General features: G+C 57.0%; 67 protein-coding genes (1 of these 67 only partly in view). 54 read left to right on the plus strand and 13 right to left on the minus strand.

All coding sequences use genetic code 11. The features are described 5' to 3' along the window. From ACO1VH_RS09495 to ACO1VH_RS09655, 33 genes are all read left to right on the plus strand, one after another. Positions 1-138: EF-Tu C-terminal domain-related protein (locus tag ACO1VH_RS09495; RefSeq protein ID WP_486244507.1), on the plus strand; the 138-nt coding region annotated here is incomplete at its 5' end. A gap of 80 nt (positions 139-218) precedes the next feature. Further along, positions 219-551 (plus strand): 30S ribosomal protein S10, encoded by a 333-nt coding sequence (gene rpsJ, locus ACO1VH_RS09500; RefSeq protein WP_012081250.1) that lies wholly within the window; start codon positions 219-221, stop codon positions 549-551. Between the two features lie 198 nt (positions 552-749). Then, the gene (gene rplC / locus ACO1VH_RS09505; RefSeq protein WP_486244239.1) at positions 750-1,412 is read left to right on the plus strand and encodes a 50S ribosomal protein L3; all 663 of its coding nucleotides are present in this window, start codon (positions 750-752) and stop codon (positions 1,410-1,412) included. A 3-nt stretch (positions 1,413-1,415) separates the two neighbouring features. Beyond that, positions 1,416-2,036, plus strand: a complete 621-nt coding sequence (gene rplD, locus ACO1VH_RS09510; protein WP_486244240.1) for a 50S ribosomal protein L4 — start codon at positions 1,416-1,418, stop codon at positions 2,034-2,036. Beyond that, positions 2,033-2,350 (plus strand): 50S ribosomal protein L23, encoded by a 318-nt coding sequence (gene rplW, locus ACO1VH_RS09515; protein WP_486244241.1) that lies wholly within the window; start codon positions 2,033-2,035, stop codon positions 2,348-2,350. The genes rplD and rplW overlap by 4 nt, the downstream gene beginning before the upstream one ends. Next, on the plus strand, positions 2,350-3,177 hold the full coding sequence (gene rplB, locus ACO1VH_RS09520) for a 50S ribosomal protein L2 (protein WP_486244242.1): 828 nt from the start codon (positions 2,350-2,352) through the stop codon (positions 3,175-3,177). The genes rplW and rplB overlap by 1 nt, the downstream gene beginning before the upstream one ends. 9 nt (positions 3,178-3,186) lie before the next feature. After that, the gene (gene rpsS, locus ACO1VH_RS09525; protein ID WP_186911225.1) at positions 3,187-3,462 is read left to right on the plus strand and encodes a 30S ribosomal protein S19; all 276 of its coding nucleotides are present in this window, start codon (positions 3,187-3,189) and stop codon (positions 3,460-3,462) included. Continuing rightward, positions 3,459-3,791 carry a 50S ribosomal protein L22 gene (gene rplV / locus ACO1VH_RS09530; RefSeq protein ID WP_188422352.1) on the plus strand — a complete coding sequence of 111 codons (333 nt, stop codon included), beginning with the start codon at positions 3,459-3,461 and terminating at the stop codon, positions 3,789-3,791. Before rpsS ends, rplV begins: the two co-directional genes overlap by 4 nt. 9 nt (positions 3,792-3,800) lie before the next feature. After that, complete coding sequence (rpsC, locus tag ACO1VH_RS09535; protein ID WP_486244243.1) at positions 3,801-4,583, plus strand: 30S ribosomal protein S3; 783 nt, start codon at positions 3,801-3,803, stop codon at positions 4,581-4,583. Positions 4,584-4,585: 2 nt separating this feature from the next. Continuing rightward, on the plus strand, positions 4,586-5,005 hold the full coding sequence (gene rplP / locus ACO1VH_RS09540) for a 50S ribosomal protein L16 (protein WP_175624651.1): 420 nt from the start codon (positions 4,586-4,588) through the stop codon (positions 5,003-5,005). 12 nt (positions 5,006-5,017) lie between these two features. Beyond that, on the plus strand, positions 5,018-5,209 hold the full coding sequence (gene rpmC, locus ACO1VH_RS09545) for a 50S ribosomal protein L29 (protein WP_188421359.1): 192 nt from the start codon (positions 5,018-5,020) through the stop codon (positions 5,207-5,209). After that, positions 5,209-5,481, plus strand: a complete 273-nt coding sequence (rpsQ, locus tag ACO1VH_RS09550; protein WP_188421357.1) for a 30S ribosomal protein S17 — start codon at positions 5,209-5,211, stop codon at positions 5,479-5,481. The genes rpmC and rpsQ overlap by 1 nt, the downstream gene beginning before the upstream one ends. 218 nt (positions 5,482-5,699) lie before the next feature. Then, positions 5,700-6,068 carry a 50S ribosomal protein L14 gene (rplN, locus tag ACO1VH_RS09555; RefSeq protein ID WP_188381164.1) on the plus strand — a complete coding sequence of 123 codons (369 nt, stop codon included), beginning with the start codon at positions 5,700-5,702 and terminating at the stop codon, positions 6,066-6,068. A 9-nt stretch (positions 6,069-6,077) separates the two neighbouring features. Next, on the plus strand, positions 6,078-6,392 hold the full coding sequence (rplX, locus tag ACO1VH_RS09560) for a 50S ribosomal protein L24 (RefSeq protein WP_486244244.1): 315 nt from the start codon (positions 6,078-6,080) through the stop codon (positions 6,390-6,392). A 6-nt stretch (positions 6,393-6,398) separates the two neighbouring features. Further along, entirely contained in the window at positions 6,399-6,938 is a 540-nt protein-coding gene (gene rplE, locus ACO1VH_RS09565) for a 50S ribosomal protein L5 (RefSeq protein WP_486244245.1), read from the plus strand. 7 nt (positions 6,939-6,945) lie between these two features. Then, a complete protein-coding gene (rpsN, locus tag ACO1VH_RS09570) occupies positions 6,946-7,251 on the plus strand; it encodes a 30S ribosomal protein S14 (protein ID WP_188421353.1) in 306 nt (101 codons plus the stop codon). Positions 7,252-7,265: 14 nt separating this feature from the next. Further along, the gene (gene rpsH, locus ACO1VH_RS09575) at positions 7,266-7,661 is read left to right on the plus strand and encodes a 30S ribosomal protein S8 (RefSeq protein WP_188421351.1); all 396 of its coding nucleotides are present in this window, start codon (positions 7,266-7,268) and stop codon (positions 7,659-7,661) included. Positions 7,662-7,671: 10 nt separating this feature from the next. Continuing rightward, the gene (rplF, locus tag ACO1VH_RS09580) at positions 7,672-8,205 is read left to right on the plus strand and encodes a 50S ribosomal protein L6 (protein ID WP_486244246.1); all 534 of its coding nucleotides are present in this window, start codon (positions 7,672-7,674) and stop codon (positions 8,203-8,205) included. A 9-nt stretch (positions 8,206-8,214) separates the two neighbouring features. Then, a complete protein-coding gene (gene rplR, locus ACO1VH_RS09585) occupies positions 8,215-8,577 on the plus strand; it encodes a 50S ribosomal protein L18 (protein ID WP_486244508.1) in 363 nt (120 codons plus the stop codon). Between the two features lie 12 nt (positions 8,578-8,589). Beyond that, positions 8,590-9,108 (plus strand): 30S ribosomal protein S5, encoded by a 519-nt coding sequence (gene rpsE / locus ACO1VH_RS09590; protein WP_486244247.1) that lies wholly within the window; start codon positions 8,590-8,592, stop codon positions 9,106-9,108. Positions 9,109-9,118: 10 nt separating this feature from the next. Further along, a complete protein-coding gene (rpmD, locus tag ACO1VH_RS09595) occupies positions 9,119-9,298 on the plus strand; it encodes a 50S ribosomal protein L30 (protein WP_486244248.1) in 180 nt (59 codons plus the stop codon). Between the two features lie 25 nt (positions 9,299-9,323). Then, positions 9,324-9,755, plus strand: a complete 432-nt coding sequence (rplO, locus tag ACO1VH_RS09600; protein WP_486244249.1) for a 50S ribosomal protein L15 — start codon at positions 9,324-9,326, stop codon at positions 9,753-9,755. Between the two features lie 24 nt (positions 9,756-9,779). After that, positions 9,780-11,111 carry a preprotein translocase subunit SecY gene (secY, locus tag ACO1VH_RS09605; RefSeq protein WP_486244250.1) on the plus strand — a complete coding sequence of 444 codons (1,332 nt, stop codon included), beginning with the start codon at positions 9,780-9,782 and terminating at the stop codon, positions 11,109-11,111. A gap of 23 nt (positions 11,112-11,134) precedes the next feature. Beyond that, positions 11,135-11,353, plus strand: coding sequence for a translation initiation factor IF-1 (infA, locus tag ACO1VH_RS09610; RefSeq protein ID WP_005663428.1), 219 nt, complete (start codon positions 11,135-11,137; stop codon positions 11,351-11,353). A gap of 40 nt (positions 11,354-11,393) precedes the next feature. Beyond that, positions 11,394-11,507, plus strand: coding sequence for a 50S ribosomal protein L36 (rpmJ, locus tag ACO1VH_RS09615; RefSeq protein ID WP_151449224.1), 114 nt, complete (start codon positions 11,394-11,396; stop codon positions 11,505-11,507). Positions 11,508-11,535: 28 nt separating this feature from the next. Next, complete coding sequence (gene rpsM, locus ACO1VH_RS09620) at positions 11,536-11,901, plus strand: 30S ribosomal protein S13 (RefSeq protein WP_188421338.1); 366 nt, start codon at positions 11,536-11,538, stop codon at positions 11,899-11,901. 37 nt (positions 11,902-11,938) lie between these two features. After that, positions 11,939-12,340, plus strand: coding sequence for a 30S ribosomal protein S11 (gene rpsK / locus ACO1VH_RS09625; RefSeq protein ID WP_486244251.1), 402 nt, complete (start codon positions 11,939-11,941; stop codon positions 12,338-12,340). Positions 12,341-12,491: 151 nt separating this feature from the next. Next, the gene (gene rpsD, locus ACO1VH_RS09630; protein WP_486244252.1) at positions 12,492-13,115 is read left to right on the plus strand and encodes a 30S ribosomal protein S4; all 624 of its coding nucleotides are present in this window, start codon (positions 12,492-12,494) and stop codon (positions 13,113-13,115) included. Positions 13,116-13,274: 159 nt separating this feature from the next. Then, a complete protein-coding gene (locus ACO1VH_RS09635; protein WP_486244253.1) occupies positions 13,275-14,252 on the plus strand; it encodes a DNA-directed RNA polymerase subunit alpha in 978 nt (325 codons plus the stop codon). A 124-nt stretch (positions 14,253-14,376) separates the two neighbouring features. Beyond that, positions 14,377-14,772, plus strand: a complete 396-nt coding sequence (rplQ, locus tag ACO1VH_RS09640; RefSeq protein WP_486244254.1) for a 50S ribosomal protein L17 — start codon at positions 14,377-14,379, stop codon at positions 14,770-14,772. A gap of 125 nt (positions 14,773-14,897) precedes the next feature. Continuing rightward, a complete protein-coding gene (gene cutA / locus ACO1VH_RS09645) occupies positions 14,898-15,248 on the plus strand; it encodes a divalent-cation tolerance protein CutA (protein ID WP_486244255.1) in 351 nt (116 codons plus the stop codon). 67 nt (positions 15,249-15,315) lie between these two features. Then, on the plus strand, positions 15,316-17,049 hold the full coding sequence (locus tag ACO1VH_RS09650) for a protein-disulfide reductase DsbD (RefSeq protein WP_486244256.1): 1,734 nt from the start codon (positions 15,316-15,318) through the stop codon (positions 17,047-17,049). 185 nt (positions 17,050-17,234) lie between these two features. After that, positions 17,235-17,873 carry a peroxiredoxin gene (locus tag ACO1VH_RS09655; protein WP_486244257.1) on the plus strand — a complete coding sequence of 213 codons (639 nt, stop codon included), beginning with the start codon at positions 17,235-17,237 and terminating at the stop codon, positions 17,871-17,873. A gap of 108 nt (positions 17,874-17,981) precedes the next feature. Here the strand turns inward: ACO1VH_RS09655 and hemB are convergent, their stop codons facing one another. Both hemB and yihA read right to left on the minus strand, forming a co-directional pair. After that, complete coding sequence (gene hemB, locus ACO1VH_RS09660; protein ID WP_486244258.1) at positions 17,982-18,995, minus strand: porphobilinogen synthase; 1,014 nt, start codon at positions 18,993-18,995, stop codon at positions 17,982-17,984. Positions 18,996-19,212: 217 nt separating this feature from the next. After that, entirely contained in the window at positions 19,213-19,914 is a 702-nt protein-coding gene (gene yihA / locus ACO1VH_RS09665; protein WP_486244259.1) for a ribosome biogenesis GTP-binding protein YihA/YsxC, read from the minus strand. A 177-nt stretch (positions 19,915-20,091) separates the two neighbouring features. On the opposite strand from yihA, the gene ACO1VH_RS09670 reads away from it, so the two are divergent. The 5 genes from ACO1VH_RS09670 (at position 20,092) to ACO1VH_RS09690 (ending at position 26,013) form a co-directional block, all read left to right on the plus strand. Further along, entirely contained in the window at positions 20,092-20,751 is a 660-nt protein-coding gene (locus ACO1VH_RS09670) for a c-type cytochrome (RefSeq protein ID WP_486244260.1), read from the plus strand. Between the two features lie 142 nt (positions 20,752-20,893). Beyond that, positions 20,894-23,026, plus strand: coding sequence for a cytochrome c biogenesis protein ResB (locus ACO1VH_RS09675; RefSeq protein ID WP_486244261.1), 2,133 nt, complete (start codon positions 20,894-20,896; stop codon positions 23,024-23,026). A 78-nt stretch (positions 23,027-23,104) separates the two neighbouring features. Beyond that, positions 23,105-24,256 carry a c-type cytochrome biogenesis protein CcsB gene (gene ccsB / locus ACO1VH_RS09680; protein ID WP_486244262.1) on the plus strand — a complete coding sequence of 384 codons (1,152 nt, stop codon included), beginning with the start codon at positions 23,105-23,107 and terminating at the stop codon, positions 24,254-24,256. Positions 24,257-24,367: 111 nt separating this feature from the next. Continuing rightward, positions 24,368-25,345, plus strand: coding sequence for a protein-methionine-sulfoxide reductase catalytic subunit MsrP (gene msrP / locus ACO1VH_RS09685; protein WP_486244263.1), 978 nt, complete (start codon positions 24,368-24,370; stop codon positions 25,343-25,345). A gap of 26 nt (positions 25,346-25,371) precedes the next feature. Continuing rightward, positions 25,372-26,013 (plus strand): protein-methionine-sulfoxide reductase heme-binding subunit MsrQ, encoded by a 642-nt coding sequence (locus tag ACO1VH_RS09690; RefSeq protein ID WP_486244264.1) that lies wholly within the window; start codon positions 25,372-25,374, stop codon positions 26,011-26,013. A 73-nt stretch (positions 26,014-26,086) separates the two neighbouring features. On the opposite strand, the gene lysA is transcribed toward ACO1VH_RS09690, so the two are convergent. Both lysA and lptM read right to left on the minus strand, forming a co-directional pair. After that, on the minus strand, positions 26,087-27,385 hold the full coding sequence (lysA, locus tag ACO1VH_RS09695; RefSeq protein ID WP_486244265.1) for a diaminopimelate decarboxylase: 1,299 nt from the start codon (positions 27,383-27,385) through the stop codon (positions 26,087-26,089). 9 nt (positions 27,386-27,394) lie between these two features. Continuing rightward, positions 27,395-27,619, minus strand: a complete 225-nt coding sequence (gene lptM / locus ACO1VH_RS09700; protein WP_486244266.1) for an LPS translocon maturation chaperone LptM — start codon at positions 27,617-27,619, stop codon at positions 27,395-27,397. Positions 27,620-27,658: 39 nt separating this feature from the next. On the opposite strand from lptM, the gene cyaY reads away from it, so the two are divergent. Further along, the gene (gene cyaY / locus ACO1VH_RS09705) at positions 27,659-27,988 is read left to right on the plus strand and encodes an iron donor protein CyaY (RefSeq protein ID WP_486244267.1); all 330 of its coding nucleotides are present in this window, start codon (positions 27,659-27,661) and stop codon (positions 27,986-27,988) included. A 61-nt stretch (positions 27,989-28,049) separates the two neighbouring features. On the opposite strand, the gene ACO1VH_RS09710 is transcribed toward cyaY, so the two are convergent. Beyond that, a complete protein-coding gene (locus ACO1VH_RS09710) occupies positions 28,050-30,398 on the minus strand; it encodes a penicillin-binding protein 1A (RefSeq protein ID WP_486244268.1) in 2,349 nt (782 codons plus the stop codon). Between the two features lie 340 nt (positions 30,399-30,738). Here ACO1VH_RS09710 and ACO1VH_RS09715 point away from each other — a divergent pair, with 340 nt between their 5' ends. The 7 genes from ACO1VH_RS09715 to ACO1VH_RS09745 are packed head-to-tail and all read left to right on the plus strand — an operon-like array spanning position 30,739 to position 38,653. Then, positions 30,739-31,818: a pilus assembly protein PilM gene (locus ACO1VH_RS09715; RefSeq protein WP_486244269.1), complete on the plus strand. Its 1,080-nt coding sequence runs from the start codon at positions 30,739-30,741 to the stop codon at positions 31,816-31,818. After that, entirely contained in the window at positions 31,815-32,438 is a 624-nt protein-coding gene (locus tag ACO1VH_RS09720; RefSeq protein WP_486244270.1) for a PilN domain-containing protein, read from the plus strand. Before ACO1VH_RS09715 ends, ACO1VH_RS09720 begins: the two co-directional genes overlap by 4 nt. Before the next feature lie 11 nt (positions 32,439-32,449). Beyond that, positions 32,450-33,118: a type IV pilus inner membrane component PilO gene (locus ACO1VH_RS09725; protein WP_486244271.1), complete on the plus strand. Its 669-nt coding sequence runs from the start codon at positions 32,450-32,452 to the stop codon at positions 33,116-33,118. 11 nt (positions 33,119-33,129) lie between these two features. Next, entirely contained in the window at positions 33,130-33,651 is a 522-nt protein-coding gene (locus ACO1VH_RS09730; RefSeq protein ID WP_486244272.1) for a pilus assembly protein PilP, read from the plus strand. Between the two features lie 50 nt (positions 33,652-33,701). Then, a complete protein-coding gene (pilQ, locus tag ACO1VH_RS09735) occupies positions 33,702-35,777 on the plus strand; it encodes a type IV pilus secretin PilQ (protein ID WP_486244273.1) in 2,076 nt (691 codons plus the stop codon). Between the two features lie 56 nt (positions 35,778-35,833). After that, positions 35,834-37,495, plus strand: coding sequence for a bifunctional shikimate kinase/3-dehydroquinate synthase AroKB (gene aroKB / locus ACO1VH_RS09740; protein WP_486244274.1), 1,662 nt, complete (start codon positions 35,834-35,836; stop codon positions 37,493-37,495). A 9-nt stretch (positions 37,496-37,504) separates the two neighbouring features. Continuing rightward, the gene (locus ACO1VH_RS09745; protein WP_486244275.1) at positions 37,505-38,653 is read left to right on the plus strand and encodes a deoxyguanosinetriphosphate triphosphohydrolase; all 1,149 of its coding nucleotides are present in this window, start codon (positions 37,505-37,507) and stop codon (positions 38,651-38,653) included. A gap of 15 nt (positions 38,654-38,668) precedes the next feature. Here the strand turns inward: ACO1VH_RS09745 and ACO1VH_RS09750 are convergent, their stop codons facing one another. Further along, positions 38,669-39,760 (minus strand): enoyl-CoA hydratase/isomerase family protein, encoded by a 1,092-nt coding sequence (locus ACO1VH_RS09750; protein ID WP_486244276.1) that lies wholly within the window; start codon positions 39,758-39,760, stop codon positions 38,669-38,671. 73 nt (positions 39,761-39,833) lie between these two features. Here ACO1VH_RS09750 and ACO1VH_RS09755 point away from each other — a divergent pair, with 73 nt between their 5' ends. The 7 genes from ACO1VH_RS09755 to ACO1VH_RS09785 are packed head-to-tail and all read left to right on the plus strand — an operon-like array spanning position 39,834 to position 47,192. Continuing rightward, a complete protein-coding gene (locus ACO1VH_RS09755) occupies positions 39,834-40,343 on the plus strand; it encodes a type IV pilin protein (protein WP_486244277.1) in 510 nt (169 codons plus the stop codon). Beyond that, the gene (locus ACO1VH_RS09760) at positions 40,343-40,945 is read left to right on the plus strand and encodes a GspH/FimT family pseudopilin (protein WP_486244509.1); all 603 of its coding nucleotides are present in this window, start codon (positions 40,343-40,345) and stop codon (positions 40,943-40,945) included. Before ACO1VH_RS09755 ends, ACO1VH_RS09760 begins: the two co-directional genes overlap by 1 nt. Then, positions 40,942-41,370 (plus strand): type IV pilus modification PilV family protein, encoded by a 429-nt coding sequence (locus ACO1VH_RS09765; RefSeq protein ID WP_486244278.1) that lies wholly within the window; start codon positions 40,942-40,944, stop codon positions 41,368-41,370. The genes ACO1VH_RS09760 and ACO1VH_RS09765 overlap by 4 nt, the downstream gene beginning before the upstream one ends. A gap of 13 nt (positions 41,371-41,383) precedes the next feature. Further along, entirely contained in the window at positions 41,384-42,493 is a 1,110-nt protein-coding gene (locus ACO1VH_RS09770) for a PilW family protein (protein ID WP_486244279.1), read from the plus strand. Beyond that, positions 42,483-43,121: a pilus assembly PilX family protein gene (locus tag ACO1VH_RS09775; protein WP_486244280.1), complete on the plus strand. Its 639-nt coding sequence runs from the start codon at positions 42,483-42,485 to the stop codon at positions 43,119-43,121. Before ACO1VH_RS09770 ends, ACO1VH_RS09775 begins: the two co-directional genes overlap by 11 nt. Positions 43,122-43,174: 53 nt before the next feature. After that, complete coding sequence (locus ACO1VH_RS09780; protein ID WP_486244281.1) at positions 43,175-46,573, plus strand: pilus assembly protein; 3,399 nt, start codon at positions 43,175-43,177, stop codon at positions 46,571-46,573. Beyond that, on the plus strand, positions 46,563-47,192 hold the full coding sequence (locus tag ACO1VH_RS09785; protein ID WP_486244282.1) for a hypothetical protein: 630 nt from the start codon (positions 46,563-46,565) through the stop codon (positions 47,190-47,192). Before ACO1VH_RS09780 ends, ACO1VH_RS09785 begins: the two co-directional genes overlap by 11 nt. A 60-nt stretch (positions 47,193-47,252) precedes the next feature. Here ACO1VH_RS09785 and hpf read toward each other — a convergent pair whose 3' ends face one another. The 7 genes from hpf to ACO1VH_RS09820 form a co-directional block, all read right to left on the minus strand. Next, positions 47,253-47,606 carry a ribosome hibernation-promoting factor, HPF/YfiA family gene (hpf, locus tag ACO1VH_RS09790; RefSeq protein WP_188421270.1) on the minus strand — a complete coding sequence of 118 codons (354 nt, stop codon included), beginning with the start codon at positions 47,604-47,606 and terminating at the stop codon, positions 47,253-47,255. 99 nt (positions 47,607-47,705) lie between these two features. Next, entirely contained in the window at positions 47,706-49,208 is a 1,503-nt protein-coding gene (locus ACO1VH_RS09795) for an RNA polymerase factor sigma-54 (RefSeq protein ID WP_486244283.1), read from the minus strand. Between the two features lie 17 nt (positions 49,209-49,225). Further along, positions 49,226-49,966 carry an LPS export ABC transporter ATP-binding protein gene (lptB, locus tag ACO1VH_RS09800; RefSeq protein ID WP_486244284.1) on the minus strand — a complete coding sequence of 247 codons (741 nt, stop codon included), beginning with the start codon at positions 49,964-49,966 and terminating at the stop codon, positions 49,226-49,228. A 1-nt stretch (position 49,967) separates the two neighbouring features. Further along, positions 49,968-50,519, minus strand: a complete 552-nt coding sequence (gene lptA, locus ACO1VH_RS09805; protein WP_486244285.1) for a lipopolysaccharide transport periplasmic protein LptA — start codon at positions 50,517-50,519, stop codon at positions 49,968-49,970. A gap of 31 nt (positions 50,520-50,550) precedes the next feature. Beyond that, complete coding sequence (lptC, locus tag ACO1VH_RS09810; protein WP_486244286.1) at positions 50,551-51,153, minus strand: LPS export ABC transporter periplasmic protein LptC; 603 nt, start codon at positions 51,151-51,153, stop codon at positions 50,551-50,553. Beyond that, on the minus strand, positions 51,150-51,698 hold the full coding sequence (locus ACO1VH_RS09815) for a KdsC family phosphatase (protein ID WP_486244287.1): 549 nt from the start codon (positions 51,696-51,698) through the stop codon (positions 51,150-51,152). Before ACO1VH_RS09815 ends, lptC begins: the two co-directional genes overlap by 4 nt. Continuing rightward, positions 51,698-52,726 carry a KpsF/GutQ family sugar-phosphate isomerase gene (locus ACO1VH_RS09820; protein ID WP_486244288.1) on the minus strand — a complete coding sequence of 343 codons (1,029 nt, stop codon included), beginning with the start codon at positions 52,724-52,726 and terminating at the stop codon, positions 51,698-51,700. The genes ACO1VH_RS09815 and ACO1VH_RS09820 overlap by 1 nt, the downstream gene beginning before the upstream one ends. Positions 52,727-52,885: 159 nt before the next feature. Here ACO1VH_RS09820 and ACO1VH_RS09825 point away from each other — a divergent pair, with 159 nt between their 5' ends. After that, positions 52,886-54,207 carry the 5' portion of a monovalent cation:proton antiporter family protein gene (locus tag ACO1VH_RS09825; protein WP_486244510.1) on the plus strand. The gene runs 703 nt beyond the window's last position, so only the first 1,322 of its 2,025 coding nucleotides appear in the window; it begins with the start codon at positions 52,886-52,888; the stop codon falls past the right edge of the window.

Consider the following 54,207-nt stretch of genomic DNA (forward strand, 5'->3'; position numbering starts at 1 on the left):
ATGGTCATGCCTGGCGACAACGTGTCGATCACGGTACAACTGATCAACCCGATCGCAATGGAAGAAGGTCTGCGCTTCGCAATCCGTGAAGGCGGTCGTACCGTCGGCGCCGGTGTCGTCGCTAAGATCATGGACTAAGTATCAAGTTGATGGCGACCAACGTCGCCGTCGTTCATGCCGCGGGCTTCGGTCCGCGGCTCGCTCTTTAAGGAAAAATCATGTCAACAGCACCGAAGTCTGCTCCGAACCAGAAGATCCGTATCCGCCTGAAGGCATTCGACTATCGCCTGATCGATCAATCCGCACTGGAAATCGTCGATACCGCCAAGCGTACGGGCGCCGTTGTTAAGGGTCCGGTTCCTCTGCCGACCCGTATCCAGCGTTTCGACGTTCTACGTTCGCCGCACGTCAACAAGACCTCGCGCGACCAGTTTGAAATCCGTACCCATGTTCGCCTGATGGACATCGTTGACCCGACCGACAAGACGGTCGACGCCCTGATGAAGCTGGATCTGCCGGCCGGCGTGGACGTGGAAATCAAGCTGCAGTAACAGGCTTGTAATACGCGGAGTTGTTTTTTCGCAGCAATCAGGACTGAAATCAACACTCTGTTGTTTGGGTATTGTGGAAGTCCTGATCGCCGGTTATAATGGCCGGCTTCGCCGAGGGTTCCTTTTTTGGAATCCTTTGGTTGTTTGTAGTCTCAAATACATCAGCCCCGCCCAATCGTAGGCGGGAATGGAGAAAAAATGAACCAAAACCAAGGCCTCTTGGGTCGCAAGGTTGGTATGATGCGCATCTTCACGGATGACGGGGATTCGATTCCTGTGACCGTGCTCGACGTGTCTAACAACCGCGTGACGCAAATCAAAACGCCTGACACCGATGGCTATTCGGCTGTCCAGGTTGCGTTCGGCGCTCGCCGTGCTTCCCGTGTCAACAAGGCTGCTGCTGGTCACTTCGCCAAGGCTGGCGTTGAAGCTGGCACGATGCTCAAAGAATTCCGTATCACCGCTGAAGCTGCCGCTGCCCTCAAGGTTGGTGACGCGCTGTCCGTCAGCCTGTTCGAAGTCGGCCAAAAAGTCGACGTTCAAGGTGTGACGATTGGTAAAGGCTATGCCGGTACCATCAAGCGCTACAACTTCGGTTCCGGTCGTGCTACCCACGGTAACTCGCGTTCCCACAACGTTCCTGGCTCCATCGGTATGGCGCAGGATCCGGGTCGCGTTTTCCCGGGTAAGCGCATGACGGGTCACATGGGTGACGTTACCCGCACCACGCAAAACCTGGAAATCGCTCGCATCGACGCTGAGCGCCAGTTGCTGCTGGTCAAGGGTGCAGTTCCGGGTGCGAAGAACGGCCAAGTGGTCGTGTCCCCGGCTGTCAAAGTCAAAGCAAAGAAAGGGGCTTAATCCATGGAACTCAAGCTCCTGAATGATCAAGGTCAAGCTGCATCGAACGTTGCTGCGCCGGATACGATTTTCGGCCGTGACTATAACGAAGCGCTGATCCACCAGATCGTTGTCGCTTACCAGGCAAATGCGCGTAGCGGCAATCGCAAGCAGAAGGATCGCGAAGAAGTTGCGCACACGACCAAGAAGCCATGGCGTCAAAAAGGTACGGGCCGTGCTCGTGCCGGTATGTCGTCCTCGCCTCTGTGGCGCGGCGGCGGTCGTATCTTCCCGAATTCGCCTGACGAAAACTTCTCGCACAAGGTCAACAAGAAGATGTATCGCGCAGGTGTCTGCTCGATCCTGTCTCAGCTGGCTCGCGAAGATCGTCTGTCCGTGATCGAGAATCTGTCGGTTGAAGCGCCGAAAACCAAACTGCTGGCTCAGAAGCTGAAGGGCATGGGTCTGGATTCGGTTCTGGTCATTACCGATAACCTCGATGAAAACCTGTTGCTGGCCGCCCGCAACCTGCCGAACGTGCTGGTTTGCGAACCGCGCCACGCCGATCCGGTTTCGCTCGTGTTCTACAAGAAAGTGCTGATCACGAAGCCGGCTCTGGCCAAGATTGAGGAGATGCTGGCATGAGCGCCGTACAGAAATTCAGCGATGAGCGCCTGATGAAGGTGCTGCTCGCGCCGGTCATTTCCGAGAAGGCAACGTTTGTTGCCGAGAAAAACGAACAAGTTGTTTTCCTGGTCGCACCGGATGCAACCAAGCCTGAAATCAAGGCTGCCGTTGAACTGCTGTTCAAGGTGCAGGTTGAGTCGGTGCAAGTTGCGAACCGCATGGGCAAGCAAAAGCGTTCCGGTCGTTTCACCGGTCGTCGCAACCACACCAAGCGTGCCTTCGTGTCGCTGCAGCCCGGTCAGGAAATCAATTTCACCGAGGAGGCTAAATAATGGCACTCGTTAAAGTCAAGCCGACCTCGCCTGGCCGTCGTGGCATGGTCAAGGTCGTCAACAACGACCTGTACAAAGGTCGTCCGTTTGCCGGCCTGGTGGAAGCGCAATCGAAATCTGCTGGTCGTAACAACAACGGTCACATCACCACGCGTCATATCGGTGGTGGCCATCGCCAGCACTATCGCGTCATCGATTTCAAGCGTAATAAAGATGGTATCCCGGCGAAAGTGGAGCGTATCGAATACGATCCGAACCGTACGGCCAACATCGCGCTGGTCTTGTACGCGGACGGTGAGCGTCGTTACATCATCGCGCCGAAGGGCGTGGTTGCTGGTGATCAGCTGATGAGCGGCTCGGAAGCGCCGATCAAGGCTGGTAACTGTCTGCCGATCCGTAACATCCCGGTTGGTACGACGATTCACTGCGTCGAAATGCTGCCTGGCAAGGGTGCGCAAATAGCACGTACGGCTGGTGCCGGCGTTGTGCTGATGGCGCGTGAAGGTACGTACGCACAGGTTCGTCTGCGTTCCGGCGAGGTTCGCCGCATTCACGTCGAATGCCGTGCGACTGTCGGCGAAGTCGGCAATGCCGAGCACAGCCTGCGCAAGATCGGTAAGGCCGGTGCAATGCGTTGGCGCGGTATCCGCCCGACCGTTCGTGGTGTTGTCATGAACCCGATCGACCACCCGCACGGTGGTGGTGAAGGCAAGACCGCCGCAGGCCGTCATCCGGTGTCGCCATGGGGCCAGCAGACCAAGGGCAAGAAGACGCGCAGCAACAAGCGCACGACTTCCATGATCGTCTCGCGCCGCGGCAAGAAATAAGGATAAGTCATGACACGTTCATTGAAAAAAGGGCCGTTCTGCGACGCCCACCTGGTGAAAAAAGTCGAAACCGCGCAAGCGAACAAAGACAAGAAGCCGATCAAGACCTGGTCCCGTCGTTCGACGATCATGCCGGATTTCATCGGCCTGACGATCGCGGTGCACAACGGCAAGCAGCACGTGCCGGTGTATGTCTCCGAGAACATGGTTGGTCACAAGCTCGGCGAATTCGCGCTGACCCGTACGTTCAAGGGCCACGCTGCTGACAAGAAGGCGAAGAAATAATGGAAACCAAAGCTATCCTCAAAGGCGTACGCCTGTCGGATCAGAAAGGTCGCCTGGTTGCTGACCAGATCCGTGGCAAGAAAGTTGACGCTGCGCTGAACATTCTGCAGTTCAGCCCGAAGAAAGGCGCTGCGATCATCAAGAAGGTGCTGGAATCCGCTATTGCGAATGCCGAGCACAACGATGGTGCAGATATCGACGAATTGTTCGTGAAAACGATTTACGTCGAAAAGGGCCCGATCCTGAAGCGCTTTACTGCTCGTGCAAAAGGCCGCGGCGATCGTATCTCGAAACAATCCTGTCACATCTACGTGACTGTCGGTAATTAAGGAGTCGCGATGGGACAGAAGATACATCCAACCGGTTTCCGCCTCGCGGTTTCGCGTAACTGGGCTTCGCGCTGGTATGCCGGCAACGGCAACTTCGCTTCGATGCTCAACGAAGACCTGCAAGTCCGCGCTTACCTGAAGAAGAAACTGAAGAACGCATCGGTCGGCCGTGTGGTCATCGAGCGTCCGGCCAAGAACGCGCGCATCACGATTTTCAGCTCGCGTCCTGGTGTGGTCATCGGCAAGAAGGGCGAAGACATCGAAGTGCTGAAGTCGGCACTGACCAAGATGATGGGCGTGCCTGTACACGTCAACATCGAAGAAATCCGCAAGCCGGAAGTCGATGCGCAACTGATCGCCGATTCGATCGCTCAGCAGCTCGAAAAGCGCATCATGTTCCGCCGCGCGATGAAGCGTGCGATGCAGAACGCAATGCGTCTGGGCGCACAAGGCATCAAGATCATGTCGTCGGGTCGTCTGAACGGTATCGAAATTGCACGTACCGAGTGGTATCGCGAAGGTCGTGTGCCTCTGCATACGCTGCGCGCCGATATCGACTACGGTTTTGGTGAAGCGGAAACGACCTACGGCATCATCGGTATCAAGGTCTGGGTTTACAAGGGCGATCGCCTCGCAAGCGGCGAAGCACCGGTCATCGATACGCCGGCTGACGACGACAAGAAGCGTCGTGCACCGCGTCGTGACGATGGAAAACCAGGCAGCCGTCCAGCAGCTAAGCGCGTGCGCGCTAAGAAGCCGGAAGACGCCCCGGCCGAGAAAGCAGGAGAATAATCATGCTGCAACCAGCACGCAGAAAATATCGTAAAGAGCAAAAAGGCCGCAACACCGGCATTTCGCACTCGCGCGGCACGGCTGTGTCGTTCGGCGAATTCGGTCTGAAGGCAGTCGGCCGTGGTCGTATCACCGCTCGCCAAATCGAGGCAGCGCGTCGTGCGATGACCCGTCACATCAAACGTGGCGGCCGCATCTGGATCCGCATCTTCCCGGACAAGCCGATTTCGAACAAGCCGGCCGAAGTCCGTATGGGTAACGGTAAGGGCAATCCGGAATACTACGTGGCTGAAATCCAGCCGGGCAAAATGTTGTACGAGATGGACGGTGTCGACGAGGCGCTGGCACGCGAGGCGTTCCGCCTGGCGGCTGCCAAGCTGCCGCTGGCGACGACTTTCGTTGTCCGTCAAGTCGGCCAATAATCGGGAGTGACCATGAAAGCATCTGAACTCCAGGGCAAGGACCAAGCGGCCTTGACCAAAGAACTGAATGATCTGTTGAAGGCACAATTCGGCCTGCGCATGCAATTGGCTACGCAGCAGCTGAGCAACACGTCGCAGCTGAAAAAAGTGCGTCGCGACATCGCTCGTGTCAAAACGGTCATGAACCAGAAGGACGCTAAATAATGAACGATCAGGTAAAGCAAGCGCTCCGCCGCACGCTGGTTGGCAAGGTTGTATCGGACAAGATGGACAAGACCGTGACCGTGCTGATCGAGCATCGTGTCAAGCACCCGCTGTACGGCAAGATCATCATGCGCTCGAAGAAGTACCACGCGCATAACGAAGGTAATCAAGCCAAGGCTGGTGACACTGTGGAAATCCAGGAAGGTCGTCCGATTTCCAAGACCAAGGCCTGGAGCGTGACTCGTGTCGTGCAAACGGCACAGATTGTCTAATTAGTTGTTGCAGGCCCGCCATTTCAGTGTGATAATGGCGGGCTTCGTTCCTGGAATTGCGGGAGCGGCAGTAGATAGTGCCAAGCAGTAGCAGTAAGTACTAGTCGAAGTTATTAGCAATCGTCCACCCCATCAGTTCGCTCCTGGTGAACTGCCGGGACCAAGACTGACCGCAAGTGCGTTGTGTGCTGGCGGATTAAGTTGGGAAAGAAAACACTATGATTCAAACTGAAAGCCGGCTCGAAGTAGCCGACAACACGGGCGCTCGTGAAGTCCTGTGCATCAAGGTGCTCGGCGGCTCCAAGCGTCGCTACGCAAGCATCGGTGATGTGATCAAGGTCACGGTCAAAGTTGCTGCGCCGCGTGGTCGCGTGAAAAAGGGCGAAATTTACAACGCAGTTGTCGTGCGCACGGCCAAGGGCGTGCGTCGCCAGGACGGTTCCCTGGTCAAGTTCGACGGCAACGCAGCAGTTCTGCTGAACGCAAAACTGGAACCAATCGGCACCCGTATCTTTGGCCCGGTCACTCGTGAACTGCGCACCGAGCGCTTCATGAAGATCGTGTCGCTGGCGCCTGAAGTGCTGTAAGGAGTCGTGATGGATAAGATTCGTAAAAACGACGAAGTCATCGTTTTGACCGGCAAGGACAAAGGCAAGCGCGGCGTTGTGCAACGTCGTGTGGATGCCGAATACCTGGTCGTTGAAGGCGTCAACGTCGCCAAGAAGGCGACCAAGCCGAACCCGATGACGGGTGCAACCGGCGGCATCGTCGATAAGCTGATGCCAATTCATGTGTCGAATGTTGCGTTGTTCAACGCGGCAACCGGCAAGGCTGATCGTGCTGGCTTCAAGGAAGTGGATGGTAAGAAAATCCGCGTCTACAAGTCGAACGGCGAAGTTGTGAAGGTTTGATAGATCATGGCCCGTCTCCAACAATTCTATAAAGAAAAAGTCGTTGCCGACTTGACTTCCAAATTCGCCTATAAATCGGTGATGGAAGTGCCGCGCATCCTGAAGATCACCCTGAACATGGGTCTGTCGGAAGCGGTTGCGGACAAGAAGGTGATCGAGCACGCTGTCGGCGATCTGACCAAGATCGCTGGTCAGAAGCCGGTTGTGACCAAGGCACGTAAAGCTATCGCGGGTTTCAAGATCCGTGAGGGCTATCCGATCGGTTGCATGGTTACGCTGCGTGGCGCTCAGATGTACGAATTCCTGGATCGCCTGATCACGGTTGCGCTGCCGCGTGTTCGTGACTTCCGTGGTGTGTCCGGTCGTGCATTCGACGGTCGTGGCAACTACAACATCGGTGTGAAAGAGCAGATCATTTTCCCCGAGATCGAGTACGACAAGATTGACGCGTTGCGTGGTATGAACATCAGCATCACGACGACTGCGAAGACCGACGACGAAGCGAAAGCGCTTCTCGCCGCATTTAAATTCCCGTTCAGAAACTGAGGTCGCCATGGCAAAACTGGCACTGATTAACCGTGAACAAAAGCGTGCAGCCCTGGTAAAGAAGTATGCAGGCAAGCGCGCCGAGTTGAAGGCAATCATCGATGACCAATCGAAATCGGAAGAAGAGCGTTACGAAGCACGCCTGAAACTGCAGGCTCTGCCGCGTAACGCGAATCCGACGCGTCAACGCAATCGCTGCAATTTGACTGGTCGTCCTCGTGGCACTTTCCGCAAGTTCGGTCTGGGCCGTATCAAGCTCCGTGAAATCGCCATGCGTGGTGAAATTCCGGGTATGACTAAAGCAAGCTGGTAATAGGAGAACAAGCAATGAGTATGAGCGATCCTATCGCCGATATGCTGACCCGTATCCGCAATGCGCAAGGCGTGCAGAAAACCTCGGTGGCGATGCCGTCGTCGAAGGTCAAGATTGCCATCGCCAATGTGCTGCGCGACGAAGGCTACATTGAAGATTACGCAGTGACGGAAGCTGGCGGCAAAGCCGAGCTGAAAATCGGCCTGAAATACTATGCCGGCCGTCCGGTCATCGAGCGCCTGGAGCGCGTGTCCCGTCCGGGTCTGCGCATCTACAAAGGCAAGGATGAGATTCCGAGCGTCATGAACGGTCTGGGTGTGGCTATCGTGTCGACCCCGAAAGGCGTCATGACCGATCGCAAGGCGCGCGCAACCGGTGTCGGTGGCGAAGTCATTTGCTACGTCGCTTAAGGAGTGCAAGATGTCTCGTGTAGGTAAAATGCCGATTGCACTGCCGAGTGGCGCAGAAGCGTCCATCTCTGCAACGCAGATTACGGTCAAGGGCCCGCTGGGCTCCCTGAGCCAGGCGCTGAATGGTCTGGTGCAAATCGAAAACAACAACGGCACGCTGAACGTGACGCCGGCCGACGACAGCCGCGAAGCCAATGCGATGTCCGGCACGATCCGTGCGCTGGTCAACAACATGGTTAATGGCGTCACCAAGGGCTTCGAGAAGAAGCTGACGCTGGTTGGCGTGGGCTTCCGTGCTGCGGCACAGGGCGACAAGCTGAACCTGTCGCTGGGCTTCTCGCACCCGGTTGTTCACCAAATGCCGCAAGGTATCAAAGTGGAAACGCCGTCGCAGACCGAGATCCTGATCAAGGGTATCGATCGCCAGCGTGTTGGCCAGGTGGCTGCTGAAGTCCGTGCATATCGCTCCCCGGAACCTTACAAGGGCAAGGGCGTTCGCTATGCGGATGAAGTGGTTGTGCTCAAAGAAACCAAGAAGAAGTAAGGGTTGATGATGGACAAGAAACAATCCCGTCTGCGCCGCGGCCGCCAAACCCGCGCCAAGATTGCCGAGCTGAAGGTCAATCGCCTGGCTGTGCATCGTACCAACCTGCACATCTACGCTACGATCATCAGCCCGGATGCCAAGGTGCTGGCTTCGGCTTCCACGCTGGAAGCGGAAGTGCGTCAAGAGTTGGCAGGCCAGTCCGGCAAGGGTGGCAATGCCGCCGCTGCTGCACTGATCGGCAAGCGTGTCGCAGAGAAAGCATTGAAAGCAGGAATTTCCGAAGTTGCGTTCGATCGCTCCGGTTTCCGTTATCACGGCCGTATCAAGGCAGTCGCTGAAGCTGCGCGCGAAGCCGGTCTGAAGTTCTAAGGAAGAATCGTCATGGCAAAAATGCAATCGAAAATGCAAAGCGAAAAGCCGGATGATGGCATGCGCGAAAAAATGATCGCGGTCAACCGTGTGACCAAAGTGGTCAAGGGTGGTCGCATCATGGGCTTCGCCGCACTGGCAGTGGTTGGCGACGGCGATGGCCGCATCGGTATGGGCAAGGGCAAGTCGAAGGAAGTCCCGGTCGCCGTGCAGAAGGCAATGGAAGAAGCGCGTCGCAAGATGATCAAAGTCACCTTGAAGAATGGCACGCTGCAGCACACGGTCACCGGCAAGCACGGTGCGTCGTCGGTGCTGATGCTGCCGGCCAAGGACGGTACGGGCGTGATCGCCGGCGGTCCGATGCGCGCAATCTTCGAAGTGATGGGTGTGACGAACGTGGTTGCCAAGTCGACCGGTTCGACCAATCCGTACAACATGGTGCGTGCAACGCTGGACGGCTTGTCCAAGATGAGCACTCCTTCGGAAGTTGCTGCCAAGCGCGGCAAGTCCGTTGAAGAAATCCTGGGTTAAGGTGAACGCAATGGCAAACACGATCAAAGTCAAACTGGTCAAAGGTCTGATCGGCACGCGCGAGTCGCATCGTGCGACGGTTCGCGGTCTCGGCCTGCGTCGCGTCAATTCGGTTTCCGAACTGGAAGATACGCCGGCAGTACGCGGCATGATCAACAAAGTAGCGTATCTCGTGAAAGTGGTGTCGTAAGCCTGGCTTGCGCACGGAGAAAATCATGGAATTGAATACCATTCAACCTGCAGACGGCGCCAAGCACGCCAAGCGTCGCGTCGGTCGCGGTATCGGCTCTGGCCTGGGCAAGACGGCTGGCCGTGGTCACAAAGGTCAGAAATCGCGTTCGGGCGGTTTCCACAAGGTTGGTTTCGAAGGCGGCCAGATGCCGCTGCAGCGTCGCCTGCCGAAGCGTGGCTTCAAGTCGCTGGCAAAGCCGTTCAAGGCGGAAGTTCGCCTGTCGGATCTGCAAGCCTTGCCGGTTGCTGAAATCGACATCTTGGCATTGAAGCAAGCTGGTCTGGTTTCCGAGCTGGCACGTGTCGTGCGCGTCATCCAATCGGGCGAAATCAGCAAGAAAGTTGCGCTGAAAGGCCTGATCGCGACCAAGGGCGCGAAAGCGGCGATCGAAGCAGCCGGCGGTTCGGTTGCGTAAAGCAATCTGATAACGGGGTAAACATTGGCTACTGCTCCTCAGCTCGCCAAAGGTTCGGCCAGCGGATTTCCGTGGGGCCGTCTCTGGTTCCTGCTCGGTGCGCTGATCGTATTCCGTATCGGTGCGCACATTCCTGTTCCGGGCATCGACCCGGATCAGCTGGCGCAGTTGTTCAAGCAAAACCAGGGCGGCATCCTAGGCATGTTCAACATGTTCTCCGGCGGTGCGTTGTCGCGCTTCACGGTGTTTGCGCTGGGCATCATGCCGTACATTTCGGCATCGATCATCATGCAGTTGATGACGGTCGTGTCGCCGCAACTGGAAGCGCTGAAGAAGGAAGGCGAGTCGGGGCGTCGCAAGATTACCCAGTACACGCGTTACGGCACCTTGCTGCTGGCGACCTTTCAGGGCTTGGGTATTGCGATTGCACTGGAGTCGCAAGTCGGTCTGGTACTTGATCCGGGTCTGGCGTTCCGCCTGACGACCGTGATCACGCTGGTGACGGGCACGATGTTCCTGATGTGGCTGGGTGAGCAGATCACCGAGCGCGGTCTGGGCAACGGTATCTCGATCATCATCTTTGCCGGTATCGCTGCAGGCTTGCCGAATGCGATCGGTGGCTTGTTCGAACTGGTACGTACCGGTTCGATGAGCACGCTGTCGGCGATTTTGATTTGCGTGGTGGTGGCAATCGTGACGTATCTGGTCGTGTTCATCGAACGCGGTCAGCGCAAGATCCTGGTGAATTATGCGAAGCGTCAGGTCGGCAACAAGATTTATGGCGGCCAAAGCAGCCATCTGCCGTTGAAGCTGAACATGGCAGGCGTGATTCCGCCGATCTTCGCATCGTCGATCATCCTGTTCCCGGCGACGATCACCAGCTGGTTTACGTCGGGTGAAACGACGAGCGGCTTTATTCGCTTTCTGAAGGATCTGGCGGCATCGATGGCGCCTGGCGAACCGATTCATGCGTTGCTGTATGCGATTGCCATCGTTTTCTTCTGCTTCTTCTATACCGCACTGGTATTCAACAGCAAGGAAACGGCGGACAACCTGAAGAAGAGTGGTGCGTTTGTTCCGGGTATCCGTCCGGGCGATCAAACGGCGCGTTACATCGACAAGATTTTGACGCGACTGACGCTGGCTGGTGCTGTGTACATTACGCTGGTTTGCTTGTTGCCGGAGTTCCTGATTGCGCGCTGGAAAGTGCCGTTCTATTTCGGTGGTACGTCGCTGCTGATTATCGTTGTCGTGACGATGGACTTCATGGCGCAGGTACAGAATTACGTGATGTCGCAACAGTATGAATCGTTGCTGCGCAAGGCGAATTTCAAGGGTGGCATTCCGTCGCGATAAGAGCGGAACACAGGCGAGAACGAATGGCAAAAGACGACGTAATTCAGATGCAGGGCGAGATTCTCGAGAATCTGCCGAATGCAACGTTTAGGGTCAAGCTGGAAAACGGGCATGTCGTGCTCGGGCATATTTCGGGAAAGATGCGGATGAACTACATTCGCATCCTTCCAGGCGACAAGGTGACGGTGGAACTGACGCCTTACGACTTGAGCAGGGCGCGGATCGTGTTCCGCACGAAGTAATTTTTAGAACGAATCAGAACTGTAGGAAAGAGGGCAAAAAATGAAAGTGCTCGCATCAGTCAAGCGGATCTGCCGCAACTGCAAGATCATCAAGCGCAAAGGCGTTATTCGTGTCATCTGCACCGAACCGCGCCACAAACAGCGCCAAGGTTAATTTAACGTTATCGATTGAGGAATAACGAATGGCACGTATCGCAGGGGTGAATATCCCCAACCATCAACATACCGTAATCGGCCTGACCGCAATTTATGGTATCGGTCGTCCTCGTTCGCAACAAATTTGCGAAGCGACGGGTGTGCCGACCACGAAAAAGGTCAAGGACCTCGACGATAACGAGCTGGAAAAGCTGCGCGACGAAATCGCCAAGTTCATCGTCGAAGGCGATCTGCGTCGTGAACTGTCGATGAACATCAAGCGTTTGATGGATCTGGGTTGCTATCGCGGCCTGCGTCATCGCCGTGGTCTGCCTCTTCGCGGTCAGCGTACGCGTACCAATGCACGTACCCGCAAGGGCCCGCGCAAGGCCGCGCAATCGCTGAAAAAATAATCCAGGCAAACGCTAGTCGGATTCAAGGAAATTTATAATGGCAAAAGCACCGAATAACGCCGCAGCACGTGTGCGTAAGAAAGTTAAGAAGAACGTTGCTGAAGGCATCGCGCATATCCACGCGTCTTTCAACAACACGATCATCACGATCACCGATCGTCAAGGCAATGCCCTGTCGTGGGCAACGTCGGGCGGCGCAGGCTTCAAGGGTTCGCGTAAATCGACCCCGTTCGCAGCGCAGGTTGCAGCAGAAGCTGCCGGCAAGGTCGCGATCGAATGCGGTATCAAGAATCTGGAAGTGCGCATCAAGGGCCCTGGGCCTGGCCGTGAATCGTCGGTTCGTGCACTGAACAATCTGGGCATCAAGATCACCCAGATCCAGGACGTAACGCCGATCCCGCACAACGGCTGCCGTCCGCCGAAGCGTCGTCGTATCTAAAATCCGGACGGTCGATTTCGACTGTTTGAATTGCAGTAAATGCCCGCCAATGCCCTTGGCGGGTTTTGTTCTTAAGCCCACCGTCTGATTGCAGGCAGATCAGACTAGCGCCCGATGAATTTGGGGCGTCATTCGATAAAAGGAAAATACCGTGGCACGTTATATCGGACCTAAAGCAAAACTCTCGCGTCGCGAGGGTACCGACCTGTTTCTGAAGAGCGCACGTCGTTCGCTCGACTCCAAATGCAAGCTGGATTCCAAGCCGGGCCAGCATGGCCGCACTTCGGGCGCGCGTACGTCGGACTACGGCAACCAACTGCGTGAAAAGCAGAAGGTCAAGCGCATGTACGGCGTTCTGGAGCGTCAGTTCCGCCGCTATTTCGCCGAAGCGGATCGCCGCAAGGGCAACACCGGTGAAACCCTGTTGAAACTGCTGGAAGGCCGTCTGGACAACGTCGTCTATCGCATGGGCTTCGGTTCGACCCGCGCGGAAAGCCGCCAGCTGGTTTCGCACAAGGCATTCACCGTGAACGGTATCGTCGTCAACATCGCTTCGTACCAAGTGAAGCCGGGCGACGTGATCGCCGTGCGTGAAAAGGCCAAGAAGCAGACTCGTATCGTCGAAGCGCTGTCGCTGGCCGAGCAAGTCGGCATGCCGTCGTGGGTGTCGGTCGATTCCAAGAAAATGGAAGGTACCTTCAAGTCGGCTCCGGACCGCAGCGAAATCGCCAACGACGTCAACGAATCGCTGATCGTCGAATTGTATTCGCGTTAATCGCAGTAACAGTAACAAGCCGCCGCTGTATCGCATCAATCTAGAACCGGAGTGCAGGCGCGCGGCGGCGCTGTTTTCTCCGGGTTCGCCAGCAGCAGTCGTTATCACTCCATCAGCCTTATCGGTGTAACGAGCCGAGGGTATTGAAAAGGACATTACATGCAAAACAGTTTGTTGAAGCCTCGTATCATTGAAGTCGAAGCGCTGGGCGCCGGTCACGCGAAAGTCGTGATGGAGCCGTTCGAGCGTGGCTACGGTCATACGCTGGGCAATGCGTTGCGCCGCGTGCTGCTGTCGTCGATGGTCGGCTATGCGCCGACCGAAGTGACGATCGCAGGCGTCGTGCACGAATACTCGTCGCTGGATGGCGTGCAGGAAGACGTCGTCGATCTGCTGTTGAACCTGAAGGGCGTCGTCTTCAAGCTGCACAACCGTGACGATGTCACGCTGATCCTGAAGAAGGAAGGCGAAGGCGCCGTGCTGGCTTCGGATATCGAACTGCCGCACGATGTCGAGCTGATCAATCCTGATCACGTGATCGCGCATTTGACCGCGGGCGGCAAGCTGGACATGCAGATCAAGGTCGAAAAAGGCCGCGGCTATGTGCCGGGCAACGTGCGTCGTTTGTCGGAAGACACGAACAAGACGATCGGCCGCATCATCCTGGACGCTTCGTTCTCGCCGGTTCGCCGTGTATCGTACGCAGTCGAATCCGCTCGCGTCGAGCAGCGTACCGACCTGGATCGTCTGGTCATCAACATCGAAACCAACGGCGTGATCACGCCGGAAGAAGCGATCCGCCAGTCGGCTCGCGTCCTGGTCGACCAGTTGAACGTGTTTGCAGCGCTGGAAGGCACCGAAGCACCGGCAGATGCACCGTCGCGTGCACCGGCTGTCGATCCGATTCTGCTGCGCCCGGTCGACGATCTGGAGCTGACGGTCCGTTCCGCAAACTGCCTGAAAGCAGAAAACATCTACTACATTGGTGATCTGATCCAGCGTAGCGAAAATGAACTGCTGAAGACGCCGAACCTCGGCCGCAAGTCCCTGAACGAAATCAAGGAAGTGCTGGCATCCCGCGGTTTGACGCTGGGCATGAAGCTGGAAAACTGGCCGCCTGCCGGTCTGGAGAAGTAATTTTCTGCGAGGCGGGGTATACTCCGCCTCGCTTTGTTTGTTGTTGATTGATTTACCGGTCCGCGTCGCTGGCAAGTGACGATAGAAGAACTGGATATAAACTCGAAACCTGAAAGGATTCATCATGCGTCACCGTCACGGCCTCCGTAAACTGAACCGTACCTCCTCGCACCGCCTCGCGATGCTCCGTAACATGACCGTTTCGCTGCTGCGTCACGAAGCGATCAAAACCACGCTGCCGAAAGCTAAGGAACTGCGTCGCGTCGTCGAACCGATCCTGACGTTGGGCAAGACCGATACGCTGGCAAACAAGCGTCTGGCATTCAACCGCCTGCGTGACCGTGAAATCGTCGGCAAGCTGTTTTCCGAACTGGGCCCACGTTATGCAAACCGCAACGGCGGTTACCTGCGTATTCTGAAGATGGGCTTCCGTGTTGGCGACAATGCACCGATGGCATTCATCGAGCTGGTCGACCGTCCGGAAAACACCGAAGCTGTCGAAGACAACAGCGCGGAATAAGCAAGCGTCAACGCCATCATTGATGGCGCAGGCAATCGATAAAAGCCAGGCACAAGCCTGGCTTTTGTTTTTTCGGCATATTCGTTTACTGTAACCGGATCGAATAAATCGGCGTATTACAGAACATGAACGACAAGGGTGCCTTTCGCGCGCTGCTGGTCATGACGACACTTCCGGACGAAGCCGCGGCCAAGAAACTGGCACGCGTACTCGTTGAACGACGTCTGGCCGCCTGTGTCCATCTATTGCCGCCGATTCGCGCCGTCTATCGATGGCAGAATGCGATCGAGGAGGCAACCGAGGTGCCGGTTCATATCAAGACGGTGCAGGAACGTTATGTAGAGCTGGAAGCCGCGATACGTGAATTGCACCCGTATGAAGTGCCGGAAATCGTGGCGGTGCCGATTGCAACTGGTCTGCAGAGTTATTTCGACTGGCTGGGTGCGCAGGTCGCCGGCGGTGCTAATGAAATCTAGGAGTGGCGGAGTGGACAGAGCAGGAAGCGGAAAACGGGTTCCATCGTATGCGCGAGGCATAGCAGCAATGCTGCAGATGTTGCTCGTCGTGATGTGCATGATGATGGCGTCGCAGGCGCAGGCCGAAGACGATTATCTTCCTCCCGACGTTGCCTTCAAACTGTCGGCAGGGATGGCCGATGCCAAGACCATCGTCGTTCATTTCAAGATTGCGGACGGTTATTACTTGTATCGCGAACGCTTCGCCTTCAAGACGACTAATGCAGCACTGGGACAAGCCGAGATTCCGCCTGGCGTGATCAAGTTCGACGAGACTTTCCAGAAGGATGTCGAAACCTATCACAAGGAGGTAACGATCCGTATCCCGGTCGAAGCGAGCGGCCCCTTTGTCCTTTCGGTGACCAGCCAGGGATGTGCCGACAAGGGCTTGTGCTATCCGCCGATGGAGTCGCAGGTCGGGCTTGACCCGGCGGTTATCGCCGCAGATGCGATTGTCGGCGGCGGCATTGCGGCATCGGCTGGAGGCATGCCTGATTCAGTAACTGGTCGGATCGAGAAAGCGTTGCAGAGCGGCAGCCTGCCGGCCATCCTGTCGCTGTTCTTTCTGCTTGGTATCGGCCTCGCCTTCACGCCGTGCGTGTTGCCGATGGTGCCGATTCTTTCCGGCATCATCGTCGGTGAAGGCGCCCGCGCAAGTCGTGGGCGCGGTTTCATGCTGGCGCTGGTTTATTCACTAGGTATGGCGATCGTCTACACGGCACTGGGTGTTGCCGCCGGCTTGATCGGCGAGGGGCTGGCAGCTGCGTTACAAAATCCCTGGGTACTGGGTGCTTTTGCGATCCTGATGGTTGTCCTGGCCTTGTCGATGTTCGATGTCTACCAACTGCAGGTGCCGGCGGCGCTGCAGACGCGGCTGACGCAGACTTCCGGCCGATTCTCCGGCGGCAAGATGCTGGGAGTGTTCGTGATGGGCGCAATCTCTGCATTGATTGTGGGGCCTTGCGTTGCGGCTCCGTTGGCGGGTGCGTTGGTCTACATCAGTCAGACGCGGGATGTGGTCATTGGCGGCAGTGCATTGTTTGCGATGGCAATGGGGATGAGCGTGCCGCTGCTGGTGGTCGGCCTGTCGGCAGGAACCCTGTTGCCGCGTGCCGGCGTGTGGATGAACGACGTCAAGCGTTTCTTCGGGGTGCTGATGCTGGCGGTTGCCTGGTGGATGGTGTCGCCTGTTATTCCGGCGATCGTCCAGATGTTGGGGTGGGCGGCGATCGGCCTTGGTTATGGCGCCTATCTGCTGTGGGGTGTAGGCAAAGGGTGGGCATTGCGTGCGGCAGGATTGGCTTTTGCCGTACTTGGCGCGGTTCAGTTGGTTGGCGTAGCGGGCGGTGGGCGCGATCCTCTGGCACCGCTGTCGCATCTTCAGTCGGCGCCGCAAGCTCATGTGACTTTCGTTCGGGTTAAGAGTGTGGGAGAACTGGACCGTGCACTGGCAGAGTCCGCGGGCAAGTATGTAATGCTGGATTTCTACGCGGACTGGTGCGTCTCGTGCATCGAGATGGAAAAGCTGACTTTCCCCGATCCACGCGTGCGCGCTCAGTTGGCGGACATGGTGCTGCTGCAGGCAGATGTCACGAAAAACGACGCCGACGACAAGGCGATGCTGAAGCGCTTTCAGCTGTTTGGTCCGCCGGGCATTATCTTCTTCGACAGGAATGGTCATGAGATCCCGGGAGGCCGCGTTATCGGTTTCCAGAATGCCGACAGGTTTGCGCAATCGCTGGCGAATATCCGTCGTTTCTGAACACGGCTTTTCCGGCGAGAAGCGAGTTTGAGCTGATATCTGGAGATCCGGAAGCCTGAAAGCTTGGGCGAAAGGTACACATAGCTTTCCGTTATTTGTATAGTGGATATCTGTCTTTGGGCGGCACGACTATTTCGCTATAGTCTTGCTGTAGTGAGATCGATTACAGTGCAAAGGAGAAAGTAATGACATTACGTTTGGGCGATACCGCACCTGATTTCGAGCAGGAGTCGTCGATCGGGAAGATCAAGTTTTATGACTGGGCGGGCGATTCGTGGGTGGTTCTGTTTTCCCACCCGGCGGACTTCACACCTGTGTGCACCACGGAACTCGGCTTGACCGCCAAGTTGAAACCGGAATTCGACAAGCGCAATGTCAAGGCGGTTGCATTGTCGGTCGATCCGGCGGAAAAGCATCTGTCGTGGATCAAGGACATCGAGGAAACGCAAAAGACCGTGGTCGGTTTCCCGATTATTGCCGATGCGGACAAGACCGTTTCGACGCTGTACGACATGATCCATCCGAACCAGTCGGCGACGGCGACGGTGCGTTCCCTGTTCGTCATCGATCCGAAGAAGACCGTCCGCCTGATCATTACCTATCCGATGAGCACGGGCCGCAACTTCGATGAAGTGCTGCGCGTCATCGATGCATTGCAGTTGACGGACGGCTATGCGGTTGCAACGCCGGGTAACTGGCGCGACGGCGACGATGTCATCATCCCGTTGACCGTGCAGGACGAGGCAGTGATCAAGCAGAAGTATCCGAAAGGTTACAAGGCCGAGCGGCCGTATCTGCGTCTGACGCCGCAGCCGAACAAGTAAGCGGACAAGGCAATATCCACAATATAAAAAGCGCCCTAAAGGGCGCTTTTTATTAGGCGGTCTTCTTCAACTCGCTTTCTTTCCCCCACCTTTTCAGCTGCTTTTCATTCAGCTGATTTTCAGTCGTCGGGCGATATCCAGTGCGAAATAAGTCAGCACGCCGTCGGCCCCCGCACGCTTGAAGGCAATCATCGCTTCCATCATCGCCTTGTCGTGATCGATCCAGCCGTTCTGCGCGGCAGCCTTGATCATCGCGTACTCGCCACTGACCTGGTAGGCGAAGGTCGGCATCCTGAATTCATCCTTCACGCGCCGCACGATGTCCAGATACGGCATGCCAGGCTTGACCATCACCATGTCCGCGCCTTCGGCGATATCCAGCGCGATTTCACGCAAGGCTTCATTGCTGTTGGCCGGGTCCATCTGGTACGTCATCTTGTTGCTCTTGCCCAGCGTGGCCGACGAACCGACCGCGTCGCGGAACGGGCCGTAGAAGGCCGATGCGTACTTGGCCGAATACGCCATGATGCGGGTGTGAATATGGTGGCTGGATTCCAGCGCGGCGCGCACGGCGCCGATGCGGCCGTCCATCATGTCCGACGGCGCGACGATGTCCACGCCTGCTTCCGCGTGCGTCAGCGCCTGCTTGACCAGGATCGCAGTGGTTTCGTCGTTGAGCACGTAACCCTGAGAATTGAGCACGCCGTCCTGGCCGTGGCTGGTGTAAGGGTCGAGGGCGACGTCGGTCAGGATGCCGAGTTCGGGGAAGCGCTTCTTCAGCTCGCGCACGGCGCGCGGTACCAACCCGTCGGGGTTGGTGGCTTCGATGCCGTCCGGCGTCTTCAGCGATGCGCCGATGACGGGGAAAAGCGCCAGTGCCGGAATGTGCAGCGCCACGCATTCTTCCGCCACGTTCAGCAGCAGATCGACCGACAGCCGCTCCACGCCAGGCATCGATGAAACTTTTTCACGCTGGTTTTCGCCGTCGGTAATGAAGACAGGATAGATGAGATCGGCCGGCGTGATGACGTTCTCCCGCATCATCGCGCGTGAGAAGGCATCCTTGCGCATGCGGCGCATGCGGACGGCGGGGAATTGTGCATTGGTCAAGGGTCTGGACATGGCGGACTTCGGCAAAAAGGGCAATCGTTAAAAAAGCGGCGAACCGGTGAAACTTTTTCGCTGCATGCTTATCCTAGATGGCAGATGCTATGCATCTCCCGCTTCTCCTCCCTGAGCGGGGCCGCATCGCTACCACAGCGATATGGCGTTATTGCCCTGGAGATACTCCCCTTTCTCCAGGGCTTTTTTTTATGCGCGATCGATTCGCGAAGATGCTTCACGAATTGGCCGGCGTGGCATCGGATGCCTCCTCCGCATCGTTTAATCCCAGTAATGACAGGATTTTATCGTCAGCTTCGTCGATTCCGCTGCGCTTGAGCGCGGAAAAGAGCTGGGCCGTGAACGGGAAGGGCTTGCCTTCCGCGTCCACATAGCTGCCGAGAAATGCGCGGGCCGAACGCAGGGCGTCGGCACTTTCGCTGCGATTCAATTTGTCTGCCTTCGTCAACAGGCAATGGATGGGCTTGCCGGTCGGCGCGAACCATTCCAGCATCTGGACATCGAGATCGGTGAACGGTCGGCGCGCATCCATGATCAGGACCAGCGCTGCCAGCTGCTTGCGCTGCCGGACGTAATTGCCCAGCAATTCCTGCCAGTGCAGCTTGGCGGAGCCGGAAACTTCGGCATAGCCATAGCCGGGCAGATCGACCAGCAGGCCGCGGATTTCATCCACGCGGGTTTCGTCCTTGCGGTGCTGGCCGACGTGCGCGCCACCGATCGAAAAGTAGTTGATATGTTGCGTGCGCCCCGGCATCTTGGACGCGAATGCGAGTTTCTTCTGGTTGGCCAGAATGTTGATGGCCGTTGATTTGCCGGCGTTGGAGCGGCCGGCAAAGGCAATTTCAGGAACTTGCGTATTTGGCAAATCGCGAAGATGATTCACGGTGGTAAAGAAACGGGCTTGCCAAAGTAGGGACATAGGGGAACCGGAAAATACATGAAGGTTGGCAAAAATGCCGAAAAGCTATTGTACAATCAACGGTCAGGCATGATGCCCCACGGAGGAACCAAAGCTTTCAATTGCAGTACGTGCAGAACGAACGGTAACAAAACGTCGCCACCTCAGGCCAGAATTTTAAATACTCAGGGTGTTTGAATGAATCGAGTTTGTTTTCCAATCATAAAAATCGCGTCCGTTGCAATGTTGGCAATCGTTTCTTCCCTCGCCAGCGCCCAAGCCACCAAACCTGCCACACCCGATCCCGCCAAGGGAGAGGCGCTGTACAACACTGGCGATGCGGCACGCAACGTTACTGCCTGTATTGCCTGTCATGGTGCGGCCGGCAATTCGACGATTTCGCAGAATCCCAAGCTGACCGGCCAGCCCGGTGCCTACATCCATAAGCAGCTGCTCGACTTCAAGGGTCCTGCGCGCAACAATCCGATCATGACCAGCATCGCCAAGGCCATGACGGAAGAAGACATCCAGAATGTCGTGGCCTATCTGGCTAAGCAGAAACCTGCTCTAGGCGCAGCGCGCAATCCGGCGACTGTCGAACTGGGCAAGAAGATCTTCCGCGGCGGCATCGCCGAGAAGCATATTCCGGCCTGCGCCGCATGCCACAGCGCGAATGGCGCCGGTATTCCTGCGCAGTTCCCGCGTCTGGCAGGCCAGCATCAGGACTATACGACGGCACAGTTGGTCAATTTCCGTTCCGGTGCGCGCAAGAACAGCGATCCGATGACGACCATTGCCAAGCGGATGTCGGACGAGGAAATTCAGGCCGTTGCGGATTACGTGGCAGGCCTTAAGTAAAAGTATCACGCTGAAAAACAGAATGGGGGCGGCCTAGGCTGCCCCTTTTGTTTTTCATGAGAGCATGGCGGCTACGTGCATGCGAATGAAGAAATGAACTGAAGAAATGAACTGAAGAATGAACGGCGGAATGACGAGCGGAATGGAAACAAATACGGTGGAAACCAATACCGCGGAAATAAATACAGGCGGCTGGGAATTACAGACCAGCCGTCGCTGGCTTGCGGAAACGGTCGAGCTGCTGTCGTCCATGCGTTTTGCCATTAGTCTGCTGACGCTGATATCGATCGCATCGATCATCGGCACCGTGCTGAAGCAGAACGAGCCGATGCCGAACTACGTCAACCAGTTCGGACCATTCTGGTTCGAACTGTTCGGCAAGCTGGATCTGTACTCTGTCTATTCGGCCTGGTGGTTCCTGCTGATTATGGGATTCCTGGTCGTCTCGACATCGTTGTGCCTGATCCGGAACGCGCCCAAGATGCTGCACGACATGCGCAGCTGGCGCGACAACGTGCGCGAACAATCGCTGCGCAATTTCCACCATCGGACGGAATGGGAAAGCGGTCTGGATCATGCGGCATTAACCGACCAGACCGCAAGCCGCATTGCCGCCAGCGGCTACAAGGTGAAAGTGTTCGAGCGGGAAAATGCCGCGCTGATCGCAGCGCGCCAGGGCGCGGGCAACAAGTGGGGCTACATCTTCGCCCACGCGTCCATCGTCATCATCTGTCTGGGCGGCCTGCTCGATTCGGATCTGCCGATCCGCGTCCAGAAGCTGCTGTTCGACAAGACGGCGTTCTCCGGCAGCGGCCTGATCTCGCAGATTCCGGCTGAGCATCGTCTCGGCCTCGGCAATCCGACCTTCCGGGGCAATACGATGATTCCGGAAGGCGGCAGCAGCAATACCGCGATTATTCCGCAGGCGGATGGTGTGCTGATTCAGGATTTGCCGTTCACGATCCAGTTGAAGCGCTTCGTCATCGACTATTACTCCACCGGCATGCCGAAACTGTTTGCCAGCGACGTCGTCATCACCGATAGCGAGAGCGGCAAGTCCTTTCCCGCGACGATCAAGGTTAACGAACCGCTGATCTATCGCGGCATCGCCATGTATCAATCCAGTTTCGAGGACGGCGGCAGTTATTTGAAACTGGCCGGTTATCCGATGCAGGGCATGCAACGCGCATCGTTCTCGATGGAGGGCGAGGTGGGCAATTCGTCGCCGTTGCAATCGGCAGGCAATGATTACACGGTCGAATGGTCGGGCTTTCGTCCGTTCAATGTCGAGAACATGGCGCAGAACGGCCAGGATGTGCGTGCCGTCAATCCACGGCAGGGTTTCGGGCAATCTTTTTCCGCCAGTCTCGATAAACATCTGGGCTCTGCAGCGAAGAATGCCGAAAACGAGGATCTGAAAAACGTCGGCCCCAGCGTGCAATACAAGCTGCGCGACAAGAACGGCCAGGCACGCGAATACCTGAACTACATGCAGCCGGTGCTGATCGACGGTTCCTGGGTATTCCTTGCCGGCATGCGCGATACGCCGGACGGTCCGTTCCGTTATTTGCGCATCCCGGCCGACGACAACGACACGGTGGAAGAATGGATGCGCTTGCGTGCAGCGCTTACGGATCCAGCCTTGCGTGCACAGGCGGCACAGCGCTATGCGAGACGCGCGGCGCCGGAGACGCGGGAAAACGCCATACGCTTGCGTGAACAGCTGCAGGCGTCGTCGCTGAAAGGATTAACCATCTTCGCCGGCGACGAACGCGAATCGGGTTATGTCGCCGTTTCGCGCTTCCTCGAAAAAATCCCGCCGCAGGAACAGGAAAAGGCTGCAGACATCTTCATGAAGATACTGAACGGCAGTCTATGGGATCTGTGGCAACTGGCGCGCGAACGCGACGGCCTGCCACCAGTCGAACCGGATGAAAAGCATGGCCGCTTCCTGCAACTGGCGACCAATGCGTATTCGGACGCCTTCTTTTACGGTGCGCCGGTCTATCTGCAATTGCAGGGTTTCGAGGAAGTGAAAGCATCGGTCCTGCAGGTGACGCGCTCGCCCGGCAAGAATGTCGTCTACTTCGGTTGCCTGTTGCTGGTGATTGGCGTGTTCTCGATGTTCTATATACGCGAGCGCCGTCTGTGGGTTTGGATCAAGCCAGCCGGCAACGGTGCGTCGCATGCGTTGATGGCAATGAGTTCGCAACGCAAGACGCTGGATTTCGAGAAAGAATTTGAAGTGCTGAAACAGCAATTGCCGCTGCCATAAACGACAATTGCTCACTATATACTGTGCGTTTTCGCCATCCATAGGCGAAGCGACGCAGAATCATCACGGAGACAAGGCATGGAAGTCGTACAAAATCGCATGTATGCGCAAGCCCCCGGTTTTTTTCGGCGTCTTTCCATGATCGACTGGTTATATGGCGCATCATTGCTGATCGGCACGCTGTTCGCGTTGCGGCAGTACGGCCATCACATGGATGGTTACGAACGTGCGGTTCTGGTGCTGGCCGCGCCCGTATTCGCCTGGCTGGGCTGGCACTGGAAATCGGTGCGCTGGCTGATGGCGTTGCTGGCGGTGCTGGCCTTGTCGGCGACCGCCATGTATGGCGGCAACCTGCAGGCAGCCGAACAGAAATTCTTCCTGAAATATCTGCTGTCCAGCCAGTCCGCAATCCTGTGGATGAGCACATTGTTCGTGCTGTCGACGTTATTCTACTGGGGCGGGCTGCTGCTGAAATCGCAGACTGGCGCATCGCTCGGCAGCAAGCTGTGCTGGGCGGCCGTCGTCATGGGCTTCACCGGCATGCTGGTGCGCTGGTACGAGTCGTATCTGATGGGTGCCGACATCGGTCATATCCCGATCTCGAACCTGTACGAAGTCTTCATCCTCTTCTGCATGGTGACCTCGCTGTTCTATCTGTATTACGAACAGACTTACGCGACACGCCAGCTCGGGCCGTTCGTGTTGCTGGTTGTCAGCGCAGCAGTGGCTTTCCTGATCTGGTACATGGTCACGCGCGATGCGGCCCAGATTCAGCCGCTGGTGCCGGCATTGCAAAGCTGGTGGATGAAGATCCATGTGCCGGCCAATTTCATCGGTTACGGCACGTTCTCGCTGGCGGCAATGGTCGCAGTGGCCTACCTGCTGAAATCGCATGGCATGCTGGTAGATCGCCTGCCGTCGCTGGAATTGCTGGACGACGTGATGTACAAGGCGATCGCCGTCGGCTTCGCCTTCTTCACCATTGCGACGATCCTTGGCGCGCTGTGGGCGGCCGAAGCATGGGGGGGCTACTGGTCGTGGGACCCGAAGGAAACCTGGGCGCTGATCGTCTGGCTCAACTATGCGGCCTGGCTTCACATGCGGCTGATGAAGGGCTTGCGTGGCCGCGTCGCTGCATGGTGGGCAGTGGTCGGCCTGCTGGTGACGACCTTCGCTTTCCTCGGTGTCAACATGTTCCTGTCCGGCTTGCATTCGTACGGCGAGCTGTAAAGCAAGTTGTAACGAAACCGGGATACATTGTTTAGCTTTCCGTAACGAAACTTCCATTGCGGCAGGCCGGTCAGACAGGCAACATATCACCATTGCCTTGCAGGAGCTGCCATGCTGATCAAGCGCCCGCCCAACGGAATCGATCTGCCGTTCCCATCCGAAATCACGCCGCGCGCGGTGTTCGAATCGCGTCGTTCCTTCATCAAGCAGATTGCGCTTGGCTCGATCGCCGGCGGTTCTCTGCTGGAGATGGCGACACGCGAAGCGTTCGCCGCGTCCGCTACGCAAAAACTGGTTGCGAAGGCGAATTCCACCTATGTCGTGCCCGACAAGCAAACGCCGTATCGGGACGCTACGACCTACAACAACTTCTATGAATTCGGTACCGACAAGAGCAGTCCCGCGCGTAATGCCGGTGCGATGAAGACACGCCCGTGGACGGTGTCCATCGAGGGTGAAGTCAAAAGGCCAATGACGATCGACATCGATACGTTGCTGAAATTGGCGTCGCTGGAAGAGCGTATCTATCGGCTGCGTTGTGTCGAGGGCTGGTCGATGGTGATTCCATGGATCGGCTATTCGTTTTCCGAACTGATGAAGAAAGTCGAACCGACGTCGAATGCCAAATATGTGCAATTCGTGACGGTGGAAGACAAACAGTCGATGAACGGCCTGCGCTATCCGGTGCTGGACTGGCCGTACACGGAAGGCTTGCGCATCGACGAGGCGAATCATCCGCTGACGCTGCTGACGCTCGGCATGTACGGCGAAGTGCTGCCCAACCAGAACGGCGCGCCGGTGCGCATCATTGTGCCGTGGAAATACGGCTTCAAATCGGCCAAGTCCATCGTCAAGATCCGTTTCGTCAAGGAGCAGCCGCCTACTGCATGGAATCTGGCGGCGCCCAACGAATACGGTTTCTATTCGAACGTCAATCCGCAGGTCGATCATCCACGCTGGTCGCAAGCCAGCGAGCGCCGCATCGGCGAAGACGGTTTCTTCACGAAGAAGCGGCCGACGCTGATGTTCAACGGTTACAGTCAGGCGGCATCGCTGTATAGCGGCATGGATCTCAGAAAATATTTCTGAGCGTTACCGGTAGCGCAAGGAGACGCATGCAATTCAATCCCTCGCAACGGCAACTGGTCGTCATCAAGGTGATGATCTTTGCCCTGGCCCTGATTCCTTTCGGCCGGCTTTTGTTTGGTGCCTTTACCGATGGCCTGGGAGCGAATCCGGTCGAGTTCATCACCTGGAATACCGGCGAATGGACGCTGTATTTTCTGACGATGACGCTGGCAGTGACGCCTTTGCGCCGATGGACGAAATGGAATTGGCTGATCAGGTTGCGTCGCATGCTTGGGCTGTTCGCTTTTTTTTACGTGCTGCTGCACTTCACGGCTTTCTTCTGGTTCGATCATTTCTTCGACGTGCAGGAAATGCTCAAGGACGTAGCGAAGCGCCCCTTCATTCTTGTCGGCTTCACGGCGTTCGTTTTGTTGATTCCTTTGGCCGTGACGAGCACCAACGGTATGGTGAAACGGCTGGGTGGCAAGCGCTGGCAATGGCTGCACCGGCTGATCTATGTGATCGTGCCGCTCGGCTTGCTGCATTTCTGGTGGATGCGGGCCGGCAAGAACAATTTCACCGAGCCGCTGATTTTTCTGGTGATCGTCGGTGCATTGCTGTTGGTGCGCGCGGTATGGGCGATGCAGAAGCGTGCGAAAGAAGCGAAGCAGCTGCGGTCGCCTGCATGATGGATGGCGTGCTGTTTCGGAAAGACAAAAAAGCGGATGACAATGTCATCCGCTTTTTCTTTTTGTCTGCTGTTTACGCTTGTGGCAGCAGCGATTCCAGCGCAAACAGGTCGGCCGCCGATTCGCGCTGGCGGATCAGATGTACCTGCGTGCCGTCCACCATGACTTCCGCCGCGCGGCCGCGCGTATTGTAGTTGGACGACATCGTCATGCCGTAAGCGCCGGCAGAGAGAATGGCGAGCAGATCGCCCTGTTCGATCGCCAGTTCGCGTGCGCGCGCCAGCCAGTCACCGGATTCGCAAACCGGGCCGACCACGTCGTAGACCGCAGCCGCAGCATCGCGTTGCCTGACCGGCTGCACGCCGTGCCAGGCTTCATACATGGCTGGACGCATCAGATCGTTCATTGCCGCATCGACGATTGCGAAGTTTTTTGTTTCACCGTGCTTGATGAACTGGACTTCGGTCAGCAGGACGCCGGCATTGCCGACGATGGAGCGGCCCGGTTCGAACAACACCTTGATCGGCTTGTCGTCGTGTTTGGCGGTACGCCATGCATCGATCTTTGCGAACAGGCGGGACAGATAGTCGCCGACGGCAACGGGTTTGTCGCCGTCGTAATCGATGCCGATGCCGCCACCGATGTCCAGGTGATGCACGTGAATGTTTTCTGCAGCTAGCGTATCGATCAGTTCGGTCAGCTTGTCGACGGCTTCCAGCAGCGGCGCGTCGTCCAGCAATTGCGAACCGATGTGACAGTCGATGCCGGTCACGGCTATGTGCGGCAGCGAAGCGGCGACGCGGTAGGTTTCCAGCGCGTCTTCATAGGCGACGCCAAACTTGTTGTCCTTCAGTCCGGTGGAAATGTAGGGATGCGTCTTCGCATCGACGTTCGGATTCACGCGCAGCGAAACCGGCGCCTTCTTGCCCAGTTCGGCCGCGACTTCGTTCAGTCGGTGCAGTTCGGGAATCGATTCGACGTTGAAGCAGAGAATGTCGTGCGACAGCGCCAGACGCATTTCGTCGCGCGATTTGCCGACGCCGGAAAAGATCACCTTGCGTGGCGAGCCGCCGGCCGCCAGTACGCGCAGCAGTTCGCCGCCGGAAACGATGTCGAAACCGGAGCCGAGCTTGCCGAGCAGATTCAGCACGGCAATGTTGGAATTCGACTTGACCGAATAGCAAACCAGCGCATCGTTACCATCTTCATTATTGCGGCCATGTTTTTTGCAGGCGTCGGCATAGGAGCGGAAATTCTCGACCAGCGCTGCTTTGGAATAGACGTAGGTGGGCGTGCCGAATTGCTGCGCAATGCGTGTCAACGGAACGTTTTCGGCATGCAGTTCGCCGTGCTGATAGGAAAAATGCGACATGGAATGCGGTTATTTTGAATCGGGGGAAGCGGTTGACGGCGCCGTTCCTGCATCCGGTGCAGGCGTGGTCGCTGCCGGGCCGACCGTGCGGGCCGATGCGGAAGCAGGCTTGCCTTGCTGCGGCATATAGAGCGGGCCGCGCTGTCCGCAACCGCCGAGCACCATCAGCGAAGTCAGGCCGAGAGCTGCGGCCAGGGTGGGAAGAAAACGGAACGTGCCGGAACGGGGCTTCACGATAGAATCACGGTTTGATGAAACGTGGTGGAGTGTAGCATGACCGAATCGGAATTCCTGGAGCAGGCGGAAACCATGCTGAACCGCATCGAGGCGGCGCTGGAGCGGGTGAACGACAGCGGCGATCTCGACGTCGAATGTTCGCGCAACGGCAATGTGCTGGAAATCGAATTTATCGACAACGGGACAAAAATCATCGTCAACAGCCAGGCGGCGATGCAGGAACTGTGGGTGGCAGCCAAATCCGGCGGTTTCCATTTCAAATCGGATGGCACGCACTGGATCGGCACGCGCGACGGTGCGGAATTGCTGGCGGCCTTGTCGAAGATGGTCAGCGAGCAGGGCGGGGCATCGGTCGTGCTGAACTGATTGCTTGTAAAAAAAAACGGGAAGCAAAGGCTTCCCGTTTTTTATCGTCGAACGACCAGCGTCAGAACAGTTCGTTCTTTACTTCGTCGCGCGTAGGTTGGCTGGTCCCGGTCGCATCGCCGATGCCCAGGCTGCGTACGCCGAGTTCCGGCGGGCTTTCCGCATAATAGTATTCGCCGTTGACGGTGATGATGCCGTCCGGAATCGTCAAATCGGCCATTGGCACGCCCTTCAACGCATTCTGCATGTAGTTGATCCAGATCGGCAAGGCAAGGCCGCCACCGGTTTCGCGATTGCCCAGATTGCGCGGTTGGTCGAAGCCCATCCATGCGACGGCAACGATGCTGGGCTGGTAGCCGGCAAACCAGGCGTCGAACGAATCGTTAGTGGTGCCGGTCTTGCCGGCAAGATCCGTGCGTTTCAACGCCTTGGCCTTGACGGCGGTGCCGCCGTTGACGACGTCCCGCAACATGCTGTTCATCAGGAAGGCATTGCGCGCATCGATGACGCGATTGGCTTCGTCGCCGGCACGTGCCGGTTTCACTTCAGACAGAATGTTGCCGTCGGCATCGGTGATCTTCGAGATCAGGTAAGGATTGACCTTGTAGCCGCCGTTGGCAAATACGCCATACGCGCCGGCCATCTGCATCGGCGTGACGGCGCCGGCGCCCAACGCCAATGTCAGGTACGGCGGATTCTTGTCGGCATCGAAGCCGAAACGGGTCGCGTATTCCTGGCCGTACTTGGCGCCGATCTTGTGCAGGATGCGGATCGAAATCATGTTCTTCGATTTCATCAGGCCGCGGCGCATCGTCATCGGGCCATCATATTTGCCATCGTAGTTCTTCGGCTCCCACGGCGGACCGCCGGTCTGGCCGCTGTCGAAACTGATCGGGGCGTCATTGATGATCGTCGCCGGCGACAGGCCTTTTTCCAGCGAGGCCGAATAGATGAACGGCTTGAACGACGAGCCCGGCTGGCGCCAGGCTTGCGTGACGTGGTTGAACTTGCTGCGGTTGAAGTCGAAGCCGCCGACCAGTGCGCGGATCGCACCGTCCGCCGTGTTGGCGGCGATGAATGCGGCCTGCACTTCAGGCATCTGCGTCACGCTCCAGTCCTTGCCTTCCTGCGTGACGCGGATGACGGCACCGCGCTTGATGCGCTTGTTCGGCGGCGCCTTGTCGCTCAGCATCGCCGCGGCAAAACGCAAGCCTGCGCCTTCGATCTTGATTTCCTCGCCGGAAATCAGCACGGCACGGATCAGCTTGGGCGTGGCTTCCAGCACCACGGCGGCAACCAGATCGTCGCTGTCCGGGTGATTGGCGAGTTCGACCTCGATCGCGTCCTCGGCTTCTTCCTTGTTGTCCGGAATGTTGATGTAGCTTTCCGGGCCGCGGTAGCCGTGGCGCTTTTCGTAATCCATCACGCCGCGGCGCACCGCCAGATAGGCGGCATCCTGATCGGCCTTGGTGATGGTCGTGAAGACGTTCAGGCCGCGCGTGTAGCTGTCGTCCTTGAACTGGTCGTAGGTGAGCTGGCGCGCCATTTCGGCCACGTATTCTGCGTGGATGCCGAATTCGCTGCTGTTGGTCTTGACCTTGATTTCTTCGGTCTTGGCTTGTTCGTATTGCGGCTGGCTGATGTAGCCGAGTTGATACATGCGCAGCAGGATGTATTGCTGGCGCGCCTTCGCGCGTTTCGGATTGACGACCGGGTTATAGGCGGACGGCGCCTTCGGCAGGCCGGCCAGCATCGCGGCTTCTGCGATGCTGATCTCTTTCAGCGACTTGCCGAAATAGATTTGCGCGGCCGACGAGAAGCCGTAGGCGCGCTGGCCCAGATAGATCTGGTTCATGTAAATCTCGAGAATCTGGTCCTTGCTCAGGTTGTTCTCGATTTTCCATGCGAGCAGGGCTTCATAGACCTTGCGTTTCAGCGTCTGTTCGCTGGACAGGAAGAAATTGCGCGCGACCTGCTGCGTGATCGTCGAAGCGCCTTGGCGCGCGCCGCCGCCCAAGTTGTGGATTGCCGCCCGCGCGATGCCGATGTAGTCCACGCCGCCATGTTCGAAGAAACGGTCGTCCTCGATTGCGAGCACGGCTTTCTTCATGATGTCCGGAATATCCTTGCTGCGGACAAGATTGCGTCTTTCTTCGCCAAATTCGCCGATCAGTACACCATCTGCAGAGAAAATGCGCAACGGAATCTTGGGTCGATAGTCGATCAGGGCATTCAGCGTCGGCAGATTCGGATAAGCCATGACCAGGGTGAAAAACACGATCAGGGCGCCGATGACGCCCAGTCCGGTGATCAATCCGATGAGTCCCAGGCCATATCGCAGCAAGGTATTGAGAGCGCTTTTCTGGGGGTTTTCACGTGCGCCGCCGGAGGCGGATTTTTTGGAAGCCATGCAAGGAGAGGAGAAAAAGTATCGCGCCATTATAGCGACGACGTTGCCGGAGGGATGAGTGTGTCCGGGAATAGCGGCAATTGCAAAATCTGCGGAGCCGCGTGGACAATTGGCAACGGATTTGCAAATTACTCGTTGGAAATTGCTTTACACTTTTCAACCCTTGTTGCTAGGATTTAACGCGACGTTTTATCAAAGTTCGCTAAATACAAGTTTTTAAAAGGTTTTTTCTTAACAAAGTCATTACATCGTCATCCGGACCGGTTTAAATCGGGCTTGGACAAGCTAAACGGCATCGCGTTCATATCTATAACAAATAAACGTTTGGGGAGAGTTGCCCTTGGCCTTAGATTTTGGCTCCTTATTCGGCAAGAAGAATTCGCCGTTGATTGGCCTGGACATCAGTAGTTCGGGCGTGAAGCTCGTCGAACTTTCCGATACCGGCAAAGAATTGCGCCTCGAATGCTTTGCATCAGAGCCGCTGCCTCGCGGCGCGGTGGTCGACGGCAACATCGAGAACATCGAGCAAGTGACGGACGCCGTTTCGCGCGTGTGGAAGAAAAGCGGCACCAAGGCCAAGCTGGTCGCGATGGGCATGCCGCCTGCCTCCGTCATCACCAAGAAGATCATCCTGCCGGCCGACCTGTCCGAAGAGGGGCTGGAACTGCAGGTCGAGACCGAAGCCAGCCAGTACATCCCGTTTGCGCTGGATGAAGTCCGTCTGGATTTCGACGTGATCGGCCCGGTCGAGAATTCGGAAGACGACATCGAAGTCATGCTGGCGGCGACGCGCAAGGAAAAGGTCGAGGATCGCGTGGCCGTTGCCGAAGCGGCCGGCCTGACACCGACCGTCATGGATATCGAATCGTATGCCGCGCGCGCTGCGGTCGAGCGCCTGGCGGCACAATTGCCGAAGGGCGGTCAGGGGCAGATTCTCGGCCTGTTCCAGATCGGCATGCAGGTCATGCACATGTCGGTTCTGGTGGACGGTCAACTGGTCTACGAACGCGAACAGCCATTCGGCGGCCACCAGCTGACGCAGGAAATCGTCCGGACCTACGGCTTGTCCTACGAGGAGGCGGAAGCCAGAAAGAAGACCGGCGACCTGCCGGACGGTTACCAGACCGAAATACTGGAACCCTTCCTCGACAGCGCCGCCGCAGAAATTGCGCGCGCCATGCAATTCTTCTTCACTTCCACACCCTATACGCGCATCGATCAGCTGTTTCTTGCCGGCGGTTGCGCGATCATTTCCGGCCTGGTCGAAAAGGTTGCCGACAACACCAAGGTATCGGCATCCGTCATCAGCCCTTTCAAGGGCATGCAGCTCGGTCCCAATGTACGCGAGAAGCAGCTGCGCACTGAGGCGCCGGCCTATCTGGTCGCGTGCGGGCTGGCGATGCGGAGGTTCGACCGATGATCAAGATCAACCTGCTTCCGCATCGGGAAGAGAAACGCAAACAGCGTAAAAAGGAATTTGCGGCACTGATGGTGCTGAGCGCCATCATCGGTGCATTGATCGTTCTGCTGGGCGGCGGCTACTTCGCCAGCAAGTTGTCCAATCAGGAGCAGCGGAACAACTTCATCAAGACCGAAAACGCCAAGCTCGACGTGCAGATCAAGGAAGTGGCCAACCTCAAGCAGGAAATCGAGGCACTGAAGGCACGTCAGCAGGCGGTGGAAGATCTGCAAAGCGATCGCAACCAGCCGGTCTACCTGATGGATGAACTGGCGGCGCAGGTGCCCGAGGGCGTCTACCTGAAATCGTTCAAGCAGAACGGGCAGAAGGTCACGCTGAACGGTTATGCGCAATCCAACGAACGCGTCTCCGAACTGCTGCGCAATCTCGGCAATCAGTCGCCGTGGCTGGAAAAGCCCGATTTGATCGAGATTCGTTCGGTCAGCCTGGGCAAGGACAAGGACGCGAAGAAGATCTTCGATTTCTCGATCAATGTCGTCATCAAACGCCCGCGCGACAAAGACAAGGAAGCTGCCGGTGAAAAACACAATGCGCCTGTGAAGGCCTCGAAGAAATCCTGAGGGAGGGCGACATGGCAGACATTAAACATATAAGCAGGTCGGTACGCGCGCAATTCCAGGGGCTCAATGGTTTGCATCCGGGGCAGTGGCCGATCGTGCCACGCATGTTGTGCGCGGTAGGCGTGGTTGCGGCAGTTATCGTCGTCGGCTGGTATTTCTACTGGAGCGACCAGCTGGCGGACATCGATCGCGCCGTGGCAGCGGAAGTTTCGCTGAAGGACGCGTACAAGTCCAAGGTGCAGCAGGCGGTCAATCTCGAAGGCTTGCGCAAGCAGAAGGAGCAGGTCAACGAATACGTTGCCGCGCTTGAGAAGCAATTGCCGAGCAAGGCGGAGATGGATGCGTTGCTGTCCGACATCAACCAGGCCGGCCTGGGGCGCGGATTGCAGTTCCAGCTGTTCAAGCCGGGACAAGTCATTGTCCGGGATTACTACGCCGAATTGCCGATCGATATCCGCATCACCGGCAATTATCATGACATCGGCGCCTTCACCAGCGATATCGCCAACATGCCGCGCATCGTCACGCTGAACAAGATGAATCTCGTGGCCGGCAAGGACGGCAGCGTGCTGACGCTGGACGCAGTGGCCAAGACCTTCCGTTATCTGGATGAGGAAGAGATCGCCGCGCAACGCAAGGCCGCTGCCGACAAGAAAAAGAAAGGCGGTAAGAAGAAATGAGGCGCATCGCGATGAACCGTCTGATTTTTTCGTTGTTACTGCCGATCGTGCTGTCCGGTTGCGGCGATGGCGACGTGCAGGAACTCAGCCAGTGGATGAAAGACGTCCGTCAACACACACGGGCATCGATCAAGCCATTGTCGGAACCCAAGAAGTTCGAACCATTTACCTACGACGCCAAGGGGCGGGAAGATCCATACAGCCCGAACAAGCTGGCCAGCGCACTGGCCAAGGCGCGCAAGAGCGGCGGCATCCAGCCGGATCTCGATCGCCGGCGCGAACCGCTGGAAAGCTATCCGCTGGACACCATGCATATGGTCGGCACGCTGATCAAGCCGGGGCTGACATATGGCGTGCTGCTGGTGGACAAGTCGGTCTTCCACGTCAAGGTGGGCAACTACATCGGACAGAATCTGGGGCGTGTGACGCGCATTACCGATTCTGCGGTGGAGATTGTTGAAACGGTTCAGGATGCGTCCGGCGAGTGGGTCGAGCGCGAAGCCAAGCTAGAGTTGCAGGAGACGCAAAAATGATGTCGCTACAAAAACAACAATCGAACAATTCGCGGGGAGGCTTGCAAAAAATGCGGCAACTGTTTGCGTTTATCGTCTTTGCGCTGATCGGCGGCACCGCCATGGCGCAGCAGAACGAGATTCAGTCGATCGCTGCCGCCCAACAGGGAAGCAGCGTCATCGTGAAAGTGGCGATGAAGAATCCGGTGGCCAAGGCGCCGCTGGGTTTCGCGATCACGAATCCTTCCCGAATTGCGCTGGATTTTTCGAATACCGGCAACGGCACGGGCAAAGGGCTGCAGGATATCGGCCTGGGCGACGTGCGTAGCGTCAATGTCGTGCAGGCTGGCGACCGGACGCGTCTGGTTTTCAATCTGCAGCGTTCGCTGAATTACGCGACTGTCGTGGAGGGTAATGACGTCATCGTGACGATTGATGGTTCGGGTGGCCCTGCCAAGGCGCTGAATGCGGCTGGTGTGCCCGTTGCTTCTGCCGCACCGGTAGCGCCGGTGTCGTCGCAGACATTGCGCGACATCGATTTCCGTCGCGGCAGCAATGGCGAGGGACGTGTGGTCATCGGTCTTCCCAGCGACCAGACGGTGGTGGACGTGCGTCAGGAAGGCAAGAAGATCGAAGTCGATTTCATGAGGACGACCTTGCCGGACGTGCTGCGCCGTCGCCTGGACGTCGCCGATTTCGGCACGCCGGTCAACATCATCACGACGCAGCAGCGCGGTGAAAACGTCCATATGACGATCGAGCCGAAAGGTGCCTGGGAGCACAGCGTCTATCAGAGCGATTCGCAGCTGGTCGTCGAGGTCAAGCAGATCAAGGAAGAACCGAACAAGCTGGGCATGGGCACGCGTGACTATCGCGGCGAAAAGCTGTCGCTCAATTTCCAGAACGTCGATGTGCGTGCCGTGCTGCAGGTGATTGCCGATTTCACCGGCCTGAACATCATCACCAGCGATACCGTCAGCGGCAACCTGACGCTGCGTCTGAAAGATGTGCCGTGGGATCAGGCGCTGGACATCGTCATGCAGGCCAAGGGGCTGGACATGCGCAAGAACGGCACCGTGATCTGGATTGCGCCGCGCGATGAACTGCTGACGAAGGAAAAGCTGGAACTGGAGCAACGTTCGCAGATTGCCGATCTGGAGCCGGTCAGGACAGAAACCTTCCAGCTCAATTATCAGAAGGCTGAATCGTTCAAGAAGATCTTCGGTATCGATGACACCGGCGGTGGCGCACGCAGCATTCTGACCAAGCGCGGCAGCGCCGTGGTCGATCCGCGTACCAACCAGTTGTTCATCACCGATATCCCTTCCAAACTGGAAGAGATTCGTTCGCTGGTGAAGAAAACGGATATTCCGACGCGCCAAGTCATGATCGAGGCGCGCATTGTCGAGGCAACGGATTCGTTCAGCCGCAATCTGGGTGCGAAACTGTCATTCGGCGTGACGGGCCAGGGCAATTACCAGTTAGGCGGCAATCAAGCCACGCCTTCCGGTGGTACGACGACCGGACTGGCGCTTCCTACGCTGGGCGGCAATTCGGTGAATCTGCCGGCACCGAACATCAATTCCAATCCAGCCGGCACCGTGGCGCTCACGCTGTTCAATTCGGCGATGACGCGTTTCATCGGCCTCGAATTGTCCGCATTGGAAGCCGACGGCAAGGGCAAGGTGATTTCCAGTCCGCGCGTCATCACGGCGGATCAGTTGAAAGCGCTGATCGAGCAGGGTACGGAATTGCCGTATCAGGAAGCAACCAGCAGCGGCGCGACCAGCATTTCGTTCCGCAAAGCCAACTTGAAGCTGGAAGTGACGCCGCAGATCACGCCGGACGGCAACGTCATCCTGGATGTGGACGTCAACAAGGATAGCGTCGGTGCCGAAACGCGCGCGGGCTTCGCGATCGACACCAAGCACATCAAGACGCAAGTGCTGATCGACAATGGCGGCACGGTCGTCATCGGCGGTATTTATACGCAGACGGATCGCTCGAATATCAGCAAGGTGCCGTTCTTCGGCGATATCCCGCTGTTCGGCAACCTGTTCAAGACGACCGGCAAGGTCAACGAAAAAACGGAACTGCTGATTTTCCTGACCCCGCGTGTTTTGAACGACGAGGTTGCAATCAGGTAGGATGCCGGGTGTAGGCGGCGCCATATCGGCTGCCGCACCTGAAGAAAGTATGTGCAGTGAGCGGTAATATTTTCCTGGTCGGCCTCATGGGGGCCGGCAAAACGACGGTCGGCAAGGCGCTGGCTAAAAGGCTGAACAAGCGTTTCGTCGACTCCGATCACGAAATCGAGGCGCGCACCGGCGCCTCGATTCCTCTGATTTTCGAGATCGAAGGAGAGGCCAGCTTTCGCCAGCGCGAGGCGGAAGTCATTCGCGATCTCACCAGCCAGCAGGATATCGTGCTGGCGACCGGCGGCGGCGCCGTGCTGAATCCGCAAAGCCGCGCTTACCTGAAAGAACGCGGCACCGTCATCTACCTGCGTGCCAGCGTCAACAGCCTGCTGCAACGTACCAGCCACGACCGCAATCGCCCCCTGCTGCAAAATGCCGATCCGCGCAAGACGCTGGAAGACCTCACGCGCATTCGCGAACCGCTCTACAACGAAGTTGCCGACTTCGTCATCGATACCGGTCGTCCTAACGTACAATTCCTGATGCAATCGATCCTGTCGCAACTGGGGCCGGAGTTCGGCCAGGGCGTTCAGGATTGCGGACATCACTCTTCATCAAGGCACGCCATGACGCCACCGCTTTCCACTTCCCAGACGCTGAATGTCGATCTGGGCGACCGCAGCTATCCGATCACGATCGGGCAGGGATTGCTCGGCGACAAGACGGTGGTCGCGGGCAAAATTCCCGGAAAGCGTGTCGCCATCGTGACCAATACTGTGGTTGCCCCCCTTTATCTGCAACAGATTACTGCGGCGCTGACCGCTGCCGGCAAGCAGGTCGTGCCGATCGTGCTGCCGGATGGCGAAGAGGAAAAGAACTGGGCCAGCCTGATGAAGGTGTTCGACGTACTGCTCGCCGAAAAATGCGATCGCAAGACGACGCTGGTTGCGCTCGGCGGCGGCGTCATCGGCGACCTGACCGGCTTTGCGGCAGCTGCCTACATGCGCGGCGTACCGTTCGTGCAGGTGCCGACCACGCTGCTGTCGCAAGTCGATTCGTCGGTCGGCGGCAAGACCGGCATCAATCATCCGCTCGGCAAGAACATGATCGGCGCCTTTTACCAGCCACAGGCGGTGGTGGCCGATACGTCCACGCTGAATACGCTACCTGCGCGCGAGCTCAGCGCAGGCCTGTCGGAAGTCATCAAGCATGGTGCGATCATCGATCCGCCTTTCTTCGACTGGATCGAAGCCAATATCGACAAACTGGTGAAGAAGGATGCGGCGGCGCTGGGTTACGCGATCAAGCGTTCGTGCGAGATCAAGGCGGACGTCGTGCGTCAGGACGAACGCGAAGGCGGCCTGCGTGCCATCCTCAATTTTGGTCACACCTTCGGTCATGCCATCGAGGCTGGTATGGGTTACGGCGTCTGGCTGCACGGTGAAGCGGTCGGTTGCGGCATGGTGATGGCAGCGGATCTGTCGCATCGACTGGGTTTCATCGACGAACATACCAAGGCGCGCATTACCGCTGTCGTCAAGGCCGCCGGACTGCCGACGGTAGCTCCCGATCTGGGCGACCGCTGGATCGAGCTGATGGAAGTCGACAAGAAAAACGAAGGCGGCCAGATCAAGTTCATCCTGCTCAAGCCGCTTGGCAAGACCGTCATCATGCCGGTTCCGATGGACGTGCTGCAGCAGACGCTCGCGGCCTGCACCAAGGCTTGATACAGGTCGATGGATATCGAAATCCATCTCGCTCCCTATGCGGCCCGTTCCGAGGCATCGGCGGGCCGCCGCTTCGTGGAAGAAGCGCCTTCGTCGCGTAGCGAGTTCCAGCGCGACCGCGACCGCATCATCCATTCCACGGCTTTCCGACGCCTCGAATACAAGACGCAGGTTTTCGTCAATCACGAAGGCGATCTGTTCCGCACGCGGCTGACGCACAGCATCGAAGTCGCGCAAATCGCCCGCTCGATCGCCCGCAATCTGAAGTTGAATGAAGATCTGGTCGAAGCGATTTCGCTGGCGCATGATCTCGGGCATACGCCGTTCGGCCATGCGGGGCAGGATGCGTTGAACGCCTGCATGAACGAATACGGGGGATTCGAACACAATTTGCAGAGCCTGCGCGTGGTCGATCAACTGGAACAGCGCTACGGTGCGTTCGACGGATTGAACCTGACGTTCGAAACACGCGAAGGTATTCTCAAGCATTGCTCGCTGAACAATGCAAAAAAGCTCGGCGAGATAGGCCGTCGCTTCATCGAAAAGAAGCAACCGTCACTGGAAGCGCAACTAGCCAATTTCGCCGACGAGATCGCCTACAACAATCACGACATCGACGACGGTTTGCGTTCGGGTTTGCTGACGACGCAGCAGCTCGATGAAATCGATTTCTATGCGCGGCATCGACATGAAGTCGAGCAAGCCTATCCAGGCATTATTGGCCGGCGTGCCATCAACGAAACGATACGCAGGATGATCAATGCATTGATCGTCGATCTGATTCGTACGTCGCAGCAGCGTATTCGGGATGCGAACGTGCAAAGCGTCGACGATGTCCGCAATGCGCCGCCGCTGATTGCGTTTTCCGACGCAATGCAATCAGACGCCGCTTTGCTGAAGCGCTTTCTGCGCGAGAATCTCTACCGGCATTATCAGGTGAATCGCATGACCAGCAAGGCGCGGCGCATCGTTGCCGAATTGTTCGATGCCTTCATGCGTGAACCGAATCTGCTACCGCCGGATTATCAACTTCCGTTGACCGAATCCTCAGTTGGCATATCGGCACAGGCCCGCGAAATTGCCGACTACATCGCCGGGATGACGGATCGCTACGCGATTCGCGAACACAAGCGCCTGTTCCTGATTGACGAGATGTAAGAGAGGTGTCGCCGGTCAGGCGAGCCCACGCAACGGATGCGCATCATCCGGCCATACAGGTGAAAAGAATCGCTGCACCATATCGCGTGAAACTGCTTCGACAGAGGAAGGCTGCCATTGCGGCCGGTTGTCCTTGTCGATGATGGCGGCCCGTATTCCTTCCATTGCATCCGGATGTTCGAAACAGTGATGCATCATCGTGCGTTCCATGCGCAGGCATTCGGTAATCGTCATTGTGCGGCTGCGGCGCAGTTGTTCAAGTGTTACGCACAACATTAACGGCGAACGCTTCCGCATGATGGCTTTAGTTTTCTGGGCGAACGGATCGGTATCCTCGGCCAGAGAACGCATGATGTCCTGCACGCTAGCCAGCGAGAAGTGTTTGTCGATCAGCTGGCGGTGCCGGACGAGCGTGCCGGAATCGGTATCCAGTCTTTCCGCAAACGGCGCACAGTACTGTCTGGCCAGATGAATATGGTCGGCACCGGACGTTTCCTCCAGCATGCGACGCAGTGCAGGCAGAGATTCAGCCGGAACGAAGGTATCGGCCAACCCGGTATGCAATGCATCTGCGGCACCGATAGATTCGCCAGTCAGCGCCATCCATGTGCCCGTTTCGCCCGGCATCCGCGAAAGGAAGTATCCGCCACCCACATCCGGAAACAGACCGATATTCACCTCCGGCATCGCCATGCGGGTGCGTTCTGTGACGATGCGCATGCGCAGCGGCGTGCTGCTCTGTGAAATTCCCATGCCGCCGCCCATGACCAATCCGTCGAGCAGGGCAATGTAAGGTTTGGGGTAATGGTGGATCTGATGGTTGAGCGTGTATTCCTCTGTGAAGAATGCCTCCAGCCGGGAGGAGGCGACCCTACCTTCTTCACGAACGACATCATAAAAGAAACGGAGGTCGCCGCCGGCGCAGAAGGCTTTGGCGCCGCTGCCTTGCACGACGATGGCATGGATGTCGTCCTTCTCTTTCCAATCCGACAATGCTTTTGTCAGAGCGCGGATCATCTCAAGCGACAGCGAGTTGAGCGCGGCAGGTCGATTCAGCGTCAGGATCCCGCTAGAGCAAATGACGTCGGCTGACAGGTGGGCGTTCATAGTGGCGCGAGTGTGACTGAGGGATGCCGCTCAAGTGAAAGAATCAACCGTTTGTCGGGATGGAATGGCAATCATGAACGGACAATTTTACATTTGCAAAAAAGGGGGGATTGCCATGCAAGAAAAGTCATATTCTGCCGTTCGGTACAAGAGCGGATTCACACTGATCGAAGTCATGATTACGGTCGTGATCATTTCGATTCTGGCTTCTGTCGCCCTTCCTGCCTATACCGATTATGTCACGCGAGGAAAGATACCGGAGGCGACCAACGGATTGGCCGGCATGCGTATCCAGTTGGAACAGTATTATCAGGACAACAGGACTTACGAAGACGATGGCAAATGCGGTGGCATAAAGGATCCTGCGGAGAAGGATTTCACGTTTGCGTGCGTTCTCGATGAGGGAGGACAAGGTTATACGATCACTGCTACCGGCGCCGCAGCGGGCGGGATGGGCGATTTCGTTTATACGATAGATGAGAACGGCAACCGTAAAACCACGAAGCTGCCGGAAAAATGGGGAACCGTGTCGACTAGTAGTCCAGTCTCATGCTGGGTGACCAAGAAAGGCGGTAGTTGCTGATGTGCAGCCGGCAACGTGGCGTGGGCCTGATCGAATTGCTGATCGGGATAGCGATCCTTTCCATTCTTCTGGCGGCCGGTGTGCCCATGTTCGGGCAGTGGATTCAGAATACGCAGGTTCGTACGGCAGCGGAATCCGTTCTGGATGGTCTGCAGCTTGCGCGTAACGAAGCGGTGCGGCGTAACGCACATGTGCGTTTCAATCTTACGAGTGCTACCGGCACCGTTGCATGGACGGTATGCGTGGTTGCGGGTGATGCTTGTGGCGAAGTTTTAAGGCAACGCTCGGATGCGGAAGGTGGAGGCAATGCACGTGTCGGTATCAGTACGGAGAATCCTCCGACGCCCGTGCCCGCGACGCAATACAGCACTGCGCTGGTAGCTGGGGCCGGCCTATCCGGCGAAGACGGCGCGGGGGTGACCTTCAATGGTCTGGGCGCTATCCCTGCCGCGAATGTTGGTACGGATATTACTCGCATCGACTTCATCAATGCGGCCTCGAATGAGGCGCGCAGACTTGTCATCATCGTCGGTTCCGGCGGACTGATTCGTATGTGCGACCCACAGCATGCGCTGGCTGACAATCTACAGGGCTGCTCATGACCATTATGCAAATTTCTGCTTCCAAGCAGCGCGGCTCAGTCATGCTGGAAAGCCTGATCGCGATTCTGATTTTTTCCATGGGCATATTGGCTCTGGTCGCCATGCTTGGCGTATCGGTCAAAAATACGGCCAGTGCCAAGTACAGGAGCGAAGCCAGTCTATTGGTCAATCAGGTAATTGGCGAAATGTGGGTCGGCGATAAAACGAACGCTGCCTTGACCTCCGCTTATGGTAGTGCGTCGGAAGGTGCCAAGTACGCAGCCTGGAAGGAAAAAGTAGAAGAAACCTTGCCGGGTGTGGGTGACGACAATGCGCCGACGATTGCCATCGATGGCGACAATATGGTGACGGTAACCGTGTACTGGCAGGCGCCCGGCGATACGGAGCAACATCAGTATGCCGCCGTAACCCATATTCACGATTAGCCGGGAGATTTCGATGCGTGTTTATTCGCCTTCTGTACGGCGCAAACGTGGCTTCAGTCTGATCGAGATCATGGTTGGCATCGCCATTGGCATGCTGGGCGTGCTGATCATCATGCAGGTATCGTCGGTTTTCGAAGGGCAGAAGCGTACGACGACGACGGGTTCCGATGCACAGACGAATGGCGTGACAGCTTTATATACCGTCGAACGCGATGTCCGCATGGCAGGGTATGGCCTGAGCGCATTGAGTGCGTTGGGATGTACCGTCAGGCGATATTACGATGGCGCTGAAATCGGCAATTTGTCCCTTGTGCCTGTAGTGATCACCAACGGCGGTGATGGCGCGCCGGACAGCATCGAAATACTGGCCAGCTCCAAGACTAACTGGAGTGTTCCGAGCAGAATCACCGTCGACCATCCGCCTCAGGCAACCAATATCTTTCTCGACACGACTCTTGGCATTGTAGTCGGCGATTTGCTGGTTGCTTACGAGGACGGTAAGGATTGCACATTGATGCAGGCAACTGGCATCCCGAACGGCAATGTCCAAGTTCATCATCAAAACACGAGTCCATGGAACCCACCAGGTGGCGCCAATATTTTTCCGACAGGTGGCTACAACGTCGGCGCGCATGTGCTCAACCTGGGAGGCTTGATTGACCGAAGGTATTCCCTTAGTGGCGGCAATCTGGTGCTTGAGGAATATACGAGTGCAGACAATGTCTGGACCGAACGTGCTGTTGCCGCCGATATTGTGAATATGCAGGCCGAGTACGGTTTCGATACGCGTGCCGGGAACCAAGCAGCCCCCAGAGTTGATACATGGAGTGCCACGATGATCGATGCCGATGGCGATGGCACCGTATATCCCACGACCGACCCGGATCCTGACGATATTGCACGCATTGCGGCGGTACGTATGGTGATCGTCGCACGTAGTCCCTTAAAGGAAAAACCGAATGCCGAAGGTGTGTGCGATGTGACGAAGAATGCACCTACCTGGGCGGGTGGGGCGATCGATGTCAGCGGTGGTGATGACGATTGGAAATGCTATCGCTACAAGAAATTCGAGAACGTTATTCCCTTGCGCAATATGATGTGGAAGGAAAGCGATGCGTCATGATATTTGCAAGCGACAGCAGGGCGTAGTTCTGCTGATCGCATTGATCGTACTGGTCGCCATGGCATTGGCTGGCATTGCCTTGGTGCGTTCAGTCGATACGGGCAATTTGGCGGCAGGCAATTTGGCATTCCGTCAGGGAGCATCGCTTGCTGCGGATGCGGGAATCGAAGCTGGCATTACATGGTTGAGCGGGAAGCAGGGCGGAAGTAGCCTGAATGCGGATCTGGAAGGCAATGGCTACTACGCTACCAGTCAGGATGCGCTAGATGTCACGAATAAGAACATCACTTCATCAGCGATCGACTGGGATCACAATAATTGCAGTAGTCTTGGTGCGACAAGTTGCATCCAACCCTCCGCTGCTGTAGAGGTAAAGGACGGGGATGCCGTGCTGTACACCTACTCCTACATTATCCATCGTTTGTGCAGTAAGCCGCTTGGCTATAACGATAAGGACAATTCCTGCGTTACCTATCAGAGCGCTGACGATGTAGGCGCCGGTCGAGATGCGCCTCAACCTGGCGATAAGCGCTTTGCCGGCGAGCCAGTTCCCTATTATCGAATTACTACGCGTGTGCTTGGCCCGCGTAACACGACAAGCTTTGTGCAAGCTATTGTCCATTATTGAGCCTACCTATTTACTGTTGCATACGTCCGTCGTTATGCAGCTCGGGAGAAGTGATGAAGAACGATTATCTGAGAAAAATTGCTCTTGCCAGCCTGTTGTTATTTACGACGCATGCTTATGCTGAGACAGATATCTCCGATACGCCGCTGGCCTCTTCATCAGACAGTGTCGTCAAGCCGAACGTGATGTTTATTCTCGATGACTCGGGAAGTATGGCGTGGGATTATTTGCCGGATGTGGCTAATTTCAGTTCGGCCAGAGACAATAATGGTGACCGTCGCAGCTGGAATTCTCCTCCGCCTTATGGGGAGCGAGCTAGTCAATGTAATGGTGTTTATTACAATCCGAATGTTGTATATACCCCTCCGGTATATGCGGATGGAACAAGTTACCCTGATGCGAATTTCAGTAAGGCATGGGATGACGGCTTTGACACGTCTGATGGCACTAGAGATTTAAAAGATAGCTATTACTATACATATAGAGGAAGTGAAAAGACCCTTGGATTTGTTTATAAGGCAAATGGAGACGTCGATACAACTAAGGAGTTTTATCGGCAGTGCAATAGTAACGAAGGGAGTAACCCAGGATATAGCGTCTTCGTTAAGCATACGGTGACGAGCACTTCTAGTGAGGCAAAAAACTTTGCTAATTGGTACAGCTATTACCGCACTCGTATTCTGTCCATGAAGACGGCAGCCGGCTTGGCGTTCAAGTCTATTGGAGACAATTACAGGATCGGCTATACCACCCATAGCAATACAGGGACTGATTCACAAAGTTCGGAGTTTCAGCAAATCGCGGACTTTACATATGCTTCGGATGGAAGCGGTCAGAAGAACAAGTGGTACAAGAAGTTATATGATGCCGTGCCAAGCGGCGGCACACCATTAAGGGCAGCTTTGTCCAAGGTCGGACGTATGTACGCCGGAAAATTACTTACGGGGGATAACGATCCGATTCAATATTCTTGCCAACAGAATTTTGCGATTTTGGCGACGGATGGATATTGGAATGGGAGTGCCGGTTACAAAATCGATGGTACATCCATAGGCAATGAAGATGGTGGTAGTGATGTGCCACGTCCTTTGCGGGATGATAAAAAAAGCAGCGGTACATTGTCCGATGTTGCCATGTACTACTATCAGACGGATTTGCGGAGCGATGGTGCTACTGGCGCATTAGGCGCAGGTATTGATATCGGAAAAAACAATGTTCCCGGCTCGGGAGCTGATAATGCGATTCATCAGCACATGACCACGTTCACGCTAGGATTGGGCGTGAGTGGCTCATTGGAGTACAACGCTGACACGTTGACGAAACTGACGCAAGGAGTAGTCAAGTGGCCGGTTGCGGAAGCGGACAGTCCAACGGCGATCGACGATCTCTGGCATGCGGCTCTCAATGGCAGAGGCACATACTACAGTGCGCAAAAGGCGGACGATTTGGTATCGGGCCTTAGCAATGCGCTTGCTGGTGTTAGTGCTCGTACCGGAGCTGCTGCATCGGCTTCTACCAGTACGCTTGAGCCGGTAGCAGGAGATAATCAGCTATTTATTGCACTGTATCGCACCGTCAAATGGGATGGCGATTTACAGGCGAAAACCATCGATCCGACAACGGGTGAAGTATCAAATACGGTTGTTTGGAGTGCGCAAGCACAACTGGATCAGAAAGTCACCACGACGTCCGACACTCGAACAATTTATACCTATGATCGTGATGCTTCGAACAAACTGAAGTTGTTTGCCTGGAGAAAGACAGATCCATCGAATGTATTGGATGTGTTGAATGACGACGAAAAAGCTTTGTTCATGAACAAGTGTTCAGGTAGCGACTCACTGCCGTTATCACAATGCCCCGACCTTGACGATAATGCGCGCAAGAAGGTGGACGAAGGAGAAACCTTGGTGAACTTTCTTCGTGGGCAGAGCGGAAATGAGCAGCAGGCCGATAACACAGATTTACTTTATCGAGACCGTGAACATGTATTGGGTGACATGGTGGGAGCGCAGCCTGTCTATATCAAGAAACCGACATTCCCATATGTGGATGAAAATTACGCGACGTTCCGGGACGTGACGCAGGCCAACCGGGCCGCAACGGTTTACGCCGCCGCCAATGACGGTATGCTGCATGCCTTCGATGCAACGACGGGCGCTGAGCGGTGGGCATATATTCCACCGATGGTCTTGCCGAATCTGTACAAACTGGCTGACAAGAACTATGCATCCAAGCATCAATATTATGTGGATGGTTCGCCATCGGTGGGCGATATCTGCCCTAATGCACCTACGACGACATGTCAGGCCAACGAATGGAAGACTATTCTCGTCGGCGGACTGAATAAGGGCGGGAAGGGATATTACGCTCTTGACATCACTAATCCGGACAGTCCCAAGGCGTTGTGGAATTTTACCGATGCTGACGACGCGGACATGGGGCTGAGTTACGGCAATCCTATTATCACCAAACGTGCCGACGGAACCTGGGTCGTCGCACTCACATCCGGTTACAACAATACGAGCGGTGATGGCAAGGGACATCTTTATCTACTGAATGCCAATACTGGTCACCTTTTGCTGAAGCTAAGTACGACCGCGGGCAGTTCAAGTACGCCGAGCGGCTTGGCGAAGATCAACGGCTGGGTCGATAGCTTGAACGACAATACGGCCAAGCGTTTCTACGGCGGCGATCTATTGGGCAATGTGTGGCGTTTCGATACGGATGATCTTGTACTGCCGGAAGGAGCGGAGGCAACTAAATTGGCAGAGTTGGGAAATGTCGGCTCAGTCGGAATCCAACCGATTACCACGCGTCCGTTGCTGAGTGAAATCGAGACGGGCGGTACACGTTATGCTGTCGTAACGATAGGAACCGGGAAATATCTCGGCAATAACGATCGCAATGACAAGTCGCAGCAATCCATTTATGCCATCAAGGATAAACTGACGGATGCGGGTTATGGCCTGTTGCGCCAGGACACGACTTTTGTTCAGCAGACACTGACTACGAATGAGGCGGGAACAGAGCGTGAGGCATCGAGCAATCCGGTGAACTGGAATACGAATTCCGGATGGTATGTCGATCTGAATCCGAACAATGAGTCCCCGGGAGAGCGTGTCAATGTGGATATGCAACAGCAGTTAGGGATTCTGGTTGTGGCCGGTAATGTGCCGGAACAGAATGCCTGTACTGTTGGGGGATACGCATGGCTGTATTTCTTCGACTTCCGCACGGGCAGTTTTATTGAGGCGGATGGGACGGTGGGCCAGCGACTGCGGGGTAATTCATTGGTGGCGGGTTTGCGTTTTCTGAAGTTGGATAACGGAAAAACGATCACGCTGGTGACGGACACCAGCGGTAAGACTACACCGCAGAGCAATCCTGAAACAGGTTCCGGAGGAACGTCCGCACGCAGGGTTTCCTGGCGTGAATTGATTGTCGACTGATTTGTCGATGATGCGGCATGGCGCCTTGTCATCAGTTCCGATTCTTTGCATGGGGGCGGTAGCGATTGCGCATGCCGCCCTCATTTCCGTGCTGTTCATTGAGACGTTTCCTCTCCCGCAGAAGATTCCTGATCTCGTCCATGTAGACCTTCTTCCTGTCGAATTGCGTCGAGAGGTGGCCACATTAACGGAAGATCGTTCAGCGAAAGAGGTGCGAGCAAAGCGCGCGGTGAAGCAGGGTGATATTTCTATATCTCCATCGATGGGTGAGCAGGCAATATTGCCCACAGTACGGTATTACGAAACCCGCGAACTGACTCAAAAGCCGCTGGTGAAGGTGGATGTGCCGACAGAATTGATGTTGAGACTCGATGGGGTAGAACCGCAGATTGTTGTCGCACATCTCTGGATCGGTGAGTACGGTGATGTCGATCGTGTCGATATAGAAAGAAACGACACGCTATCCGAAGAAGGAAAAGTGAAATTGCAGCAGGCTTTTGGCACGGCAGAATTTCATCCCGGTGAAATTGATGGCGTCCCAGTTAAAACGCATATGCGGATTTCCATCCAGCTGGATCGGCCAATTCAATTCCAAAGCGAGAAACGTGGGGCAGAATGAATAAAGGGCGCAATTCGCGCCCTTCTTCATTGACGGCCAAGCTCGGCCGAAATGTTTCTCTTACGAGGCAGCAGCCTCTGCATTGTCCGGCAATCGTTTGATGCCCTCGTGCTGGTGATCCTGCAGTTTCGTTTTGTATTTGATCACCTGACGATCCAGTTTGTCGATCAGCAGATCGATGGCGGCATACAGGTTGTCCGCGATGCTTTCCGCGTGTAGGTCTTTGCCTCGGACGCGTAGGTTAATTTCGGCTTTCTGGCGTTTTTCTTTCTCGGGAAGATTGTCTACAGTCAGGATAACTGCAATGTCGATCACATGATCGAAGTGTCGTTTGATGCGTTCCAGTTTGCCTTGTACGTATTCTCTGATGGCGGGGGTCAGTTCGAGGTGATGTCCACTGATGGTGAGATTCATACAGCGCTCCTAAGGAAATTCACTGGCGGTCCAGGCACCGTTGCCGGCTGCGCCGAACACAGTGACGTAATGCACACTACACAAACAAATCCGGAAGGATTACAACGATTTGCGCAGATTGACCGGTGGAATTTTAAGGGCTTCGCGGTATTTGGCAACGGTGCGCCGCGCTACTACGATCCCTTGTTCCGCCAGCATGTCTGCAATCTTGCTGTCAGAGAAAGGTGTTTTCGGGTCTTCTGCTCCTATCAATTGTTTGATCAGGGCCCGTATCGCGGTAGAGGATGCTTCTCCGCCTGCTTCCGTCGCAACATGGCTGCCGAAAAAGTATTTCAATTCGAACATTCCATGAGGAGTGAGCATGTACTTCTGGGTGGTAACACGAGAAATTGTGCTCTCGTGTAAACCCAGTGTATCAGCAATTTCGCGCAAAACAAGAGGGCGCATCGCGACCGCGCCGTGCGAGAAAAAATTGCGCTGACGCTCGACGATGGCCTGTGCCACACGAAGGATCGTATCGAAGCGCTGGCGCATGTTCTTGATCAGCCATTTGGCTTCCTGCAGTTGCGTGCCGAGCGAACCTTCGCCCTTGTTCTGCTTCAGGATGCTGGCGTACATCGCATTGACGCGCAGGCGCGGCATTACTTCGTGATTGAGCATGACTTGCCAGCCGTTGCGCGTACGCTTGACGATGACGTCCGGTACCACGTAATCGGAGGCATCGCTGGCGAAGACCGCGCCGGGATGCGGATTGCATTGGCGAATGACGGCCTGCGCTTCGCGCAGATCTTCATCGTCGCAATCGAGTGCCTTGCGCAATTTGTTGAAGTCGCGCTGTGCGAATAGCGTGAGATGGTTTTCGACGATGTTCAGTGCCATGCGCCGTGTGACGAACGGAATGCCTTCCATCCGGCGAATCTGCAGGGCCAGACATTCAGATGCATCGCGCGCGCCGATACCGGCCGGATCGAAGCTTTGCAGCAGGCGCAGGGCGACCGACAATTCTTCCGGCTCGATTTCAAGTTCTTCCGGCAGGCGCGCATGGATTTCTTCCAGACTTTCTTCCAGATAGCCGTTGTCGTCCAGTGCGTCGATGATCAGTTCGAGCAGAGCGCGATCGCGCGGTTCGCGTACGGTGACGGACACCTGTTCGAGTAGATGCTCGCGCAGTGTGACTTCATGCGCTTCCAGTTGCGGGCGGGCGTCGTCGTCATCCGGAGATGCCGATTTCGACGTGCGGGCAACATCGTCGAAGCTCCAGTCGCTGTTGTCGGCGTTGCCGTCGGCATTGTTGCCTTCGGCATTCGGCAGATCGCCGGATTCGAAGGACGATTCAGCTTCAGTAGATGGTGCAGGCGATTCTGTCGGGGCATCGCCATCCGGCGCAGTGCCGTTGCCGGCGCTGACGGCGCCGTCCGCCAGCAGGCGCACGGCATTGTCGAGCGGATCGTCGGTGCGTTCCAGCATCGGATTGTCGGCCAGGATCTGTTCGATCTCCTGATGCAATTCCAGTGTCGACAGTTGCAGCAGGCGGATGGATTGCTGCAATTGCGGCGTCAGAGCCAGATGCTGGGAGACGCGTAGTTGCAGGGATTGCTTCATGGTGATTCTCTTCGCGCTTACATGCGGAAGTGTTCGCCGAGATAGACGCGGCGGACGGATTCGTTGGAAATGATATCGTCGGGCCGGCCGCTGGCCAGCACCGCACCTTGATTGATGATGTAGGCGCGGTCGCAGATGCCGAGCGTTTCGCGCACGTTGTGGTCGGTGATCAGCACGCCGATGCCGCGTTCCTTCAGGAAACGCACGATGCGCTGGATTTCGATGACGGCGATCGGATCGACGCCGGCGAACGGTTCGTCCAGCAGCACGAAGCGCGGATTGGTGGCGAGAGCGCGCGCGATCTCGACGCGACGGCGTTCGCCGCCGGACAGCGACATGGCCTGGTTCTCGCGCAGTTTTTCGATCTGCAGATCGGCCAGCAGCGTATCAAGCCGTTGTTCGAGTTGATCCTTGGACAGCGCCTTGCCGTTAACGCGCTGCAGTTCCAGCACGGCGCGGATATTGTCTTCGACGCTGAGCTTGCGGAAGACTGAGGCTTCCTGCGGCAGATAAGAGAGGCCGAGTTGCGCGCGTTCATGGATCGGGCGGCGCGAAATATCGGTGCCGTCCAGTTCGATCTGGCCGGCATCCGACGGCACGAGGCCGACGATCATGTAGAACGAGGTGGTCTTGCCGGCGCCGTTCGGGCCAAGCAGGCCGACCACTTCGCCGCTCTCGACTTGCAACGCGACGTCACGCACGACCTGGCGTGCGCCATAGCTTTTCTGCAATCCGTTGACGATCAGTTTGCTCGACATCTCAGTTTTCCTTCTTCTCGGCGCGCGGCTGGATCACGGCCTTGATGCGGCCGGCGCCTGGTTTGCTGTCGCCGGACGATGTGTTGTGTACGGTGAAGAATTCGGCGCGCGTGTCGTAGGAGATATATTCGCCGGCGACTTCGTCGGTGATCTTGCCGTTCTCCAGTCGACGCATCTTGGCGCGCGTGAAGAGCTTCATGACTTCGTTCTTGTCGTCGTATTCGATGCGTTCCGCCTCGCCTTCGATCCACTGATCGGGGCCGCCATCGCGCTTCTGGCGGAAGCTGGCCAGTCCGTTCGGCGGTGCATACATCGTCATGAACTGATAGCCCTCGGGATCCTGCGTGACGACCATGCGTGCCGATTTCATCAGGATCGTTCCACGCGTCAGCACCACGTTGCCGACGAAGACGTTGACCTGCTTGACGTCGTCGTACTCCATTTGATTGGCTTCGACGTTGGTCGGCTTGGTGCGATCGGCCTTTTCGGCGTGCGCACCGGTCGCAGCGATCAGGCCGGCAAGGATGAGGAATACGGAAAGCAGTCGTGTCATGAAAACGTTCTCTGTAATGAGCGTGCCGGAATCAGTTCTTTGCGGCCGGGGCCTGATACTGGCCCTTGACGTTGCCGTCCAGCTTGAATTCGCCGGTGGCGTTGTTGGCGTACATGCCGGTACCGGTCAGTACGGAAATGCCCTGTTGCAGTTCGACCGGCTTGGGCGTCGTCATCGCATCTTCGTCCGGCAGCAGCAGCAGGTAGGAAGTCTTCAACTGGAAGCGCGGCTTGGTGGCCGAAGCCGGGCGATCGATATGCACGTTGTCGTACATGCGGATTTCGCTGTTGTTATTCTTTACGGTGGCGTAGCGCGAGGTGCTAACCATCGGCGGCCTGTCCTTGCCGTAGCTGTGCATGACGGGGCTTTGTACGAGATAGGAATCGTCGCCCGGATAGTGCTTTAGTTCGGTGCCGGTCAGGTTGTAGCGCGGCTCGCCGGTTTTTGCCATGCGGACGAAATTGAACTGCTGGACATAGAAATCGGGATCGGTGCGCACGGCTTTCGGCAGAGAATCCTCGGTCTGGCGTTGCATGACTTGTACCAGCCACAGACTGCCGAACGCGAGCGCGCCGGTGATCACCAACAGCGCGATCACGCGTATGGCGTCGCCGGGGCGGGCGGTGATTTTCATAGCAGGTACGGCGCGATGGCCGCTTGGTACTTGTCCTGCGCATGCAGGATCAGGTCACACAGCTCGCGTACCGCGCCGCGGCCGCCGCCGGCCTGCGTGACGTAGTGCACGCGCGAACGCACTTCCGGATGGCCACCCGGCACGCTGGCAGCAAAGCCGACGCGCGACAGGATGGGCAGGTCGATCACGTCGTCGCCGACGAAGCCGCAGGCCTCGGGGGCAATGCCAGTTTCCGTCAGTAATTGTTCGAAGATCGCACGCTTGTCGTGCGCGCCCTGGTGTACATGCGTGACGCCGAGATCGGTCGCGCGGCGCAGCACGATGGCCGATTTGCGCGCGCTGATGATGGCGGTGACGACGCCGGCGTTCTGCAGCAGCTTGATGCCGTGGCCGTCGAGCACGTTGAAAGTCTTCATCACTTCGCCGTCGGCGCTGAAGTGCAGGCTGCCGTCGGTGAGCACGCCGTCGACGTCGAAGATCATCAGACGGACGTTCGCCGCGCGGGCGGTGGCGTCTGCCGTGGCGGTCGGAATCGGCGACGTCATCAGATCACCTTCGCGCGGGTCAGGTCGTGGATGTGCAGCGCGCCGACCAGCGTGCCGTTTGCATCGGTGACCAGCAACTGGTTGATGCGGAATTCTTCCATCAGCTCGACCGCTTCGACCGCTAACTGCTCCGGCTGCACGCTGCGCGGATTGCGGTGCATGACTTCGGCGATCGACAGTGTCGAAAAATCCTGCACGTTCTCGATCAGCCGGCGCAAATCGCCATCGGTGAAAACGCCGATGGCGCGATTCTGGCTGTCGACGATGGCGGTCATCGCCATGCCTTTGCGGCTGACTTCCAGCAGCGCGGCATACAGCGTCGCATCTTCGTTGACTTTTGGAATCGCGTCGCCGGTGCGCATGACGTCGCGCACATGCGTCAGTAGGCGGCGGCCCAGCGCACCGCCCGGATGCGAGCGTGCGAAATCGTCTTCGCCGAATCCGCGCGCGTCGAGCAGCGCCATCGCCAGCGCATCGCCCAGCGCCAGCGTCGCCGTGGTGCTGGCGGTCGGCGCGAGGTTCAGCGGGCAGGCTTCCTTGTCGACATGGACATTCAGATGCACATCGGACAGCGTCGCCAGCGTGGAGGTGTCGTTGCCGGTCATCGAAATCAGCTTGGCGCCCATGCGCTTGACGATGGGAACGATGGAGACCAGTTCACCGGCTTCGCCGGAATAGGAAATCGCGATCAGCGCGTCGTCGGCCGTGATCATGCCGAGATCGCCGTGCGACGCCTCGGCGGCGTGCACGAACAGCGCAGGCGTGCCAGTCGAAGCGAGCGTGGCGGCAATCTTGCGGGCGATGTGGCCAGATTTGCCGATGCCGGAAATGACGACACGGCCGCGGCAATTCAGCAGCAATTGCGTCGCCTTGACGAAGGGTGCAGCGCTGTCGCCGCTCATGCGTTGCTTCAGTGCAAGCAGCGCGTCGGCCTCGATCTGTAACGTTTCGCGGCCGAATTTCAGCGCGCGTTCAGCATCGACGGCAACAGGCGCCGGCGCGGCAGTGGGGGCATGGTTTACACTCATGCGGGAAAGTATAAACGATTCGTAAAGCAAAAAACCTGCCAGATAATACAAAAGTGTGGTTTGATTGATATCGGGCAAGCATAGCGGCAATTTGCCGCGCTATGCACGCCGGCCGTCTTGTATTCATCCGCATCACATCCGCAGATCACCGCCATCATGCTGCTGTCCCCGCTCGAACTCACCTTGCTGCTGCTGTCCGCCGCCGTTCTCGGCGTGGTTGCCTTCCGTACCTTGAATCTGCCGCCGATGCTCGGCTATCTGGTGGCCGGCATCATCATCGGGCCTTACACATTGGGCTGGGCGGAAGACAGCGCGACTACGCATTCACTGGCCGAGTTCGGCGTGGTCTTCCTGATGTTCTCGATCGGGCTGGAATTTTCGCTCGCCAAGCTGTCGGCAATGCGGCGCATCGTGTTCGGCCTCGGGCTGGCGCAGGTGTTGCTGACGATCGCGGGGACGATGGCGTTCGGCTGGATCGTCGCGCATCTGTCGCAGCGGTTGACCGGCATCAGCTGGCAGGCCGCGTTTGCGCTGGGTGGTGCGCTGGCGATGTCGTCGACCGCGATCGTCTCCAAGATTCTGACCGAGCGGCTGGAACTGGAAAGCGAGCACGGCCGCCGCATCATCGGCATCCTGCTGCTGCAGGATCTGGCGCTGGTGCCGCTGCTGATCCTGGTGCCGGCACTGGCCGATCATAGCGACGGCTTGGCGACGACACTGCTGCTGGCTGCGGGCAAGGCCATCGTCGTGCTGCTGTTGCTGCTGTTCGTCGGGCACAAGATATTGCGCAGCTGGTTCCGCATCGTCGTCAAGCGGCGTTCGCAGGAACTGTTCATGCTGAATCTGCTGCTGATCACGCTGGGCGCGGCGTGGATCACCGAAATGGCCGGTCTGTCGCTGGCGCTGGGCGCCTTCGTCGCCGGCATGCTGATTGCCGAGACCGAATACAAGCATCAGGTGGAAGAAGACATCAAATCCTTCCGCGATGTGTTGCTGGGCCTGTTCTTCATCACCATCGGCATGCTGCTCAACGTGCGGCTGGTCGTCGAGCATTGGTTCCTGGTGCTGCTGTTGTTGACGATACCGGTCCTGCTGAAGTGCATCCTGATCGTGCTGCTGGCGCGCGTGTTCGGCGCGCCGCTGGGTGTGGCGATGCGCACCGGCCTGGCGCTGGCGCAGGCCGGCGAATTCGGCTTCGTGCTGCTGAACCAGATCGGCGCCTTGAAGCTACTGGAACCGATGTTCGTGCAGTTGATTCTGGCGTCGATGGTGCTGTCGATGCTGGTGGCGCCGCTGATCCTCGCCAAATCCGATGCGATCGTGATGAAGCTGTCGCGCAACGAATGGATGATGCAGTCGCTGGCGCTGACGCAGATCGCCACGCGCACGATGAAGACGCAGCAGCATGTGATCATCGCTGGCTTCGGCCGCACCGGCCAAAGCCTGGCGCGTCTGCTGGAAGAAGAGGGCGTGCCGTACCA

It is taken from the genome of Oxalicibacterium sp. (assembly GCF_057353965.1).

Excerpts from the sequence above, each read along its gene's own strand:
- lysA (WP_486244265.1), bottom strand. The coding sequence starts at position 27,385 with ATGTCGCATTTTTCCTATCAGCACGGCGAACTGCATGCCGAAAACGTT.
- ACO1VH_RS09750 (WP_486244276.1), bottom strand. The coding sequence starts at position 39,760 with ATGAACGCCCACCTGTCAGCCGACGTCATTTGCTCTAGCGGGATCCTG.
- ACO1VH_RS09770 (WP_486244279.1), top strand. The coding sequence starts at position 41,384 with ATGCGTGTTTATTCGCCTTCTGTACGGCGCAAACGTGGCTTCAGTCTG.
- cyaY (WP_486244267.1), top strand. The coding sequence starts at position 27,659 with ATGACCGAATCGGAATTCCTGGAGCAGGCGGAAACCATGCTGAACCGC.
- ACO1VH_RS09795 (WP_486244283.1), bottom strand. The coding sequence starts at position 49,208 with ATGAAGCAATCCCTGCAACTACGCGTCTCCCAGCATCTGGCTCTGACG.
- rpsM (WP_188421338.1), top strand. The coding sequence starts at position 11,536 with ATGGCACGTATCGCAGGGGTGAATATCCCCAACCATCAACATACCGTA.
- ACO1VH_RS09765 (WP_486244278.1), top strand. The coding sequence starts at position 40,942 with ATGACCATTATGCAAATTTCTGCTTCCAAGCAGCGCGGCTCAGTCATG.
- ccsB (WP_486244262.1), top strand. The coding sequence starts at position 23,105 with ATGGAAGTCGTACAAAATCGCATGTATGCGCAAGCCCCCGGTTTTTTT.
- rplF (WP_486244246.1), top strand. The coding sequence starts at position 7,672 with ATGTCTCGTGTAGGTAAAATGCCGATTGCACTGCCGAGTGGCGCAGAA.
- ACO1VH_RS09635 (WP_486244253.1), top strand. The coding sequence starts at position 13,275 with ATGCAAAACAGTTTGTTGAAGCCTCGTATCATTGAAGTCGAAGCGCTG.
- ACO1VH_RS09775 (WP_486244280.1), top strand. The coding sequence starts at position 42,483 with ATGCGTCATGATATTTGCAAGCGACAGCAGGGCGTAGTTCTGCTGATC.
- rpsN (WP_188421353.1), top strand. The coding sequence starts at position 6,946 with ATGGCAAAACTGGCACTGATTAACCGTGAACAAAAGCGTGCAGCCCTG.
- rpsH (WP_188421351.1), top strand. The coding sequence starts at position 7,266 with ATGAGTATGAGCGATCCTATCGCCGATATGCTGACCCGTATCCGCAAT.
- ACO1VH_RS09745 (WP_486244275.1), top strand. The coding sequence starts at position 37,505 with ATGGATATCGAAATCCATCTCGCTCCCTATGCGGCCCGTTCCGAGGCA.
- rplR (WP_486244508.1), top strand. The coding sequence starts at position 8,215 with ATGGACAAGAAACAATCCCGTCTGCGCCGCGGCCGCCAAACCCGCGCC.
- rplD (WP_486244240.1), top strand. The coding sequence starts at position 1,416 with ATGGAACTCAAGCTCCTGAATGATCAAGGTCAAGCTGCATCGAACGTT.
- pilQ (WP_486244273.1), top strand. The coding sequence starts at position 33,702 with ATGCGGCAACTGTTTGCGTTTATCGTCTTTGCGCTGATCGGCGGCACC.
- rpsE (WP_486244247.1), top strand. The coding sequence starts at position 8,590 with ATGGCAAAAATGCAATCGAAAATGCAAAGCGAAAAGCCGGATGATGGC.
- rpmJ (WP_151449224.1), top strand. The coding sequence starts at position 11,394 with ATGAAAGTGCTCGCATCAGTCAAGCGGATCTGCCGCAACTGCAAGATC.
- rplP (WP_175624651.1), top strand. The coding sequence starts at position 4,586 with ATGCTGCAACCAGCACGCAGAAAATATCGTAAAGAGCAAAAAGGCCGC.
- ACO1VH_RS09690 (WP_486244264.1), top strand. The coding sequence starts at position 25,372 with ATGCAATTCAATCCCTCGCAACGGCAACTGGTCGTCATCAAGGTGATG.
- hemB (WP_486244258.1), bottom strand. The coding sequence starts at position 18,995 with ATGTCCAGACCCTTGACCAATGCACAATTCCCCGCCGTCCGCATGCGC.
- rplN (WP_188381164.1), top strand. The coding sequence starts at position 5,700 with ATGATTCAAACTGAAAGCCGGCTCGAAGTAGCCGACAACACGGGCGCT.
- ACO1VH_RS09670 (WP_486244260.1), top strand. The coding sequence starts at position 20,092 with ATGAATCGAGTTTGTTTTCCAATCATAAAAATCGCGTCCGTTGCAATG.
- rplB (WP_486244242.1), top strand. The coding sequence starts at position 2,350 with ATGGCACTCGTTAAAGTCAAGCCGACCTCGCCTGGCCGTCGTGGCATG.
- ACO1VH_RS09730 (WP_486244272.1), top strand. The coding sequence starts at position 33,130 with ATGAACCGTCTGATTTTTTCGTTGTTACTGCCGATCGTGCTGTCCGGT.
- rpsS (WP_186911225.1), top strand. The coding sequence starts at position 3,187 with ATGACACGTTCATTGAAAAAAGGGCCGTTCTGCGACGCCCACCTGGTG.
- rplQ (WP_486244254.1), top strand. The coding sequence starts at position 14,377 with ATGCGTCACCGTCACGGCCTCCGTAAACTGAACCGTACCTCCTCGCAC.
- ACO1VH_RS09655 (WP_486244257.1), top strand. The coding sequence starts at position 17,235 with ATGACATTACGTTTGGGCGATACCGCACCTGATTTCGAGCAGGAGTCG.
- ACO1VH_RS09780 (WP_486244281.1), top strand. The coding sequence starts at position 43,175 with ATGAAGAACGATTATCTGAGAAAAATTGCTCTTGCCAGCCTGTTGTTA.
- rplC (WP_486244239.1), top strand. The coding sequence starts at position 750 with ATGAACCAAAACCAAGGCCTCTTGGGTCGCAAGGTTGGTATGATGCGC.
- msrP (WP_486244263.1), top strand. The coding sequence starts at position 24,368 with ATGCTGATCAAGCGCCCGCCCAACGGAATCGATCTGCCGTTCCCATCC.
- rpsK (WP_486244251.1), top strand. The coding sequence starts at position 11,939 with ATGGCAAAAGCACCGAATAACGCCGCAGCACGTGTGCGTAAGAAAGTT.
- ACO1VH_RS09650 (WP_486244256.1), top strand. The coding sequence starts at position 15,316 with ATGCTGCAGATGTTGCTCGTCGTGATGTGCATGATGATGGCGTCGCAG.
- rpmD (WP_486244248.1), top strand. The coding sequence starts at position 9,119 with ATGGCAAACACGATCAAAGTCAAACTGGTCAAAGGTCTGATCGGCACG.
- infA (WP_005663428.1), top strand. The coding sequence starts at position 11,135 with ATGGCAAAAGACGACGTAATTCAGATGCAGGGCGAGATTCTCGAGAAT.
- rpsC (WP_486244243.1), top strand. The coding sequence starts at position 3,801 with ATGGGACAGAAGATACATCCAACCGGTTTCCGCCTCGCGGTTTCGCGT.
- lptA (WP_486244285.1), bottom strand. The coding sequence starts at position 50,519 with ATGACACGACTGCTTTCCGTATTCCTCATCCTTGCCGGCCTGATCGCT.
- rpsQ (WP_188421357.1), top strand. The coding sequence starts at position 5,209 with ATGAACGATCAGGTAAAGCAAGCGCTCCGCCGCACGCTGGTTGGCAAG.
- hpf (WP_188421270.1), bottom strand. The coding sequence starts at position 47,606 with ATGAATCTCACCATCAGTGGACATCACCTCGAACTGACCCCCGCCATC.
- cutA (WP_486244255.1), top strand. The coding sequence starts at position 14,898 with ATGAACGACAAGGGTGCCTTTCGCGCGCTGCTGGTCATGACGACACTT.
- rplW (WP_486244241.1), top strand. The coding sequence starts at position 2,033 with ATGAGCGCCGTACAGAAATTCAGCGATGAGCGCCTGATGAAGGTGCTG.
- lptC (WP_486244286.1), bottom strand. The coding sequence starts at position 51,153 with ATGAAAATCACCGCCCGCCCCGGCGACGCCATACGCGTGATCGCGCTG.
- ACO1VH_RS09725 (WP_486244271.1), top strand. The coding sequence starts at position 32,450 with ATGGCAGACATTAAACATATAAGCAGGTCGGTACGCGCGCAATTCCAG.
- rplX (WP_486244244.1), top strand. The coding sequence starts at position 6,078 with ATGGATAAGATTCGTAAAAACGACGAAGTCATCGTTTTGACCGGCAAG.
- lptB (WP_486244284.1), bottom strand. The coding sequence starts at position 49,966 with ATGTCGAGCAAACTGATCGTCAACGGATTGCAGAAAAGCTATGGCGCA.
- ACO1VH_RS09720 (WP_486244270.1), top strand. The coding sequence starts at position 31,815 with ATGATCAAGATCAACCTGCTTCCGCATCGGGAAGAGAAACGCAAACAG.
- rpsJ (WP_012081250.1), top strand. The coding sequence starts at position 219 with ATGTCAACAGCACCGAAGTCTGCTCCGAACCAGAAGATCCGTATCCGC.
- rplO (WP_486244249.1), top strand. The coding sequence starts at position 9,324 with ATGGAATTGAATACCATTCAACCTGCAGACGGCGCCAAGCACGCCAAG.
- ACO1VH_RS09760 (WP_486244509.1), top strand. The coding sequence starts at position 40,343 with ATGTGCAGCCGGCAACGTGGCGTGGGCCTGATCGAATTGCTGATCGGG.
- ACO1VH_RS09755 (WP_486244277.1), top strand. The coding sequence starts at position 39,834 with ATGAACGGACAATTTTACATTTGCAAAAAAGGGGGGATTGCCATGCAA.
- yihA (WP_486244259.1), bottom strand. The coding sequence starts at position 19,914 with ATGTCCCTACTTTGGCAAGCCCGTTTCTTTACCACCGTGAATCATCTT.
- ACO1VH_RS09815 (WP_486244287.1), bottom strand. The coding sequence starts at position 51,698 with ATGACGTCGCCGATTCCGACCGCCACGGCAGACGCCACCGCCCGCGCG.
- ACO1VH_RS09675 (WP_486244261.1), top strand. The coding sequence starts at position 20,894 with ATGGAAACAAATACGGTGGAAACCAATACCGCGGAAATAAATACAGGC.
- rplE (WP_486244245.1), top strand. The coding sequence starts at position 6,399 with ATGGCCCGTCTCCAACAATTCTATAAAGAAAAAGTCGTTGCCGACTTG.
- rpmC (WP_188421359.1), top strand. The coding sequence starts at position 5,018 with ATGAAAGCATCTGAACTCCAGGGCAAGGACCAAGCGGCCTTGACCAAA.
- ACO1VH_RS09710 (WP_486244268.1), bottom strand. The coding sequence starts at position 30,398 with ATGGCTTCCAAAAAATCCGCCTCCGGCGGCGCACGTGAAAACCCCCAG.
- ACO1VH_RS09820 (WP_486244288.1), bottom strand. The coding sequence starts at position 52,726 with ATGAGTGTAAACCATGCCCCCACTGCCGCGCCGGCGCCTGTTGCCGTC.